Genomic DNA, 56,753 nt, shown 5'->3' with positions numbered 1-56,753 from the left:
ACTCTGTCTGTGGTACCAAAACGCTCCGCCTCTAAATAACGCTTACTAAAACCATCGACGGGTAAATCGTTTAAATACTCATGGTAGATATCGAATGCCACGTTATAGCTGATGGGATAAAGCAGCCTTCGGGTAAAAATATCGACGGTATCTTGGTAATCAATCGCTATGGCACTGGCAAAAAATAGCGCCAGTTGTGGGTGTTGGCCGAGTGAATGTTGCAACTTTTCGTTGCTAATTAGCGAAATCTCTAAGGGTTCGCTAGCGATAATGTCGAGCTGACACTGGTATTGGGTAAAAAACTCCATCTCACCAAAGAGCTGCGAATCACAATCGATAGTCCCTAATTGGAAACAACGGCCATTTCTGGCGGTGTGCCCCAGCGATACGCGGCCTTGCTTGACTAACACCAGAGAGTTTATGGCTTCACCTTGTGTCATCAGGTGAGCACCTTTTTTGAGCATTTTGATTTCGCTGATACAGCTAAGAATCACAGCTTCAATAAGAGGATAGTCCTGTTCCCATCGCTGGCTATAACGTCCCTTGGCTAACGGTTTTAGCTGCATTGAGTTGACCCTTCTACCATACTTAAAATCGTCGCCTTCTATAGCATTAGAAAGCATATTGGGTCAAATCAGCCAAAGGAGAGAAAAGCGTTTTTATCGGCTAATTGTGAGTCGCCAGAGGTTTCAACAAAGGCATTAATGGCGTGAGCTGTGTGTCATTTACTGATGTGCAGTGACAAGAGTGTCTACTTTATGATTTTCGTCATGTATACTTAGCGCCGCCAAGGGGTGTTTGCCAACAAAGTGGCAGACTGAGATGTCATCAGACGAACCCTTAGAACCTGATCCGGCTAATACCGGCGTAGGAATGGGCCAATCAACAGCACACTTCTGAATCGCTTATTCGTTGCCGGATCTCAAACATGTATTTGAGGTCCTATGTCTAACAAAAAGTTTAACAACAAGTCTTACACCCAAAAATCGACCAAGAGTTCCACCTTCTCCTTATCGTTAACGCGTGCGCCATTAGCGCTGGCCATTTCGGCGGCGTTAAGCACGGCCGCATGGGCGCAAACCGATGCTATCGATAAACCTGAGCCTAGCAATGATATGGAAATCATGGTGGTGACTGCAGATTTTCGCAGTGCCAGTTTAGAGAAAATGCCATCGAGCATTACCGTTATCGATGCCCAGCAAATTCAAGATGAAAGTGCCCAGCACTTTGAAGACGTGATGAGTTCTATCGCCAACTTTAACTGGTCGGGTGGCAGCTCACGTCCTAAGTATTTCCAGATCCGCGGCGTAGGTGAGCAGGAACAATATCAAGGCGCGCCTAACTCATCTGTAGGTTATATCATTGATGATATTGATTTATCTGGTATCGGCATGGTGTCGAGCATGTACGATCTGCAGCAGGTCGAAGTGTTACGCGGCCCGCAGGGCACCCGCTATGGCGCCAATGCGTTAGCGGGCTTGATTTACCTAAAGAGCAACGACCCGACCGATGTGTTTGAACATGGCGCCGAGGTCTCTTTAGGCAATGACGATTTGCAAACCTTCAGCGGTTTTAGCTCTGGGCCGTTAACCGATTCGGGCAAATTGTTATACCGCGTGTCGCTGCAGCAACATCAACAAAATGGTTATCGCGATAATCTCTATTTAAATAAAGAAGATACCAATGGTCGTGATGAATTTACTGGTCGCGCTAAATTACGCTGGTATGCCAGCGATAATCTGCAACTTGATTTAACTCTGCTGCATGCCGATTTTGATAACGGCTACGATGCCTGGAGCTTAACCAACGATCCTAAACATACTATTTCGGATCAGCCGGGTGTCGATAGCCAGCGCACCACGGGCGCTGGATTTAAAGCAACCTACTCGGGCGCAGAGTCTTTCGAGCTTACCTCGCTGACCTCATTTGCCAATACCGATCATCATTATAGTTACGATGGCGATTGGGCAAACCCTGAATATTGGGCATCCAAGCAATGTGATATTTATGATGCGGATTGGAATTCAATTGGAAAGTTACCTTGTGTTTATGATGCAACATGGTCAAAAGTGGGTCAGAGAAAAACGTTTACACAAGAATTACGTCTTACTTCAAGTGATGCTGGAAGAATATTTAACGAGTCTACAGATTGGTTAATTGGAGTTTACTTTTCGAGTTTGCAGGAAGACAACAGTCTGATCGACTATGCCAAATATAGTAATGGTGGTTTGAATCCCAGTTTTAAAGAAAGAACTAAATATTTAGACTCAACATATGATGCGCAAAATTACGCAATATTTGGTCAACTCGATATTGATATGAGTAATGATTATTTATTGTCACTTGGACTGAGGTTAGAGAATCGCTCGAGTGATTATAGCGATACAAATCTGGATGATTTTTCTCCATCAGAAACAATGTGGGGTGGTCATCTTGCTTTAAGTAAAGCACTTAGTGAACAGCATAATGCTTACATTCGAGTTGCTAGAGGATATAAAGCGGGTGGTTTTAATATGACGCTTCCTGCTGATTTCAGCGATAAAAAGGAGTTTAATACTGAAACTTTATATAACTATGAATTAGGTCTTAAATCCTCATGGTTATCAGGAGCGTTAAGTACAAATGTTGCTCTTTTTTATATGGATAGACAAGACCAACAAGTATCTGCATCTCAACAAAATCCTGAAGATTTAAGTGAGTTTATTCTTTTTATCGATAATGCCGGAAGTTCAAAAAACTATGGCTTAGAGATTGATGCTAATTGGTATATCGACAGTAATTGGCATTTATATTCTAGCGTTGGTTACTTAAATACAGCCTATGGTGATTATCAATACGAAGTAGCTGAAGACCAGTTTGTGGATTTAACGGGTCGCGATTTGGCCCATTCACCACACTTAACCTACAGCTTAGGCGGTACGTATCGTGCGAACTCGGGTTGGTTTGCCAACGTCAACATGAGTGGTAAGAGTGAGTTTTACTACTCAGACAGCAACGACTCGCGCTCTGAGCCATACACCATTGTGAATGCGCGCTTAGGTTACGAGGCGAGTGCTTGGTCGGCGTATTTATGGGGCCGCAACCTGTTCGATGAAGAATATGGCGTGCGTGGTTTCTATTTTGGTAATGAGCCGGATAACGGCTGGGCGGAAAAGCAATATATCCGCTACGGCGACCCACGCCAAATCGGGGTGACACTAAACGTTAAGTTTATGTAATCCCTTAAGAATGATACATCAGATGTCAGGCTGTGCTCGCTCATTGCGTCACCGCCTGACGATTGCATTATTAGCATTTGACCTAAGGAGTGAAGATGAAACTCACCGCCGAAATTAGCATGTATCCCTTTAATGAAAATTATCTCGATCCGATCAAATGGTTTATCCATCGCTTGGATAGTTACCCCACAATTCAACGTGTTACCAATGCCATGGCGACGCAAGTGTGTGGCGACTATCAAGACGTGATGGCAATGCTCGCGACCGAGATGCAAGCCGCCCATGAAAAATGGGGCAAAGCGGTGTTTGTATGTAAGTTTATTGGTGGTGAGCTGAATTTAGCCCATAGCGAGTAACGCCCTGAGTTAACTTGAACGCTAAAGCGAAGTGGTTCAAGCAAGCGATATAGAGTGAGAGTAAGGCAATGACAGAATTATGGTTAACGCTGGTCAATAGTGTTAATGCGGCCCTAGGGGAAGTTCATGTGATGACCGCATGGGAAGCCTTAGCCGTGGTATTGGCCATGGCCTATTTGTTACTGGCCATGAAGGCAAACGTTTGGTGCTGGGCAGCGGCATTTACCAGCACGGCCATTTACACTGTCTTATTTTGGAAAGTCGCACTGCTGATGGAGTCGGTGCTGAATATCTATTACATGGCCATGGCACTCTATGGTTACTGGCTCTGGACCCAAGGCGGCGACAAACATCAAGGGGTGAAAGTGACTACTTGGCCGCTGAAAACCCATTTAAAGCTGATTGTCGCGACCGGTATTGTCTCCCTTGGTGTTGGGCATGGGATGGCAACCTTTACCCAGGCTTCCTTTCCCTACCTCGATGCGGCGACCACTTGTTTTGCAGTGATGACAACCTATTTAGTCGCCAAAAAAGTGTTGGAAAATTGGCTGTATTGGGTGGTTATCGATCTGGTATCGATTTACCTTTACCTCAGCAAGGGACTGATGCTGACCTCCTTATTATTCGTGCTCTACGTTGGCCTAGCGGTTGTCGGCTATTTCCTCTGGCGCGCCGCCCTTGCCGATAGCCGCAATCCCCATATTGAGTCGAGCGCCGCAAAACTACTCGGCTAACGGTGGCAGATATCAAGAGATGATGGCCAATTCACAAGGGCTGCGAATGCCTAATACGCTATTTAACATGATTGTTGTGGTAAGCCACTAATGCCGCCTATTGTTGATCAGGACAAAGATACGCTGCTTGCGGTATTAGCGCAGGCAGGGCTTACTGATATCAGTCAAATCCAGCCTTTAGCGCATGGATTAAGTAACCACAACTATCATATTGAAACGCCGACAGCGCATTATGTCTTGCGTGAAAACGCCGATGCCGCCGACAGCTTTTGTTCGCGGGAGCAAGAGTTGTTCTATTGGCGCCATCTTGCCAAGGCAAAGCTTGCCCCCGAGTTACTGTGGGTGAGTGGCGATCAGCGTTATTACCTCAGCCAGTTTATCTTCGCGCAATCTCTGCCAAGCCTTCCATTAGCATCTCAGTTTGCACCGCTGATGGAGGATATTGAGGGCAGGACAAATCTTCTTATCGAAAAGGCTATTTTGGCAAGTGGGACTTATACACTTGAGCAACCCGAGTTGCCACGCGAGCCAAGTATGGCATCAGGTTATCAAGAACTGAGCCTGCCAAACTTAAGCCTGCCAAACTTAAGCCTGCCAAACTTAAGCTCGAAAGCATTAAGCTGGAAAGAACTAAGCTCGAAAGAACTAAGCTGGAAAGAATTAGAGTCTCAATGCAGTGCAACGACCTTTTGCTTGGGTGAAACGCACATTGAGGCTTGGTTACAATCTCATACCGATATCAAGGGCGCAGCAGACAAGCAGCCTTGGTATCAGTCCGAACAGCTCGCTTTGTTAGACTGCTTAACGCCGAATCGCGCCCACAGCCTGTTACTGCAATTGCTGCAACAGCTACGCGTGCAAGCGACTGGGCCGTACCACATCAGTATCACTGAGCAATGGCAGGAATATCACGGGCAGTTGTTAGCCTTTTCCGCAGCGGATATGGGCGAGGCATGGCAGAGCCGATTGGCGCAATTACTCAGCATACAAACACAGATCCATGATTGGACGGCGACCTTGGCTGATTGTTTAGTCGAACCGCAGTTTTGCCATCGCGACTTAAATCCCCATAATTTGCTGCTTAAAGATAACCAGTTGTATTGCATCGACTTTGAGTATGCAACCGCCTCCCATCCTTTGTGTGAACTGGCCGTTGTGCTCGCAACTCACCAATTAACGCCTGTGCAGCGATATCTGTTAGTGCGGCAGTATCTGGCAGGGCACCCCGGCTTAACCTCGGATGCCATCAAGGCGATACCCGCAGCAATCGAGATGTATTGGGTGTTTGCTGTGTATTGGGCATTATTGATGGCGGCGCACACCCGTGGTGAGCGGCAGCAGGAATACTTCGACTGGTTCGATCATTTCTGGCCACTTATCAGCCACACGTCTTAAGCCTTTTGTTTCTCACTGCCTCTGTTTGGTTATGGTTGTTGTGTTAAAAAAATAAACTTTCTATTAACCTCAGTGTCATAGGATGACCAAGGCTGAACGGATGCAAATTGATGAAAAAAGCTGTGTTGTTAGTGGTGTTGCTATTTGGCTTAACGGCCTGCTCGACCAAATTTAGTTATCATTTTCTCGACTGGGCCATAGGTTGGGAGTTGGATGACTATGTCAGCCTTGATAAAAACCAACAGAAGGTCGTCGATGGGCTTATCGACAAGTTTGTGCTTTGGCACCAATCCGAAGAACTCGGCCATTATGTGGCGCAGCTAACCGAAGTTGAGCAGCAGATCCAAACCAATACCTTAACTCCCGCATTGTGGGCCGAGCATGTCACGCTCGCCAAACGGCATTGGTTTCGGTTATTTGAGTTTGCACTGCCGGAAATGTTGCCGATTATCTCATCGTTAACCGATGAACAGGTGAAGCAAATTCTTACCCAGTCGCGAAAAGACGAGCAGGAATTGATTAAGGAGTTTGCCGGTAAAACCCCCGAGCAGTTACAGCAGGAGGCCGATGAAAATCTTATCGAGCAATTTGATGACTGGCTGGGTAGCGTAACGGATGAGCAAAAAACGCTTATTCATCAATATAATCAACAGCGACTGTCGACCTTAGATATGTGGCTCGATTACCGCCACGAATGGTTACGTCAATTTGAAGTAGCCCTTGGACAGCGCAGCGATATTCCGTTGCTGACCGAGCGATTGACCCTGCTGATGACGCGCCCTGATGAGCTTAAGTCGGAAAAATATCGCACCATTTTAAGGCAAAATACCGAAGCATTCGGCGGCTTGTTACTCACGATCAATGCCAGTCTGTCGGCGAAGCAGTCCAAGCATTTTTATAAAAAGCTGAACAAACTTATTCAAGATCTTCGTGAATTAAATCAAGAGGGGATCGAAAAAGTGGCAGAAGCCACGAAAGATTAATCCTTAAGCCAAGGTCTATTGGGCAACTCCATCTAATTCTGAGATTGCCCATGTCCCTTGTTAACCTTTATCAAAAATTCCTCAATGCGAGCCGTTATGGTGAGGGGCTTGCCCCCTTAGCCCTTAGGCTCTATCTCGCGCCAGTGCTAATGCAGGCTGGCTATAATAAACTCGCACACTTTGAAGACACTGTGGCTTGGTTTGCTAATCCCGATTGGGGATTGGGTTTACCTATGCCGACGTTAATGGCTGCCTTGGCAGCGGGCACTGAGTTTTTTGGCGCGTTTTTGTTACTCGTTGGCTTAGCGACGCGGCTGATTTCTATCCCTTTGATGATAACCATGCTGGTGGCGGCGTTTACTGTGCATTGGCCTAATGGTTGGCTGGCGATTGCCGATGGCAGTTCATGGCTCGCCAATGAGCGGGTGCTTGAGGCGGGTGATAAGCTGGATAAGGCCAAATCCCTGTTGCAGGAATACGGCAATTACGATTGGTTGACCAGCTCGGGTAACTTGGTGGTGCTAAATAATGGTATTGAGTTCGCAGCGACCTACTTCATTATGTTGCTGGCACTCTTTAGCCTAGGAGGCGGGCGTTATATCAGTCTCGATTACTTTATCGCGAAGCGTTATAACGTAAAGTAATCCAAGTGACTTTGCTTGCAACATTTTCAATCCCACTTTTGCGTGGGATTTTTTGTACCTCTTTAGCCGCAATTTGCTATGCTTGAGCCAATTTACACGCACCTATTTTTCAGAACAGGGATAATCACTTGGACGCTATCGAACTTTTACTCACCCGCCAATCCACCCCAAGATTAACCGCGCCAGCGCCCAACGAGCATGAGCTTAAAATCATTTTAGATTCGGCGATTCGAGCGCCAGATCATGGCGCCTTAGCACCGTGGGAATTTATTATTGCCACAGGCCAAGGGTTAGACACCTTAGCGGATATCTATGTCAACGCGGCCAAAGCCAGCGGCGCCGATGAAGATTTTATCAATAAAGCCAAAGGGATGCCGATGCGCGCGCCTATGGTGATTACGGTTGTGGCGAAAACCCAACAACACCCTAAAGTGCCAGTGCTTGAGCAGCAAATCGCAGCGGGCTGCGCCACGATGGCGATGCAGCAAGCGGCATTCGCGCTAGGATTAGGCGCAGTGTGGCGCACCGGGGATTTTGCCTTCGACGCCAATGTGAATGCGGCATTAGGCTTAGCACCAGAGGACCAAATCGTCGGCTTTTTATACGTGGGCACCCCTGCGGTAGCCGCACCGAAAAAGCCGCAAAAGGATGGCAGCCAGTACGCCCGCTACTTATAACCTAGTTTATCCCCTCTGAATGGGAGTCCTTAGTATGCAAGTTGCCCAAACCTCAAGATTACTGCTGCGGCAGTTAACGCCCGATGATGCGTCATTTATTTTGGTATTACTCAACACCCAAGGATTTATCGACAATATCGGCGATAAGGGCGTGCGTAGTTTGCAGGATGCCAAGGACTATATCGCCAATGGGCCAGCGATTAGCTATCGCGAACATGGTTTTGGCTTGTTTGCCGTGGTGCTAGCCGAAAATGGCTTTCCGATTGGCATTTGCGGCCTGATTAAACGGCCGACGCTGGCGGATGTGGACTTAGGTTATGCCTTTTTGCCGCAGTATTGGGGTAAAGGTTATGCGTTTGAAGCAGCTAAGGCCTCACTGGAATTCGGTAAAACCCTAGGGATTGAACGGATTGTCGCGATCGTTAGCCCGCATAATCAGGCCTCTAAGTCGCTGCTGAATAAATTAGGCATGTCGTTTGAAACCCTGTTGCAGCTTACTCCTAACGATGCGCCGGTGGAGTTATTTAGCTAAGCAGTGGTTTTATGTGCGGTGAGTGCGTTTACGCGCAATAAAATGGGGAGCTTAGCTCCCCATTTTTATCTGTTCGCTTTTCCCCATAGGGATGCGATTACTCCGCTAACAGACCACGGCTACGCAGCAGCGGCTCAATGCCAGCTTCTTTACCACGGAAGTTTTTATACATCAGCATAGGGTCGTCACTGCCACCTTTAGATAAGATGTTGTTACGGAAGGCATCGGCCGTCGCTTTATCGAAAATGCCATTTTCTTTAAAGGCTTCAAAGGCATCGGCACCTAAAATATCTGACCAGAGGTAGCTGTAGTAACCGGCTGAATAACCGCCCGCGAAGATATGCGAGAAGTAAGTGCTGCGGTAACGTGGGCTGATCTCATTAATCAATCCCATGGCGGCTAAGGAGTCGGCCTCAAACTTGGCGGCATCCTTAGGCGTGGTATCGGTTAGGGTGTGCCAATCTAAATCGAGCTTAGTGGCGGCCATATATTCAACGGTCGCAAAGCCTTGGTTGAATTTGCTGGCGGCTTGGATTTTTTTCACCAGTTCCTGCGGGATCACTTCACCAGTTTTGTAGTGCTTCGCAAATTGCGCGAGCACTTCAGGCTGAGTCATCCAGTTTTCGTTGACCTGTGAAGGGAACTCTACATAGTCGCGAGGTACTGCCGTTCCGCCTTGAGAGCGATATTCGACATTGGATAACATGCCGTGCAGCGCATGGCCAAACTCATGGAACAGGGTGCTGGCTTCATCGAAGGTGAGCAACGCAGGCTCATTACCCGCAGGACGAGGGTAGTTCAACACGTTGACAATAATGGGTTTTGAATCGACACCGTTCATATGGTATTGCTTGCGGAACGAGTTCATCCAAGCGCCGCCGCGTTTGCTATCACGGGTAAAATAGTCGCCCATAAAGATGGCCATGAGCTTGCCGTCTTTATCGTACACTTCCCAAGTACGTACTTCTGGGTTGTATTTGGGTAAGTCGGTACGTTCTTTAAAGGTTAAGCCATAGAGGCGATTGGCCGTATAGAACACGCCTTTTAGGGTGCTGTCGAGGGAGAAGTAAGGGCGAGTTTGCTGCTCGTTAAAGCTGTACTTCGCGACACGGATTTTATCGGCATAGTAATCCCAATCCCAAGCTTGCAGCTTAAACTTGCCGCCTTGGCTGTCGATTAACGCCTGCATATCCGCAACTTCAGCCTTGGCTTGGGCAAGGGCTGCTGGCCAAACTTTATTGAGTAAGCCATAGACATTTTCAGGCGTCTTGGCGGTGCGCTCTTCTAACACGAAATCCGCATGGGTTTTATAGCCCATGAGCTGTGCACGTTCGGCACGCAGCGCGGCAATTTTTGCTAGAATGACTTTGTTATCATTGGCATTATTATTGTTACCGCGTTCGATATACCCCTTATAGAGCTTTTCGCGTAACTCGCGATTATCGGCATAGGTTAAAAACGGCGTGATAGATGGGCGTGAGGTGGTAAATACCCATTTGCCTTCATGGCCACGCTTTTTCGCGGTTTCGGCGGCAGTTGCAATCACATCGGCGGGTAAACCAGACAGGTCAGCTTGCTTATCAATCACCAGCTCGAAGGCATTGGTTTCGGCTAACAGATTGTCACCAAAGGCTAAGTTAAGCTTGCCGATTTCTTCATTCAGGGCGCGCAGCTTGGTTTTATCCTGCTCGCTGAGGTTAGCACCGCCACGGGTGAACGACTTGTAGGTGTCTTCGAGTAATTTGGCCTGCGCCGTGTTGAGCTTTAGGCTGCCTTTGCTGTCGTAAACGGCTTTAACACGTTGAAACAGTTTATCGTTCAATAAGATATCGTCTTCGGCAGACGATAACATCGGCGAGACTTCCTTAGAAATCGCTTGCAGCTCAGGAGTAGTATCAGCGCCAGTTAAGTTAAAGAAAACGTTGGATACGCGGGTGACGAGATCGCCCGAAAACTCCATCGCTTCGATGGTATTGGCAAAGGTAGGCTTGTCTTTGCTATCGACAATCGCTTGAATTTCTTCGTGTTGCTGGGCGATACCCGCCTTAAATGCAGGGAGGAAATGCTCTGGCTTAATCTTGTCGAAGGCCGGAATTTCCATAAATGTATCATAGGGTTTAAAGAATGGGTTGCTGGTATTTTGGCTGATGATTTGCGCCGACATCGCATTCGGTGCGACTGTCGCCTGCGCCGCAGCATCGCTGTGCTGTGCACTACAGCCACTTAAGGCGAGGGCGAGCGTGATGGCGCTAAAGGTCAGTTTAATCGCGTGTGGTTTGAGTGTGCGCGCGTTAAGGGCCTGTGATTTTAGGCTAAGTCCCTTCATGTCAATTCCCCGTTAGGTGATTATTATTCTGTTGGATTAATGGTACTGCAGACCATTAATGTTATTTTAAGGTGACTGTTTAGCATGTATCCGACTAAGGGTTCCATCGATTTTGTGTTTTGTTTGTAACAAATGGTTAGTCTGCGGTTTTTAACGGAAGAACTATGGCAAACTGAGCCGCGCACTAAGGCAATATTGGGCAAAGGATAAAGCCATTGCTTTGGTGCGTTTTAATGTAAGTCCCTAATCATACAAATAATAAATAGGACCTCTATGGAATTGCCTCAGTTTAACTATACGAGCCTTTGTCGTCGTTTTTCTTATTCCCTATTAGCCGCTGCGCTGTGGACATCGACGCAAGCTGCAGCGTCGCCAATCACGCTTAGCCAAGATGCGCTTAAGGTGGCCGATTATGCGGTGAGCACCTATGACGTGCAGATGGTCGAGAGTCTGGCGCATTTAATCAGTTTTAATACCCAAGCGGTTGAGGGGCAGACACCCGATACCAACCCTGCCTTTATTGGTTTTAAGTCGAGTTTAAAAAGCTTGAGCCAAGAACTCGGGCTCGATTATGCCGACCATGGTTATGTGGTGCTGATTGGCCTCGATGCCAATGCTGTCGATGCCCAACGCTCACAGGTTGAGAAATTGGGCATCGTCACCCACGGCGATGTGCAACCCGCCAATCCCGCACTCTGGGCCAAAAGCCCCTATGTGCTGGATACCGAGTCTGAACCTGGCAAGCTGATAGGTCGCGGCACCGAAGATGATAAAGGCGCGATTGTCACCGCCATGTATGCGATGAAGGCCATCAAAGATAAACAACTCAAACGGGAAAAACGCATTGAACTGTTGGTGTATTTAGCCGAAGAGTCCGATTGGGATCCGCTAAAGGCCTTTTTAGCCCATTACACCCCAGCGCAGATGAATATCACCATAGATGCTGAGTATCCTGTGGTTACCGCCGAAAAGGGTTGGAGTAAGATTGGCTTTACTGTACCGAATCTCGAGTTAACGCAGGAGCAGGGCGCGGCAACGAATATTCCGATCCTAATGGCATTTTCCGGCGGCTATTTTGCAAGCCAAGTACCACAGCAAGCCGAGGCGCAAATTCATGCGATCACCCCAAGCTTGTTTGAACAATTACAAACGAGCGCCGTCAACCAGCAGGGGATGAAGTATCGATTCGAACGCACTTGCGAGCAGGCCGTGTGCGACTTGCATATTTTTGCCGACGGTAAGGCGGCTCATTCCTCCACACCAGAAGATGGGGTGAATGCTGTGACGCATTTGGCCGCATTACTGCAGCCATACACTTGGCCAAAAACCACGGCGGCTTTAACCGTCGCCGCCATGAATGAGTTAGTGGGGTTGGGGATTTATGCCGAGCAGTTTGGCGAGCTGGCCTATAAAGATGATTTTATGGGCGCGTTAACGCTGGCCCCCACTGTCGTTGCGCAAACGAGTAAAGGGACGGAAGTCACCATTAATTTACGTCGCCCTGTGGGCAAAACGCCTGAGTTACTCTCAGCCCAAGCCAAGGACGCACTGAACAAATGGCAAGCTGAGCATCAAGTGACACTCATCGACGTAGAAAGTTATTGGGGTGAACCTATGGTGATGAAAGATGCACCGCATCAGCAGACCTTACTCGATGTATTTGCCCACTTTACCGGCATAGCTTCACCCAAACCTGTGGCCATTGGCGGCTCAACCAACAGTAAATTATTTCCCAATGCCTTAAGTTTTGGCCCCGCCATGCCGGGTGTGGAATACACTGGTCACACGGAGAAAGAATTTATTACCCATAAACAGTTTATGCTGAATCTGAAAATGTACACCGCCGCCTTTATTGAGTTAACCGCTGCAAAATAGTGCGTTTTTTAATGTGATTAATTGAAGTTATGAGTGAAATACACAAGAAGGTGAAAGGCGCTGAGTTCACGCCAAGACTCATCGGTTTATAAGATAATGGCGGCTAATCCGAAATAGCCGCCATTACTATTTAATCGTTAAAACAAGATAACAACAGTTCATCTGGCTAAAAGCTTTTTGCCCCATTCCTTGTTTCGGTTCGTTGGCTCAATAGAAAACTCCTACTCTTGTTGCCATACAAAATCTCATCCATTGACCTAGTATTTGGCCTTACCAGAAATCGGCTAACAATGTATGGGTATACAGTCATATTTAAGTTTAGGTGTTTTGGTATAATTTTTAGACAAAATTAGTGCGCACTAATTCCATCCGCAATAAATAAAACGCTATAAAATCAATTGACTATAGAGGCTGAGTTTTAGTTAATAGGTTTGGAAAACGCGCATGCGCGTTTTTCCAGATGGTGTATTAAACAAAAAGCTGATAAGTTCTTTGCATACAGATAGTTAACCGTGCGCGTTTTCACTGGTCCAACGAGGTAAACGCGCATGCGCATGAATAAAATGTTATGAGTAGAAAGTGATGAGAAGCCCTTCATCAAAGGAAGTGCAGATTCTGAGTTTGCTTTTAAAAAAGGCAGGATTAGATTTTTGTGCAACTACGTTAGAAGTAGAGCCAATGAATGACGGTAGGATGGGTAGCTTAAAAATTGGTAAGAATCATGAGTTAAGGTCTTTTGGTTCGCAGGTAGCAGAAGAGCAGTACACTGATAATGATGGGGTTCCTTTTATCGCATCCCTGTATCTAGATAAAGAAGGCATGCCTTACGAACTCGATATTTGGAAGGTCGATTTCTCAGAGACAGAGGTGCTAAATGGCAACTCATAACAAGCCGCTCAAATTCGTTACGGCCACAAAAAGCGTGGCCTTCACCGGACTCGCTAACGCTCGCCGTTTAGCGGGGCGTTAAGCATCAGCCAGCGCCTTAAAACAAGGAGTGTCAATTGAAAGCAAAATACCTCTATGAATTAAGGCTAAAGCGGCGACTAAAGAAGCGATTAGCTAAGAAGCAGGCTAGAAAGAGGAAAACTGAAGCCAACAGAGGACTCTTACAAGGATTGAATTTAACGAATATGTCCGAGAAATCAAAAGAAGAAATAGAGTACGAAGGTAGACTTCGTCGCAGGTTAAAAATTCTTCAAGAACAGTTCAAAGCAGGTAAGGTAAAAATTGCTGAGGGCTTGGATGTCGAGAAGAGTTTATTAGCTGTTCGTGTTGGCCCTGATGGAGAGGTCGACTTAGATACAGTTGATGGTCTAGTAAGATCCATGGCGCTCGCGGTAACAGCCATGCATGACCGCGAAGAGCTTAAAAAGGAAGCATCCCTGAGTGAAATACAGAACATGTATTTTACATTCATTGAGAAGAATTTCGGTCATTTCTACGAAATGATGCTGAAACAAAATCTTACTCCTCACGATGCTGGAACCGCCCTTTCTCGAAATAAGAAAACTATTGATGAAATAACTAAGAATCTAGATGAATTTCTAAGTGTTATTGATCAATTCTGGGGAGGTGTTGGGGAAATAGCTCATATTCATGTTGAGGATATGCATGGGAATATAAAAGGAATATTTGGAGGCGATCTTTTCCCGTCGCATGATGAAAATATTGCATCTAAATGTGGAATCTATACAGATACTATTGTTCTGCCAGATCCATTTTTGCGATCCAAGCATATATTTGCTAACTATCCCAAAGACAGCCAAGCATATTATTTTATTAAGCATGCTTTAAATATCCTTCAGTATAAAGATTTGGCATGTGCGGATGTTGATACACCGATTATTGTGATACTCCCAGATCAAGCGGCTCTACAAGAAGACGAGAGAGAGTTTTTTGTATCGCTTGGGAAGGATGACTCCCTGATACATGCGGGTAAACTTTTCGGTAGAAATTTTGAGTCCTTTGATGAGCTAATGGCTTTTGCTCAAGAATTGGACACCATTGAAAGAGCGGTAGCAGAAATTGGAGATGCGAATAGAGTCCTATTCGATACGGAGTGGACCGGCGACGTATCATCTCAACTAAATCAAGCGTTGCAAAGCGAGCATTACAAGCCATTTGTAGATTCACCTGGAGTTCTTCTGGCTTCTCAAGCTCTGGGAAGAATGACTGTAAGCAATGAATTGCTTATTAAATCCAGAAGACTAAATGGAACTCCTATAATTGATGCACCTACTTCATGGAAGTACCTAACTTGGAAAATGGAATATGATTCAGAAAGAGCTGAATCTCAAACCGGAAAACACGATTTACATATTGTGAGAGGCCTACAAGACCTAGCAATGAACGAGATGGAATGGCTGGGAAATATACCTCCTGATGCATTGATAGACATCAGAAAGCAAGGTGCCATGGACGATATTAGAGCGATGTTAGGTAACGGCATTGAAGATATCGTAAATTCTAATCCAGCGAACTTCCATAGAAGTCGAGATCAGATTTTCGAGAATATAAATGCTGCTTTCACGCAACATAAGAAGAATATTTCTGAATTAAGAGCAAAGCAATGGAAGTTTGCGGGGAAAGACATGGGCTCTTGGATGGTTATGGGTTCGCTTGGGGTAGCCGCTGCTATTACTGGAATGCCAGTGTGGGGGCTTGCTGCAATTGCTGCAGACCAATTGTTAGATGCTCCAAAACTAAAAGACATTCCTCAATCGATTAGAGATTTGGCTGATGAGTCTAACAAAGTAAAAAAATCACCGGTCGGAATGTTGTTTAGTGTGAGCAAGAAAAATGCTTAACAAAGCGCTGCTGTCGGACAATTTTTCCGCTGCGCTCCAAAATTGCCGCAGAGCGCGGCGTTATATGCCAAAGGAAGTCAATTGAAAACTCAGCTCTCACCCGAAGCACTGGCTCACCTTGAGGTTTTATATCAGGCGACGCTGATTGCAAGATCTCTAAGTTGGGACAACTCGAATGGCGTGAAATCAGAGCTCGTGGCTGACTTAATGGATGCTGTTCACAACATTCCATCTCACTTAAAGTCAGCGGCTATACCAGAGCAAGAATTTGTCCGAATATACTACGAGGCTTTTGATAAGAAGCATCCTATGACTGTATCGTTGGTCAAAATCTATAGTGGGTGCTTTTAGTTCAACTGCATATAACAAGGCCTGCCAGCAATGCTCCCTGCGGTCGCTGGACCTCGTTTTACTCGGCCGCTGCTGGCGGCGTTACACTCTTTGTCAGGGCTGGGAGAATTAATGAAACATAAAGGTAGAGAGCCTTTCGAGCTAGTGCTTTATATATCCATCATTTTATTGATGCTAGGCCTTTCAGTATCTGTATTCTTTTACATCAATACATTTTCTGGAGGAATATCGAACTCGTCGGCCGATTGGTCTGCTTTAGGCTCCTTCTTTGGCGGTGTATTTGCGCCAGCAGTCTCTTTCGTGACCTTAGTGGCAATAATTATCACCATAAGGTTGCAAAAACGTTTGCTAGAGACTCAGGTTAGCGAATTTTCCAAGTTGCATGCGCTTCAAGTCAAAACTCTTGATGTCCAACAAGAGCAGCTGGATAGTGTTAAATCTTCTTATGAGTACGAAAAGATAACTTCCTACAAACAAACCATATTGTCTGTTATTTCCCAGCAAATAGATTTGTACCAAAAGATTATTGACCGTTGTACACATTCCTCAGAATTTATGCTTGAGAAGAAAATGGCTCAGCCGGGAATTGATTTAGGAAGTAAGCTGGATGAGGTGCTTGATCAGAAAGAGGAGTATGAGAAAAAGCTAAATGAGCTTGTAAAGCTCTCAATTTTAATTGCCGTTTCAAAATATCAGTCTACACAGGAAGTTGATAAAGAATTTATCGAAGGTTATGCAAATCTTCAGTAATCTGTAATGTAACAATCGCAGGCACAGGGACAAAATTTCCGCTGCGCTCCTAATTTGCCCGTGCTGCGGGCGTTATCGCCATATAAATTTTTATCCTAAATTCACCAGATGCAACCGATGTCCTGACACGCTTTTGTCCCAAATCGAGTCAAGTATCTTCTTTAGAATTGACATCCGAAAATGACAGTTGAAACTAACACAATCCCAACAGTCTCTTGATGAGCGCTACTGACTAAAAGCGTATTGCGGCTATATGTTCGCTCTAAATTAGCTGTTGAAATAAATCTAGGTCGGTTAACCGCATTTTAGCTAGAGCAGGCTATTTCCTTGGGGCATGCTTGGGGTTGTGATGTCGGCTTTTAGCACTAAGACAATCAAGAAAATAACACCCAATAACGGAAACAATCCCAATACTGTACCTAGCATCCCTGTGAGCTTAGGGTTCGTGGTCTTTTTGCGACCGAGCGAATAACTCAACATACCGAAAAACATCATGCTAGCTAAGAGCAATAGCAAAATCAGCGATACTATTGACACAATAAATTCCTTTTCAATTTGTATGTTAGAGCTGGATACTATAGAGCGAGTTAATGCTGAGTCAATCCATTCCCCTCCAGAAAGACATTCAGTTACATTTTATCTTTTTCATTGAGTAAACCACGTTAAAGCTAAACTCACTTTACCTGTTTGATGGCTTAGCATTTTCTGTTCAGCTTACAGTTTCGTGTTGGGATAGCGGTATTATCATCTTGATATCGCGACCGTAGCTCGGTCGAAGATGGTAAAGACTGAATGGTGTGACTGGGCTAGGCTTTTATCTCAAAGAGTAAAAAGCCCTGCGTATACAGTGGTGTATATCAGGGCTTGTTGATGCTGCTGACTCTTCCTGAGCGATTCGATATCGCGTTTTAGCTTGAATACTCAATATCGAGCAGCTTTGTGCTTAGCCTTATCACTCCAATCGATGGCTTCCTTGCCTTTATGCATATCGCTAGTATGCCAATCAGTGATTAGTAACCGACGGCTTCGCTACCCGAATGGCGTGGGTCTGAGGCACCAAAAATCCCTTGGTCTGTCACCATGATAGATTGTGTGCTGCCCATGGCCGATTGCACTTTCACTTTATGGCCTTTAGCTTCGAGTAACGAAATGGTATCGCGGTTTAGGCTGCTTTCGACTCGCAGTTCATCGGGCAGCCATTGGTGGTGTACCCGCGCAGCATTGCTGGCTTCGGCAATATTTAAGCCGTGATCAATCACATTCATAATGATTTGCAGCGTGGTGGTAATGATGCGTGAACCGCCAGGGCTGCCTGTAACTAAGAAGGGTTTGCCGTCTTTCATCACTATGGTTGGGCTCATTGAACTTAAAGGACGTTTATTACCTTCCACCGCGTTGGCATCGCCACCCACTAGGCCATAACCGTTAGGTGTGCCGGGTTTTGCGGAGAAATCATCCATTTCGTTATTGAGTAAAATGCCCGTACCTTTGGCGACTAAACCCGAGCCGTAGCTGAAGTTTAAGGTGTAAGTGTTAGACACCGCATTGCCCCATTTATCGACCACCGAGAAGTGCGTGGTTTGGTCACTCTCATAGGGCGCTAGATTGCCGGGTTTGATTTCGGTACTGGGCGTGGTTTTGTTTAGCGCAATTTGGCTGGCGATTTTTTGGGCGTAGTCCTTATTGGTTAACTGTTTGACCGGCACCTTGTAAAAATCGGGATCGCCTAAGTATTCGCTGCGATCGGCGTAGGCATGCTTCATGGTTTCGGCCATCACATGAATGGTTTGCGCCGTGTTATGGCCAAATTGATCGATAGGGAACTGCTGCAGTACATTGAGCATTTCGATAATGTGCACGCCGCCCGAGGATGGTGGTGGCATAGAAACTACGTCATATCCACGGTATTGACCGCGAACGGGTTCACGCTCAACGGCCTTATAGTGTTCTAAATCCGCTAAGGTCATGATGCCGCCAGCATCTTGCACGGCCTTAACCAGTTTCTCCGCAGTTTCACCTTCGTAGAAGCCTTTAGTGCCTTTCTCGGCGATAAGTTGCAGGGAGTGGGCGAGTTCTGGCTGTTTTAAAATATCATCCACTTGGTAGTCACTACCGTCGGCCTTATAGAAGATGGCTGCTGTGCTTGGCCATTGGCTCATACGGCGCTTTAAGCCTGCAAGGGATACCGCAAGATCTGGGGTCACGCTAATGCCTTCCTGTGCCATTTTGATGGCGGGCGCCGTGACTTGCGCCATGGTCATAGTGCCATATTTTTCAAGGGCTAAACTCATGCCCATCACAGTGCCGGGGACGCCGACTGCCAGACCATGTTCACGGCTTAATTTAGTCACCGCATCGCCATTCTCATCGAGGAATATGTCTTTTTTCGCCTTTGATGGCGCCATTTCACGGTAATCGATGGCGATGGTTTTGTTTTCTTTGGCCAGATGGACAAGCATAAAGCCACCGCCACCAATATTGCCCGCGCGGGGTAGCGTGACGGCTAAACTGAATGCGACCGCCACCGCAGCATCGACGGCATTACCGCCTTGCTTCAAAATCTCGATGCCAGTGCGGCTGGCCAGCGCTTCTTGGCTGGCGACCATACCATGTTTTGCCCATACGGGTTGTGCCGTGGCCATTTGGCTGAAAATTGAAGGTTCTTCGGCATGGAGAGTGGGCGAAGACAACAAAGGCAGTGCCATGGCGATGGCGAGAATAAGAGGTCTAAAAGTTCCTGCGCGGCGCATATTCAATCCTGAATTTATTTTCATTTTGGCTATGCAATGTGCCGAGAATTAGGCTTAATTGCAACCTTGGATCTTTGCTTAGTATGTTTAACGGATAAGAATTCAACGAATGAGACAACTGATATTGGCCTTTGCCAGCGCGGCGCAGAGTATTGACGCTAGCAGCTGGGACCGATTGATGGGGACGGACAATCCCTTCTGCCAGCATGCCTATATACTCAGCTTAGAGCTGAGTTTGTCGGCCTGTGCCGCGACGGGTTGGCGGCCACATCATTTAGGTGTGTTCGACGCCACTGGCAGTGAATTTACACAAGAATTAGCGCCAGATGCCGTTATTGTTAGCCAAAAAGATGCCGCAGATTTTATGGATTTACCCCTGCTGGCATTGATGCCGCTTTATCAAAAATTCCACTCCTACGGTGAATATGTGTTTGATTGGGCATGGGCGCAGGCCTATGAGCGCCATGGTTTTGAATATTATCCTAAATTGTTAAATGCCATTCCGTTTACACCGGTGCAGGGGCGGCGGTTGGGGTTATCGTCTACGCTTTTGGCAGAGGAAGCGCAGCAGCTAAGCCGCGCCGTATTTACGTGCTTAAATGAGCAATTAGTTAACGTGGATGTGCCAATGTCCTCTTGGCATTGCTTATTTGTCTCGCCTTCGCAGCAAGCGCTATTTGTTGAGGCATCCAATCCCACTTCCCTTAAACGTTTAAGCACCCAGTTCCATTGGCATAATCGTGGTTATGCAGATTTTGAAGCCTTTTTAGCGGCACTCACCTCCCGTAAGCGTAAAAACATCCTTAAGGAGCGTGCCCAGCTACAGCCCTATGGCTTGCAATATGAGTTTGTCGCGGGAGCGGATATTAGCCGTGAGCAATGGCAGCATTTTATTGAATGTTATCAATTAACCTACCTTAAGCGCTCCGGCCATCGTGGCTATTTAACGCCAACATTTTTTAACATGATTGCCGAGCGGTTGGCTGAGCAAATTGTCTTGCTCGTGGTGAGTGATGCGAAAGGGCAGATGTTAGCGGGCGCGCTGTATTTTACGGGCCGCAACGAGCAAGGGCAGACATGTCTATTTGGTCGTTATTGGGGCAGCATTGTCGAGCTTGAGGGATTACACTTTGAGGCCTGTTATTATCAGGGCATTGAATACTGTATCGTCCATGGGATTGATATCTTTGATGCAGGCGCTCAGGGCGAACATAAAGTGCTGCGCGGCTTCGAGCCTGTGGCGCTTTATTCCTACCACAATATTGCTCATCCCGACTTTAAGCGAGCCATAGCGCATTTTACCGAGGAGGAAGCTGCACAAATGGAAGTGTATATGCAGCAGATGCGCGAGGTGTTGCCCTATAAAAAGGGCTAATAACCACCATAAACGTAGAGCGTCGCGTCAACAAATACGCTGGCGCGACGCGAATGGGTTTACACAAAAGAGTGATGTACTAAACACATATCACTCAAGACAGCATGTTTAACTAGCTCACCGCTAACCAGATGCCAACGCCAATCATAAGGCTGCCGGCGATACGATTTAGCCAACGAATATTATCGCCGCGACTTAAAAATATTCTCAGACTCTTACCGCCACTGGCGTAGGCCAACATAGAAGTAAATTCTGTCACCATAATAATGCTAAGTAGGGCTAGGAGTTGCGGCGCAACCTCGCGCTCGGCATTAATAAATGGCGGTAATAGCGACACCATAAACGCCCAACCCTTAGGGTTAGCAATGGCGGTAATAAACCCCTGTGAAATCAGCGTAAAGTTACTGGCTCTTGGGTTAGTGTCATCATCGCTAAGCATGGCCATCTTACCTCGTGCGCGCCACATCTGCACGCCGATATAGCCTAAGTAAATGCCACCAACCCATTTAAATACCTGAAAAACCGCAGGGTAGTTAAGCATAATACTCGCCACCCCCATGACCGCAGCGGTAGCGACCAAGGCCACACCCACAAGCTCGCCGAGCATCATCCACAGGGTACGACGCACACCAATGCTCATCCCAAGCGTCATGGCGAGTGTCATACACATACCGGGGGTGATAGAAACAAAGAAAAAGGTCGGGATAAACACAGCGAGTAAGGCAAAATCTGGCATGGTCTAAACGGTCTACTAGAAGAGTGAAGGAACGCTAGTGTAATGAAAATGAGAGAGTTAGCCAATCGGCTAAATCGCACTCTGGCTAAATCGAACTCTGGTAAAATCGCTGACTTGCCCCAGCATCCTGTCAAATCGGCCTGAATGAGCGGGGCTATTTTCATCGTGTTTGAAGGCATTGTTTGCTGACGTTAGCTTGGCTGGATGTAAAACCGTACAGCAATTGATGCAAAAAAAGCATCGGATTTGTTGTTGCGCTTGAATTATTGATAGTCGATTGTTAGGGTTGCGTCATTATAACAAGGGTTAAATGTTGAACTTAGATGACAGAAAAGCAAAAAATGTTGGCGGGGGAAGCCTATCAAGCCTCCGATGAAACCTTAGTCGCCGAAAGAATGCGAGCTAAATTACTCTGTCATCGATTTAATCATGCCGATCCCACACAGCTTGAGGCGCGCATGGCCCACTTGCGTGAGCTACTCAATGTGCCTAGTTGTGCCCATATCGAGCCTAACTTCTTTTGTGATTACGGCTATAACATCCAAATTGGCCAGCAATTTTATGCGAATCACAACTTAACCATACTCGACGTTTGTCAGGTCACGATTGGCAACCATGTGATGTTTGGGCCTAATGTACTGATTTCTACTGCGACCCATCCTATTGACCCCATAGCTCGTCTTACAACAGAATTTGGTAAGCCTATTCATATCGGTCACCATGTGTGGCTCGGCGGTAATGTCAGTGTGTTGCCCGGTGTCACCATTGGCGATAACTGCGTGATTGGCGCGGGCAGTGTGGTGAATAAAGATATTCCAGCCAATAGTGTGGCTGTGGGGAATCCTTGCAGGGTGATTAAGCAAATCACTGCACCTCATTAGGACTGAAGATCAATCGTACTGGTTTTAGGTCGCAGAGCTTTTGGTCGCTGAGGTTAAAGCCGCCACCAAGTTTATATGTAAACTTGGTTGTACTGCCATTAATGCACATGGCATAAGCTTTAATAGCGAAACAATAAACCGTTTAATTTTATCGCGTTAGCGCTCTTTGAGGTTGATTACCGATTGAAGACACTTTTTTCGCCTTTATTGCCAGCAAGACAAAGCCATATCGCACTGCTGTGCGCAGGCATTATCTACTGGCTAACCGGCGCCTTAGGCCAAACATTATTTAGCTTACAACCTGAGAATATCACCTTGATTTGGCTGCCCTCCGGTATTGCCTTGGTGATGTTACTTATGTGGGGGCGTAAGGCATTGCTGCTGATATTCCTCGTCAGTTTTACCTTGAATTTTCAAGGCATGTTGCAACAGGATTCCCTCGGTCTTTCGCTGCTGCATACTTCGATTGCCGCGTTAAGCGATATGCTCGCGCCTGCGATGTCGATGTTGTTACTCAGACGCTTCTTGCCACAGGGTACGGGAAGTGCGAATGACTTGATGAAGTTTGTGGTGGTCGCAGGCATCATCCCCATTTTCGGTTCCAGCGCATTGTTATCCGCTAATTTAGTGCTTGGCGGTTATATTTTACCCAGCGCGTTTTGGAGTATGGGGCAAATGTTTTTCTTTGCCGATATTCTGGGAATAGTATTGGTGTATCAGCTGTATGCAGGATGGGTGGAACCCAATGCGCTAAGCATAGCCAAAACCCGCCATATCCTTTTGCCCTTGATTGGCTTGCCACTGTTTTGTTTGGTGGGGGTTAAGTTCGATCTGGGCTGGTTATTTTATGTGATCCCGCCGCTGTTGGTTGTGCTCTCCTTTGAGGTCACGCGTTTTTACCTCGCGCTGTTTAGCAGCGCCTCCATGCTGTTTATGATTTTAGCGACAGCTCAGGGTTATGGTCCGTTTATCAATGCCACGCCATATCAAACCAATGCGGAGATGATGGCTTTTGTGTTGTCATCGGCATTAACGATTTTTGGGGTGTCGTTACAGCGGGCACAGCTGCGCCGAACCGAGAGAGATAAGCAAACTGCGGTGCAAGAGGCGCTCTATGATCCCTTGTCGGGGCTACTGAATCGCCGCGGCTTTATGCCACAGCTGACAAATCTTAACGGCCAGACAGTGCGTTATTCGGTCGCTATGTTGGATCTCGATAACTTTAAGATGATTAACGACACCTATGGTGACAGTGTGGGCGATAGGGTTATTCAGCTGTTGGCGCAGTTGATACACAATCATAGCCGTAGCCAAGATATTGCCGCGCGCCTAGGCGGTGAAGAGTTCGCCCTTGTGCTTAGGGATATTGATGCTGAGCAGGTGTATCCGGTGCTTGAGCGTATTCGAAAATCCTTTGCTGAGATGTCGATAGCGGCCGAGGAGCACACGATTTACTGCACTGTGAGCATTGGTTGGGTGGAGTATCAGCAAGGTATCGCTGGCGAGTCGTTGCTGCATTTGGCGGATAAGGCTTTGTATCAAGCCAAGGCAAAGGGCAAAAACACGATTGTAAAGTATCAAGCTTGAGAGCCATGCCAAGAGGCTCCGTTCGAATTAGCAATGCTCAAGCGTACCGTCAAGGGGCGATACTCAAAAGGCCATGTTGAAAGAAAATAATCGAAAGGCCATAAGCGAAGCGTGACAAACAGCGAGTCACTATAGGACATAAAAAAACGGTACGCAGTGCGTACCGTTTTTGTTTCTTATGCATTAATGGCTGCGATTACAGCACGCCGCGGCGCATTTGGTCACGTTCAATCGATTGGAACAGGGCGGTGAAGTTACCTTCGCCAAAACCTAAGTTGTTCTTACGTTGAATGATTTCGATAAAAATCGGGCCAAACAGGTTTTTAGTGAAGATCTGCAATAAATAGCCTGACTCGTCGCCATCCACCAAAATTTGGTGATGCTTGATACGCTCACGGTTTTCGGTCACTTGTGGGACTTTATCGAAAATGGTGTCGTAATATTCAGGAATAATATCCAAGCATTGAATCGAGCTACCTTCCATCGCATCTAAGGATTTAACGATATCACGGCTTCTAAAGGCTAAGTGTTGTACACCTGGACCATTGTATTCCTTCAGGTATTCATCGATTTGGTTCTTATCGTTGCCTTTACCTTCGTTAATTGGGATACAGAAGCTGCCATCAGGTGAGCGCAGGGCGTAAGACACCAGTGCGGTTTGTACGCCGCTGATGTCGAAGTAGCGCACTTCGGTAAAACCAAAGATGTTTTTGTAGAAGTTCGCCCAATGTTCCATGGTGCCTTTGTAGACGTTATTGGTTAAATGGTCTACTTCGACAAAGCCTTTCTCTTGGGTGATCACTGGCTCACTTAAGTCTTCAAAGTCAGTTGCATAGATATTGTTGTCGGCACCGAAGGTGTCGATAAAATAAATTAAGCTGTCACCAATACCATAAATGGCTGGATAAGGCAGATCCTTGGCCGAATCGGCCACAGCTTTGGCGCCGCGCTCTACCGCCACACGGTGAGCAAAGCTGGCATCTTCTACGCGCCAGCCCATAGAGCTAATGGCAGGGCCGTGGGATTTGGCAAATTCTGCCGAAAACCCTTCGCGCTCGTTGTTAAGCAGGAAGTTAATGTCATTTTGTTTGTAGTATAAAATGTCTTTATTTTTGGCTTTTTTCAGCAGTGAAAAACCAAAGTCGATAAACACTTTGTGCATAAAATCGCTGTCGGGGCTGGCAAATTCGGTAAATTCGATACCGAGTAAGCCCAGTGGATTGAGTTCGCTTGCCATGATCTGTTCCTCTTGATTAATTCAACACGCAGTCACTCTTTTGGCCTTGTTCGCTGTGGTGACTTACGGCTAGTAGGCTTAGTTAAGCCATTCACTCATGCTGCGGTGCAGCGTTAGTTTTCTAGCCAAGAGCGGTTGTAGTCTTTACTCATGCAATTTTGCACATGTTCGGTTAATTTCAGTGGGGCGAAGGTGTCCACCATCACTGCATATTCATAGGTTTCTTTTTTGCCAATCGAGGCTTCGGTGCGGCCTGGCTGTGGGCCATGTGCCACGCCTTTTTGATGTAGGGTGATGTAACCGGCTTCAATCTCTGTACGACTCATAAAGTCACCGTCGACGTAGTACAGCACTTCATCACTATCAATATTGTTGTGATAGTAAGGCGCAGGAATGGCACGCTCGTGGAAGTCATAAGGACGCGGCACAAAGTTACACACCACAAAGTTGTGGGCGGTAAACACTAAGTGGTCTGAAGGCGGTAAGTGAATTTTGCCGACTTTAGGGGCGTATTCGGTAATGTTAAATGCCCAGGGGTAAACACAGCCGTCCCAACCCGCAAGGTCAAAGGGATGCCACTCTAAGGTGGTCAGTTGGTACTTATCACCAAATTTACATACCAGCGGGAAGGCGCCACGTTCAACCACGGCATCTTGCAATACGGGCGTGCGCAGATCGCGTTCACAATAGGGGGCAGACTCGAGTAACTGACCGTATTCATTACGGAAATGTTTTGGCACTTCCACCATTGAAAAGGCTTCAATCACAAATAAGCGCACATTACTGTAATCGTTAAATTTGAGCTGATGTGTGGTGCCGCGTGGGATCACTAAGTAGTCCCATTTCTTGATCTCTAGAGTGCCATATTCACTGTAGAGCGTACCTTCACCTTCATGCACAAACACCACTTCATCGGCATAGGCATTGCGGTAAAACTCCGGCGTGTCTTGAGTCACTTTTGCGGTATAAATGGCCACATCATTGTTATAAAAGATTTTGTTGCGGGCGCTAAAGAAGTTGCCTTCACGATCGGCCGTACGAGAGTCCAGTTTATAGTTTTGAACTAATGAATCTTCCCATTGGGCACCGTGACCGAGGCGGTAGGGCGCCACTTCCAATGCCTTAGTCGGCATATTGTGGTGATATTTATTCGAGTAAATATTGGAAAAACCATGGGTTGAAAACAGCTCCTCACGATATAGCTCGCCGTTTTCTTTCTCAAATGCGATATGGCGCTTATGGGGGACTTGGCCTTGTTTCACATAAAATGGCATGGTGATTCCTTCAAAGTTGCGCTGCAGGCTTACCTACACCGCGAGTCGTTATGCTGCAAGTTGCATTAGTGTGATCTTCTTATCAATTTAGTTGCTTGAATGAACAAAAAAAAGAATAATAAATCTGTTATCTCAATCTAAAAATTAGATGGTATTAATTGTTTTACGCTTCGTAGCGTTTCCGTGACATGTTAATGAGAGCTTAGGAGTCCCCATGCGCATCGATATTGATGCTTTTAATGTGCTGCAAGTGCTGGTGGAAGAGGGCAGTTTTGCCAAAGCCGCCGAGCGTTTACACAAGGCGCAATCGGCGGTCAGCTATCAGGTCAAAAAGCTGGAAGAACATTTAGGTGTGCAACTTTTTAGTCGGGATCAATACCGCGCCGAGTTGACGAGTGAAGGGCGGGTGATCTTGGCCGAGGGGCAAAGACTGTTACAACACCTTGCCAATATTGAACATCTTGCCAGTCGTTTCAGTGAAGGTTGGGAGCCTAAGCTTGAGTTAGTGATCGATGGCGCCTTGCCGATGGAGCCGATTATGACGGCACTTAAACGGATGGCAGAGCATCAAATTCCGACAAAAATTCAGCTCAATATGGAGTTTTTGGGTGGTGTGCAGCACAGATTCGAGCGTGACAATGCAGATCTGATGTTGGTTAAAGACTACCGCACAGGCCCCTATTATCACCCACAGCCACTCCCTGCGATAACCAGTGTACTGGTGACGAGTGCTTTACATCCCTTAGCTCAACAAAAACACATCAGTTTGCCCGAGTTACAGCAACATGTTGAGCTGACCATCGAAGATTCCTCCCCCAATAAGACTTATCGAGATGAGCTGCAATTTGGTGGCGATAAAGTGTTCTATCTTTCTGGTTTTATTATGAAAAAGAACGCGTTATTAAAAGGGCTTGGTTTTGGTTGGTTGCCTGATTTTCTGGTGCAGGAGGAGTTATTGAGCGGTGAGCTTGTGGAGGTCGACTTTGTCGGTGGCAGTCGCTATACCTTTACTCCTCAGTTAGTGTCGACCCTAGAGCGCCCCTTGGGCCGTGCTGGCAAACTCTTTACCGAATTAATCCTAGAGGAATTTGCTAAAGCAGGGCAGTTTAATGGGGTTGGCTTAGGTTAATCTTCTATTACTTGTCATCTTTTGAAACAACTTACTGACGCAACCTTGGGATAAAAACGATCGCTTTTTGACATTTTATGTCATAAAGTGAGTCCAATATCGTGGCACTGATGATTTCGACTTGCCACATTAATTGGACTAACAGAGTAAGGGGAATGGTATGTCTAGACGTTGCCATGAAGTGGACTATGAGATTATCGGTCACAGCATGCAGCTGGTTGAGGTGGAACTTGACCCGCACGAGACTGTGATCGCCGAAGCCGGCGCGATGAATTATCTAGAGCAAGACATTAGCTTCGAGGCCAAAATGGGTGATGGCTCCGAGCCTGAATCTGGCTTTTTTGGCAAGTTGATGGGAGCGGGTAAACGTGTGCTGACGGGGGAGAGCATCTTTATGACACACTTTACGAACCTCGGGCATCAGAAACGTAAAGTGGCGTTTGCCGCGCCCTATCCAGGGACGATTTTGGCTATCGATCTCGCTCAATATGGTGGAGAGCTGATTTGTCAGAAAGATAGTTTCCTCGCCGCCGCACTAGGGACTCGAGTGAGCATGAAGTTTAATCGCCGCCTAGGCACGGGCTTTTTCGGGGGTGAAGGTTTTATTCTGCAAAGCTTGCAGGGCGATGGCATGGCGTTTATCCATGCGGGTGGCACCTTAATAAAGAAAGAGTTAAAAGGCGAAACCTTACGCGTCGACACAGGTTGTTTGGTCGGCTTTACCCCTGGTATTGATTACGATATCGAGCGCGCTGGCTCGTTAAAATCGATGGTCTTTGGTGGAGAAGGGCTGTTTTTAGCGACCTTAAAAGGCCATGGTACAGTGTGGCTGCAGAGCCTACCCTTCTCGCGGATGGCGGATCGCATTATTGCTCACGCTCCTTCTGCTGGTGGTAGTGATAGAGGCGAAGGTTCAGTCCTCGGCGGACTTGGCCGCATGCTCGATGGGCGTTAACCCTAAACGAAAATGCGCACACTTAACTGCTTAAGTGTGCGCAGGAATCTGTTTGCAATTTCAGATCAATAGGTGACCACATTGATGATATCGAGGATCTTACGGCTCTTTTCATCGAGCTTGATAATGGAACCTTCGACTTCAATGCTTATTCTGCCGTCTCTGTCGATGGGGACTACGACGCGGCCGCGGTCATAAATATCGTAATCTAGGATATCGCCACGACGCAGTTTTTTCTGCCATCCGGGAGGGAGAGGCTGACCTTTATCGGCTTTCTTTTGTAAGCCGGGTGGTAAGTCTTTATCTCGCTTGTCGTGCTCATGCTCATTCTTTGCAAAAGCTGCCATTGGGGCGACCAAACTGAGTACGACTCCGCCAATCAGTGTTGCAGTTAATTTATTCATACTAGCTCCCTTAGGAATTACGTGGTTGTGGTCAATCTAGCTTAGCTTAGATGAACTTTAGCTGAATATGTGCCCTTAGCGGGCGAGCATAAGCACGGCTTGCCATTGTTCTTGGGTAACAGGTTGAATGCTCAGCCTAGAACCTTTAGAGACTAAGTACATATCGGCCAATTGCGGCAAACTTTTGATCAAACTTAAGGGGATGATTTCCTTGAATTGTTTGACGAAACGAATATCCACCCTTAACCAGCGTGGCTGCTGTGGATCGGATTTAGGATCAAAATATTTTGATTCGGGATCAAAGGCCGAGTTGTCAGGATAGGCCTCAGTCACGACTTCGGCAATGCCGACGATGCCGGGGACTTTGCAACTTGAGTGGTAAAAGAAGACTTGATCACCAATTTGCATCGCATCTCGCATAAAGTTACGTGCTTGGTAGTTACGGATCCCAAACCAAGCTTCAGTTTGATTGGGGCAAGCCTTAAGATCGTCGATACTAAATTCGTCGGGTTCCGATTTCATCAGCCAGTAGTTCATCTTTTATCCTTCACAAAAACAGCCAGTCTCTTCGAGTTAATGCATTGAGTTTATCTTACTTTTTGTTTGCCTCACAGTTAACCGTACTCTGAGCAGATTATTGAGATCGTTAAGTCAGCGTTCAGTTAACCCAGCTTACCCTGTTGTCACTATCGAGTCTGGTATGCCTTATGCAATGGTGCTATGACGCTGCGAATTGATGCAAAGTTGGCAGCTTTAGATCCTAATCCAAGCTTTTTTCAATACCCGACTTTTATATGAGTGATGTTGAGACAGTGAGGTGTGCTATGGAAACTTCAGCAATGACCACAGACAGTGGCCTATACACTAAATACCTTAAAGATTTTACCGCAGGAGATGTGAGCCTGCACCGCGAACGCATGTTGGAATTTGTCAGCGATTTAACTACTCAGGGCTGGTTATTGGCGAATTTCACTTGGGATTATTGGTATAACAACAGTTACTTAGTCGATAAACCCGCTTATATCCGTGATGCCAGTGTCGCGCAATGCCGCCTGTTATTAACTGCGATGACTCGCCTTGAAGTGTTCAGCCCAGGGGTGTTAGAGAATATGCGCCGCCAAGGAGTGTTACTGGCGATTATGGAGCGTTTGCAGCGTTTAGAGGTGGTAACTTCCGATAAACAGGTAGCGTTTATTACCCGTTAATCAAGACTTTCGAGTAATAGAACATCCTTACTCTTTAGTCTAATACCGTGCTTTTTTACTTGTGACATGTTCCGAGGATTGGTTAGTTTGAATCCCGCTAACCATAATAAAAAAGCACGGAGGCCTTAATGTCTGTTTCAACGACTCAAGCAACAAATCAAGCCACTCATCCTCTCAAATACAGTGAGTTCCGGGGGCCTAATTCCCCAGAGCTCGTTGAGAAAACCATAGGACAGTACCTTAACGATATCGCTAACGTTTATCCCGAACAGTTAGCAGTTGTCGTGAATCATCAAGATATCCGCTGGAATTACCGCCAATACCTTGCACAAATTGATGCCTTGGCCACAGGTTTACTCAAACTGGGCATAGGTCCTGGGGATCGCGTGGGCATTTGGTCGCCCAATAATATTGAGTGGTGTCTAACCCAATTCGCCACCGCCAAAATTGGCGCCATCATGGTGTGTATCAACCCCGCTTATCGGCCCGAAGAATTACAATATGCACTGACTAACGTGGGCTGTAGGGCGGTGATCTGCGCCGATAAATTTAAATCCAGTAATTACTTGCAGATGCTCTACGAGTTAGCGCCAGAACTTAAGGTGTGCGCCGCAGGGCAATTGCAGGCCAAAGCGTTGCCAGACTTACAATTTGTGATCCGCATGGGGGCTGAGCAGTCTCCCGGGATGTTGAACTTTGATGATTTATTGGTTGAGGTGACGGCCGATGACAAGGCGGCGCTCGAGCGTATCGCCGAGTCACTTAGCCCTTATGATGCCATTAATATTCAATTTACCTCTGGCACCACAGGCAGCCCGAAGGGTGCGACATTATCGCACCATAACATCCTGAATAATGGCTACTTAGTGGCCGAGGCAATGAAATTTACCTGTGAAGATAAGCTTTGCATTCCTGTGCCTTTATACCATTGTTTTGGCATGGTGTTGGGTAACCTTGTGTGCCTCGCTAAGGGCGCGGCGGCGGTCTTTCCTGGGGATTCCTTCGATCCGCTGACCACCCTAGAGGTGGTAGAGCGTGAACGCTGCACCGCACTACACGGTGTTCCTACCATGTTTATTGCCGAGTTAGAGCACCCAGAATTTAAACGCTTTGACTTAAGCTCGCTGCGTACCGGTGTTATGGCGGGAGCGACTTGCCCAGAAGAAGTGATGCGCCGGGTACAAAACCTGATGTATATGCAGGAAGTGTTAATTGGGTATGGTCAAACCGAGTGCAGCCCGCTGAACCACATTACTGAAATCGACTCACCAGTTGAGAAACGTGTGCTTACCGTTGGCCGTGCTTTACCTCATACCGAAGTGAAAATCGTCGATGAGTTTGGTGAAGTGCTGCCTATCAATACGCCAGGTGAAGTCTGTAGCCGCGGCTATTGCATCATGCAGTGTTATTGGAATGATCCCGAAAAAACGGCTGCAACTATCGACAGTGAAGGCTGGCTGCATTCTGGCGATATCGGCCAAATGGATGAGCAAGGTTATGTGCAAATCGTTGGCCGTATTAAAGATATGATTATTCGCGGTGGCGAGAATATCTATCCCCGTGAAATTGAAGAGAAACTCTATACCCATAAAGATGTGCAAGATGCAGCAGTGTTTGGGGTACACAGTGATAAATATGGTGAGGAAGTGTGCGCGTGGATCAAGATTCGCAGTGGCGCTACGATTTCAGAGGAGGATATTCGGCATTTCCTCACTGAAAAGTTCGCCTACTTTAAAGTGCCTCGCTACATCAAGTTTGTGGAGCAATACCCGATGACTGTCACGGGCAAAATCCAGAAATTTAAAATGCGTGAGCTGATGTATCAAGAGCTATATGAGGATATTAATGCCTAGGGCATGATGACGTTTTGAGATGGAATCCTTCGGGCAGCGTTTAGCTAGCGTTTCTGCTGCGTTATTGTCCGTTTATGTAGAATAACTACACAGCACGGACTCTGCCTTGCATAAACGTCAGCTATATCGCTGCAAAAATCTCCCTAAAACGTCATTACGCCCAAGGGCACATTAAGATAAATCAACCCAAGTTCGAGTGCTTGGGTTGATGTTTAGGTGGTGACTCAAGATTATCGGCGGTGGCGGCGAATTTGATTGTCGAGCCAAGCCGCACTCTTAGTTAATTGTCGCTGACTTAGGCGCAGCCAACGTTTGGCCCAGGGATACTGGGTACTTAAGAGGGTTAACCCTATCAGGATAAAGAGCAGTCCCGGTCCGGGTAAGAGTAAAAATATCCCTCCGACTAAGGTAAAACATGCCCCTATCACGGTAATGACGGTTCGAGTCATCGCGGGATGCATAAAAGTCAACTTACTGTCTTTGAAAGAAATTGGCATGTTGCGTCCCCTCAGATTGACTTCATCAGCTTGGCCTCATCTTCCACTTTTCGCCGCGTGCATGACGACAGTGAGTATCGATGCTCGTTTCAGTCTACTCTTATCATTTCTGCTTAAGCTAGGTTCTCGTCGGGTAAATATGTAACAAATATTCACTGTACCTTGAAGCATGGCTGATTATACTGAAAAGAGTTTAACCGATGAGCATGTGATGAATTGTTTGTTTTTCAAGCCATTAAAACAGATGATCCTTTGATGGAGGTGTTATGTTCCGCTGGTGCCTACTGATGCTCTGTTGCCTTTTCGCCACGGTCAATAGCGCATTTTCCGATACGCTTAAGCTCACTTCATTACTCTGGCCGCCTTATTCCGGTCAGCAACTGGCACAACAAGGGGCCAGTGTCGCGGTCGCTCAAGCCGCCTTTGAACGTATGGAACAGCAACTGGTTGTGGATTTTTACCCTTGGAGCCGGGCGATAAAATTGGCGGCTATGCCAAGCTCCGATTACATTGGTTATTTTCCAGAATATTATTTTGAAACGGACAAATTTGTTTTTTCAAAACCAATAGGGATCAGTCCATTAGGCATTGTTGAGCAAAAATCACATCCCATCAGCTGGCACTACTTAGCTGATCTGAACCGCTATACCTTAGGGGTGGTGAAGGACTATGTGAATACTGAATCCCTAGATCTGATGATTGCTTCCGGTACACAGCCCGTCGAGGCTGTGACCTCCGATGAACAAAACATCAAGAAGGTGGCAGCCGGTCGCATCGATGGTGCAGTGATAGATGTCAACGTACTCTATTACCTGTTAAAGCAGCCTCATCTCCAGCCATTGGCGGATAAATTACAGGTGAATAAACAACTGCTTGCCAATAAACAGCTGTATATTGCGTTTCGTAATACCGAGGAGGGGCGCCATTGGCGAGATGTTTTCGACCAAGGCTTAGCTCAACTGGATATTGAGAGCATTATGGGGGAGTTGTTGTTTCAGGAGGAAGTGACACGCCACTAAAGTGAACTTGGCTCTGGCTGAATCTGTTGTCATAAATGTGTCGTGGTTCGCCATTAACATCGTCCTAAGGCTATGAGTCGATGCTCATTTCACTTTCTAGGATGATATGAATAACATTCCATTCGAGTTAGATACACTATCACAACTCATTGATACTCATCATCTTAAACTCAAATATCAAGTTCTTGCGGACATTCCATTTCGGCACCAACATTTTCCGCTCTACAGTGTCGAGTTAGGCGTCACCGAACGCTCTTGTCCGACCGTGTTATTCGTTGGTGGCGTGCATGGGGTGGAGCGGATTGGCTCCCAGGTAATTTTAGCTTTGCTTAACAGCCTGTTGCAGCGCCTTGCGTGGGACAAACACCTACAAGCGTTATTAACAGACATCCGCTTAGCCTTTGTCCCTGTGGTGAATCCCGTCGGGTTACTGCTGGGGAGTCGTGGTAATGGAAATCAGGTCGACTTGATGCGCAATGCGCCGATAGAGTCCCGGGAAAAAGTATCTTTTATGGTTGGAGGGCAGCGGCTCTCCTCTAAGTTACCTTGGTTTCGTGGCCTTGGCGGCATGGAGCTTGAAACCGCGGGGCTGGTGGCCTATGTGCAACAATTGCTTAGACAAAGTACCAGTCTTATTTCCCTCGATGCACATTCTGGTTTTGGTTTGACTGATCATATCTGGTTTCCCTATGCCCATACTCGCGCATCCTTTGAAAATGCCCATTTCATTTATCACTTAAAGCAATTATTTGAAGCCAGCTATCCCCATCATGGCCATTATCGGCTTGCGCCCCAGAGCAAGTTTTATCGCACCCACGGTGATATTTGGGATTACTTGTATCGCCAGCATCATGCCCAGGATCCTCAAGCAAACATTCCATTCTTACCTTTGACCTTAGAGATGGGCTCTTGGGCATGGATTAAGAAAAATCCAAGACAAATATTTAATTTTGCGGGATTTTTTAATCCGCAAAAAACACACAGGCACCACAGGATTTTACGTCGGCATACAGTACTGATGCAGTTCTTGATGGAGGCTGCGTACGCACGGGAGTTAGAAGGACTGACGCCCGAACATCTCACACGACTGGCACAGAGCGCGCAGCAGTTTTGGTATCGGGAGCATTTTTGATGACAACTTGGGTATTACTCAGGGGCTTAATGCGGGATAAACGCCATTGGAATGGCTTTGACCAGAGGCTAAGGCAAAGGGGCTGTACTGTTTTCACCCCAGACTTGCCCGGCAATGGGAGCCTCACTCACCAAAGCAGTCCTTTAACTATCGCTGAATATGCCAGCTCGGTGTGGCTACAATTGGATGAGCAATTAGCAGGACAAGCCTTTTATCTGCTGGGCTTATCGATGGGCGGCATGCTCGCCATGGAAATGGCTAAGCAGCGCCCGGAGCAGATAAAGCACCTATTTGTATTGAATAGCAGCGCGGCTAACTTATCGCCCTGGTATCAACGATTTAATGGATTGAATGCTCTGCGTGCTTGGCTCAATCGTTGCCGTGGTCGACAGCTTAATCCCATCGAATCGACGATTGTCCGCTTAACCAGCTATCGCCATCGGCGCGATATTGCCTTGATTGAGCGTTGGAGCCGATATCGCCACGAGTCGACGCCATTTTTCAGCAATGCATGTCGTCAGTTGTGGGCGGCGTTTCGCTATTGTTGTCCTGCCTCTTTGCCTGTGCCCGTCAGTATTTTATCGGGTGATCGTGATGCCTTAGTGAATATTCAAACCAGTAGGGCATTAGCACAACAGTTTAAGGTCGAGTTGGTTGTCTTGGCCTATTGTGGTCATGACATCACCATAGATGCGCCAGCTAAACTGGCGCATTATCTATTCGAAATCATAAGCCTAGAGCAAGGGGATGGGAGTGCGTCGTTTGCAGATTGTGGCGATTTGCTCGATGAGGAAACCGCCTTTCATGAGGCAAGGTTAGTGCAGTCACTGCCAAACTATTTATCAGCACTACCTACTGACGTAGAGTAGTGCTGAGTGATTTGCCTTACGCTTTAGCGACTATGATTACTACGCCTTCGCTACTGTGGTTATTACGCTTTCGCTACTATGGTTTGCCCGATCGGCGTCAGGCTTAATAGCGCCAGCTTGATATGTTGGATCCCAAAGGGGATACCAATAATCGTCACAAAGCAGGCAAGGGCATGGGCTAAATGACCTATGGCCAACCAAATCCCAAACAGCAAGAACCAAATAATATTGCCTACCATGCCAAAGGCGCCAGTGCCTAAATCTTCACGTCCGGTTAAATGGCGACGATTCATTTGTTCCTGCCCAAAGGGCCAGAAGGTCAATTCGCCAATCACAAAGCAGGCTCGGCCGAAGGGAATACCAATAATACTGATAAAACACAAAATCCCCGCGAGCCACCAGGCGAGTCCCATCACAAATCCACCAAGGACAAACCAAGCGATATTGAAAATTAACCGTAAAAGCGACATTGAATACTCCTTAACTCATTTTAAATCAGTGTTGGAATGATGTTGGCCAACACACAGGATCATTAATTGATACTTAAATGGTATAAGCGAGAATTGTGCCAAAATATTTTTCATTATTTATCAATAAGATGTTTATGTTGATGACTGTGTGACGTTGTAAAAAATGCTAGATTTTCGCGAAAATGCTTAATAATTACGGACGATGTAGACAAGCTCGCGGTACACTAACGGCATTGTTTCCTTCGAGTGTATTCATGTTAGCCAATAGCCAGTTGAGTCAAAGCTTGCTCTCTGACAGCCCTGTGGAGTCTTTTTCCTTTGCCGGGCGCGAGATATTTCTCAAGCGAGACGATTTATTGCATCCTGCGTTTAGTGGCAATAAAGCGCGTAAGTTTGCCTATTTTCTAGATCATGAGTTTACTGGTGTGACTAAGCTGATTGGTCATGGCTCCGCGCAGGCTAACTCGTTGTATTCTCTGTCGGCGCTCACCAAGCTAAAGGGCTGGCAGTGCGATTTTTATGTGGATCATATTGCTAGCCATGTCCGCACGTTGCCGACGGGTAACTATGCCGCCGCTATTGCTAATGGTACGCGTGTCATTAATTTATCAAGCCTGATTGCAGCCAATCCTTCTCTTCATCGTGAGCCTAATAGGACTTGCCAAGATTATATTGAGCAGCAAGTCTTGCCTGCTGAGCCTAAGGCTTTGTTTATTCCCGAGGGCGGGCGCTGCCAGTATGCGCAATATGGCGTCAGTCAGTTAGCTGCCGAAATAGCTGCTTGGGCCGAGTCACAGCATATTTCCGAGCTCAAGGTGTTTTTACCTGCAGGTACAGGAACGACGGCACTCTTTTTAAATCAGTATTTTGTGCGTCAGCAATTGAATATTCGAGTGCTTACCTGCGCCGTTGTCGGCGGCGATGAGTATTTAACGCAGCAGTTTTATGAGCTAAATCCTGACTCTGCTGAACATCCACAGATTTTGAATGTGGGGAAGAAATACCATTTTGGGAAACTCTATCCTGAGTTTTATGCCATGTGGCAAAGACTTTGTGCCAGCGGTGTGCAATTTGAATTACTCTACGATCCCTTAGGCTTTATAGTGTTAGAGGATTATTTACGGCGCGAGCAACATGCCTCCATTCTCTATATTCATCAGGGTGGGCTATTAGGCAATCAAACCATGTTGCCAAGATACAGACGAAAATACGGTGAGGGCGATAAGGAGAGCGTTTAGCCAACTAACTTATTGCGCTTTAATATTTTGTGGGTGCGTGTAGCTATCTTTTCCAGATGTTTAAGATCTTTCAATCCAGGCGTATCGGTTGAATATTGCCAATAGCTTATTTCAGCATCCAACATTTCCAGCATTTTTTTAGAACAGCCTAAACACTCACCTTGGCACATTTGTGCTTCATCTAAGTTGAGCGGAATAACCTGTTTAATCTGGGTTATTAAGGTCAGCATAGCCGTTTTAGTATCGGGTTTTGACATAGAAAATACATTCACAAACTGAGTGAGTGATTATATTAGCAGGGGAAAATGCAGATTAATTTGATCTAGGTTAGTGGAATACACATTTGGTTCGGCACGTATCTGTGTGAGCTAGATACCGCCTGAACCAAACGAGTTCGTCATTCGACGTAAAGGGATAGCAAATCGTGATGTTGGGCTATCTATTTCGGTCATTAGGCTTCGGTATGGCGAGGAAAATGGGAACCGAATAAACCTAAACACCGTTTTGGGTACTCTAAGGAGTACACAAGGAGACTTATTTATTTGCCGACAATAGCCATTTCATAAAGTTTAAGGCTTCGGTACGCTTTGAAAAAGTCTGCTTGTTTTTACCTTGTCTATCGGTAAAAGCAATGGATGTTTTGTTAACTGAAATAGAGTCTACAGGGAAGTTCACTGTGATTTCATGTCCGTTAATTTTGTATGACATAGGCCACACTCCTTTTAATTCAATTCACCCTTGGGTGAGTAAGTTATAACAATAAAATATCCTTAGCATAATTGCGAAAGATGATACTAATGAGTCTTGAGGTTACCCATTCCATGATCATTAATCAAGAGATGCCTTATTGATAACTAATGCATATCAGCGATTATGTCAATGGAATATCTCAATTAGCCCAGTTGACCATAGTAAAGTGACAGTACTATGACATGGGTTTAATTAAATAGTTCACTGTTTTTGAGTCGATGCAGAAAATCACTAACTCATTATTTTTGTGGGACTTACTTGTAGTAGGCTTTCTTCGTGAGGATCGTTTTTTTCATTGCTTACGCGAATGGACAAACCGATATAAAAAGGATAACGACAAGATACTTCTCAAAACGGTCGGCAGTATAACAGCAAAATTCCCGCTGGCAAGTTTATTTTTTACTCAGCGGGAAATAGGTTTGTTGGTATTTTGTTGTAATTTTGCGTTTATCGGTTATTCACTCTGCCAGCTTATTTTAAATGTCAGCGAGATTAATAAATCAGCTCACCAATGGGATTCAATAATTTACTGAGCCCTTTGGTAAAATATAACGGTGCATCTAATACTGTGTAGCAGAGGCACCCAGACTGGGTTTTGGGTGAATGATGCGTGTTGCCATCTAAGATGATGAAATCGCCGGGAACATACTGCCCGTTGAGATCCGAAAATTCTCCTGCCAATAACAGGGTTAGTTCGTATCCCTTATGGGTATGCTGCGGGATCTCACCTAAGGCGTCGATATGCAATAGGCTGGCGCGGGTGTGGCTTTCATTCACATCGAAACGCATTCGGCTGACTTTACCAATCTGCTGCCACGGATGAGCGATATGTTGACGAAAGACTGTAGGGATCTCATAGCGCACATGCTTATGATTTAGGTAAACCGTCGCTTTGGCGAGATAGTCGTTTTCAGTTGGCGTTGCTTCTGGCAAGTCCATAATATGCGACAACATTTGCTGCCAGGCGTCATCTTGTGCGGTATCGGTTTCGCTGATAAAAGCTGGTTCAGTGGTTTGGCTCGGCGCTAAAAAGGCGAGTTCTGCCGCTTGTTCAGTAAAGCGGCTGACTTGCGATTGACACTCATGGCAAAGGGCACAATGGGCCGCAATGGCAATCGACATAGACAACGGCAGCTCACCTTGTGCATGGGCTAGCAGTAAATCGGTATGGGGATGATGTTTAATCATGTTGCGTCTCCAAAAAGCTTTTCAGCTTTTCTAACCCCAATCTGAGTCGCGATTTTATCGTGCCAATCGGGACTTTTAAGGCATCGGCTAATTCTTGTTGCGTGAGCTCTTGCATATAGATCCCTTGAACCACTTGGCGTTGAGGCAAGGGCAGGGAATCTAAATGCGCGAGTAGCTTGGCGGTGAGTTTATGATCAGGGCCGTTTTCTTGACTGACGGCGACATCGTAAATAGGCCAAATATCATCCCCGAAGGCATCTTCACGGTTATGTTGGATACGCCTGAGCATGTCGAAACACTGGTTGCGCATAATGGTAAATACCCAGGTCGCGACCGAGCCTTTGTCGGCATTGTACAAATGGGCCTTGGTCCACACTAAGGTCATGGTTTCTTGCACCAGATCCATGGCCAGCCCTTGCTGATTTAAGCGTTGCAGACCGAATGCGCGAATTTTGGGCATAAAATGGCTGAACAATTCCGCAAAGGCGGCTTTATCCCGTTGATTCGCGACTCTTAAAATGGCGCGCGCTAAAGGATCCGCATCTGTGATTGGCTCATTGGCTGTTGAAATAGTGCTATCGTTTTCCATAGCCATATCGATAGGGGATGATAACTGTCTATCATAGCGATTTTGCGCTAAATGTGATTGAAAATTTTCCATTATTAGCTCTTTACTTAAGGTTCAATCCAGTCTGAACATCACAAAAGATGTTACGTCAGGGCCGACATTCGATAAGCATACAGAGCAATACGTGGCGCGCGGGAAGTTGGATCACTTAAGCGGATTGAATGACAGTATGTAATAAATCCTGTGTTAGTTGATGATCTAATGCATTGATACAAGCGTATTTCTCGGCAGCTTGAACCGGCAGAATTTCTAACCAGCGTTGGCAAACCCAGGCGATATCTTCAAATTGTTCCACCTGATAATGTTGCAGGTGCTGCGGGAACTCCTTAAGAATGTTTTGCAGCATCTCACTCAAGTAACGCTCATCGTCTTCAATCGGTGCACTCGGCCAATTATCGATAAGTTTCACCTCGGCGCGCTTTAATCCGTCCGACTCTATGCTGATATCGCCGAGTGTGAAGCGTTGTTTTCCTTGAATGCTTATTCCGAGCATACCATCGGGTAAGGTTTCAAAATCGATGATATGCACCAGCGTGCCGATGGGATAAATGGTTTTGCCATCCTCCGATGTCATACACAGGCCAAAGCCATCCGCCGATTTAAGGGATTCAGCGACTAAGCGTTTATACCTGGGTTCAAAAATGCGCAACTGAGTATATCCCTCTGGTAATAAACAGATTGGCAAAGGAAAAAGAGGTAATTTCATAGTGGCCTCAAGTGAACTTATGTCTATATCATTACGTACCATATACAGAATTTGATCAGTGTACCAAGCAATAACCGATTCATTTAAGGGGATGAGATGAAGTTAAATCCATTCGAGAAAAAGTTAGTCCAGCATCCGCTACGTTTTTGGTTGCAAAACCATATTGAAGCGCCATTACTGACTTCTATGATGCCCAAACCCCTTCCTTATATACGTCACGCACTCGAAATTGGTTGTGGTTTTGGTAACGGAATTCAGTTGATCCGCGACCATTTTGGGGCCGAGCAAGTCACGGCTGTCGATCTTGACCCTGAGATGGTCGCACCCGCTAAAGCGCGCTGGCATGATTCACCCAATGGGTTAAGCCAATTGGCATTCAGTGTTGCCGATGCTACTGCGTTGCCTTTTGCAAATGCCCAGTTTGATGTGGTGTTCAATTTTGCCGTGTTTCACCATATTCCCGATTGGCAAGCGGCGGTTGCCGAGGTGGCAAGGGTGCTAAAACCCAACGGCTACTTTGTGGTAGAGGATTTATACCGCGCTGCTATTTGCAATCCCTTGAGTCGACGGTTGTTCGAGCATCCACAACAGAATCGATTTAACCATCAAGAATGGTTAGCAGGGCTGCGCCAAGGGGGATTTGAGATCCGCTGCGAGAGGAATCTTCTCAATCTTTCGGGCATGGTGCTAGCCCAAAAACGCATGGGATAAAGGGGGGAATTGCGACGATAGATGCGCGACAGCTGTAAGCGGATCACGTATTTATCGGGACGCCTGCCGAACGATAAAGGATTGCCGAGTGATTGTAATTTTTAGATAAAATCGACTTATTGCATGGTTCTCATGGTGAGTTTACCGCTATAATTTAGCTTAATCCGTCACTGGTGAGGAAAGCTGTTCCTCCAAAGTAGAGAAGTCGCATTATGGCAAACGTGCTTGCAACCGTAGATCAACGAACCAAACTCGTCGGTGAAAATCGGCTCGAACTGCTGCTGTTTCGAATTAACTCTACCCAGTTATTTGCGATTAACGTCTTTAAAGTCAAAGAAGTCGTCAAGTTACCGCCATTAAATTCTATGCCTGGCAGTCATCCCCATATTTTTGGGGTGGCGAATATTCGTGGCATGTCGATTCCCGTGATTGACCTGCGTTCGGCTATCGGTTTTAAACCTGTGCCTCCGGGAGATGATGCCAATATGATCATCACCGAATATAACCGCAGTGTGCAGGGCTTCTTAGTCGGTAAGGTCGAGCACATTATCAACATGACCTGGAGCGATATTATGCCGCCGCCTAAAACGGCTGGGCGAAATAATTACCTCACGGCCATCACCCGCATCGAATACCAAGGTCAGTCGCAATTGGTGTCAATCATCGATGTTGAGAAGGTATTAGCGGAAATCGTCCATTACGATATTCGTCTCTCCGAAGGGGTATTAGATGAGAGCCTGTTAGACAAGATGCCCGGTAAGAAGGTCTTGATTGTCGATGATTCTTCGACCGCAAGGCGCCAAGTGCGTGAGACCTTAGGCCAACTCGGGATTGAAATTATCGAAGCCTCCGATGGCTTGCAGGCATTGCATTTACTGCAAAAATGGCGCGATGAAGGCAAGAATGTCGCCCAAGAGCTTTTGATGATGATAACCGATGCCGAAATGCCGGAGATGGACGGCTACAAGCTGACCTACGAAGTGCGTAACGATAAGGCGATGTCGGACTTATTTATCACCTTAAACACTTCACTCAGCGGTAGCTTTAACAATGCGATGGTGGAGAAGGTTGGCTGCGACAGGTTTATTTCGAAATTCCAGCCCGACTTGCTGGTGGAAGTGGTGCAAGACAGATTAAAACAAGTTATTGGCAAATAACGCCACTGATTTAACCGATTTCTCAATTACAGGTTTGAAACCTATAGGCCGCCCTAGCAACCTGCGATTGGCGGCCTCGTTATTTTCAGCGCTCGATTTTAGTCTTTCACTTGTGGCTCGTACTATTGACCGTAACTCGGGCTATTTGCTGCGATATAAACGACTTACTACGATACGGCTTATTGGTTGAGTTCGGCTTTAACATCGGCAAGGACTTGGCGCTTCATTTCTTTGGCTGCCGCGATATGGATCCGCGCAAGCCTGAGAGCATAGTTAAATCTCTGCCTACCGACTAACCGAATAAGCTCGGCAAAGAATACTGGATCTAAGCAGAATTGCTGGCTGTAGTAATGAATCGCCGCGGGTAAAGAGGTGTAAGTCACCCCATCAAACTCAAAGCGAGTACTGTCTAACTGGCATTCGAGTTCAACCCCTTCAAGCTGTATCGGCCAGCCCGGAAAATTAATCCTGTCGCGGGCAATTTGATACATCATCCAAGCGCTTTTTTTAAAGCCTTCAAACACTTTGCAGGAAAACTCAGACTCGGCTAACTCTTCCTCCGTCCAATTAATCCCAATAGCTAAGTGCTTGGCATAAATGCTCATTAGGGCATCTTTAACCGCCACACGGCAATCCCAGATAGAGGTTAAGGTATGTCTTTGTGCCAGTTTTAAGCATTCGGCGCAGCAAGGAACGGCTAAAGCCGGGTGGGGCGCATGTGACTCTGCTTGATATTCCAATCGGTCTTTGCAGGGCTCGCCGCAAAACCAACAGAGGTGACGTTTATCGAAGGGAATGTCGATACAAGGGAAAGCGGACATCAAGAGCTAAATACCTCAGCCCTTGATGCCCTAAACATGCGGTTTTGGTTGATGGAATTAAACCTCTTCAACATCAACTAAATCTTTCGCCAGAACGATAGGATCTAACTCTAAGCAGTCTTCATCGCTCTGCCAATCAACACCAATCAACACGCCATCATCGTTGAGATCCGATACCCAGTACTCGAGGAATTCTTCGAGGCTAATGGCCACCGCTTGGTAGTCTTTCCACTCTTCGGTGCAGTGAGACTTTGCCTGCGCTTCACTCGACCATAAAGGCATAACATCAGTATCTTCGAACTCGCCCGAGTCACAAACGACCCAGCCTTCGCCAGTTTCATCCATCAAACCCCAGAGTGTTTGATGTTCTTTTACGTTTTCGATAAAGCCAGCCAACGCCGCGTTGATTTCAGTCATGATAGGTCTCTTTGAAGTATGCTGTTAACTTGTCCATTATACGGCAACGGATAGATAGTCCAAGGGATTCTTTGCTAAGATTTTTTCGCTGTTGGTTAACTGAGCAATAAGTGAATTTATCTGGCGATTTGTGGTGATAAGCATTGTGTTAGCGGGCGCTATGGGTCAGGATGTGCCGAGCAGAGGCACCGATAATGATTACTGATTGTTGGTGAGTATCTGGCTCGATTTTCTGGGGGAGAAAATAGTTTCGTGGATGTTTGGCCGTTGCCCTGTTTGTTGACCTATCAACAGAGCGGCAACCTGTTTATGGCTAAATATCGTATCTCTCTTGGCTTGGGGGGATCCACCTCTTGCCTTGCTCAGCTAAGATACATTCTTAGCGCTGACTGTAGGAGTAATTGATTTGATCAAACTGAAAGGAATGTCCTATCTTGCCGCCAGCATCGCCGCGTGTGTGAGCTTAAGTGCGTGTTCGAGCGCGCCAACATCGAGCGGTAATAGTCAAACCGCGATCGCCGAGACGCAGGCCGCCGTGCAAGAAATGCCGCTCAGTGACACCATCGCCGCCCATGCTGCGGCGTTTCCGACCTGTGTGGCTAACCTACAGGAGCGCGCACGTACCGAAGGCTTATCCGAAGCCACTATCCAAGACACAGTCGCCAGTTTGCAGTTTGTGCCTAAAGTGATTGAGCTTGACCAAGCCCAGCCCGAGTTTAGCCAAACCTTCAACAACTATTTTACCAAGCGGGCGACCGATTGGCGGGTGAATGAAGGCCGCCGTTTACTGAAAAAACACCGCGCGCTGCTCGATAAATTGGCGCAGGAATACGGTGTACCGCCACAATATATTCTGTCTTTCTGGGGGCTTGAGACTAACTACGGTTCCTACAAAGGCAAAATGTCCGTGTTAGATTCCCTTGCTACCTTGGCCTGTGAGCCGCGTCGTAGTGGCTATTTTACGACTGAACTGATGCAAGCGCTTAAGTTAAAAGAAAAATACGGCTTTGATAAGAGCACTATGGTGGGCTCTTGGGCTGGCGCCATGGGGCACACCCAGTTTATGCCCTCGGCCTATGCTAAATATGCCATCGATGGTGATGGCGACGGTAAGGCCGATTTGTGGAATAGCACCGAAGATGCACTCACCTCGGCGGCGAACTTTTTGCAACACTTAGGCTGGCAACGCAATGAGCGTTGGGGGCGTGAAGTGATATTGCCGCGCAATTTCAACTATGAAAACCTTGGTGCCAAACAGGCGCAGCCGCTATCCCAATGGGCGGCGCAATCCGTAGTGCAAAGTAATGGATTGCCTTTACCCGCTATCAATATGAAGGCGGCGCTGTATTTGCCCTCGGGTCATACTGGCCCCGCGTTTTTAGGCTATGAGAACTTCAATGTGATCATGCGTTGGAACCGCTCTGAGTTTTACGCCATTACCGTCGGTCATTTGGCCGATAGAATTAATGGCGGCGAACCACTAAAAGTGGCACCGCCCGAGCAGCCACGTTTGAGTCGTGAGCAAATCAAACAGTTACAAACCAAGCTGAATGAATCAGGCTTCGATGTCGGAAAACCAGACGGCGTACTTGGGCGTAACTCTTCGGCGGGGATCCAAGCATTCCAGCGCAGTAAGAATATGATTGCCGACGGTTTCCCAAGCCCTGAAGTCTTTAGCGCTCTGGGGATTTCACTCTAAAGTCTTTAGGTTGAGTCGTACTGCCTGCGAATATTGCCGCAAGTGGCCTATGGTTTACTCAACCCATGCCACTTCAGGCGTGGGGCTTGCTAATCCGCAGCCGCTTAAGCTTTGGTGAGGCATCGCAGGGATAAAACAGTGGAGTGCAAAGGCCAGTTTTGTTAAGCTCGGCCGACATTTGAAATCGAAGCAAATCAAAGGATATTCGATGAGCATTAAAGACGATATGGTTGTGCAGTTTAACTACACTCTGCGCGACGAAAAAGGCGAAGTGATCGAGACGAACGAAGGTCGCGAGCCGATTGCTTACTTACACGGCCATGACAACATGATGCCAGGTGTAGAGAATGCGATTAATGGTAAAGCGATTGGTGAAAAATTCACCGTTACTCTGCCATGTACTGAAACCTATGGTCAGCGTATCGAAGGTGAAGCGGCGCAGCAACGTGTGTCTGTGAAGCACCTGTTAGGCGCTAGCGTGTGGAAGCCAGGCATGACGGCTGTGGTTCACACTGATCAGGGTCAACGCCAAGTGACTATCGTCAAAGTGGGTAAGTTTATGGCGACTGTGGATGTTAACCATCCATTAGCGGGCCGTGACTTAACCTTCGATATCGAAGTGGTTGGCGCCCGTGATGCGACCGATGAAGAAATCGCCCACGGTCATGCCCACGGTGTAGGCGGTCACCACCACTAATCTGCGTGGTTGCTCCCATCAATACTCTGCTACAGCAGGGGTACTCGGGAGTAATGACCAGATAAGTAAAAAAAAGCCCAAACCTAGGTTTGGGCTTTTTGTGCGCTAATGCTTTGGTTTCAAATAAACTCTTGCAACTACAGTTTCGTAATCAAAGTCGCGGTTTGTGGTACAAAGGATTCACCGCTAAACTTATGCCCACATTTCGTGGCGAGGCTTGAGCACAGGCTATCCTGCGCCCAATCCCAACAAGCGCACCACTTAATGGGCATGCTCCATCAGTTTATCACTAAACATCATATCGAGACTCGCTTGGGTCTGAGGGTGGTAACCACTGCGGGCCGCCAAGTAAACGGTTTTTGCCCAGTCATAGTGCTCGCTGCTCGCCAGTTTTTGATACAAAGGCACAATCAGCCTGCGGCGGCCAATCTCGGTTAAATGTTGTTTCAGTGCCGGCAAGACACTGTAGTAACCGTTATCGAGGGCGAGGGCATACCAAGCAAAGGCGATTTCATTATTGTGGGTGCCAGTAAAATGAAAGGCCTTATCTAACTCGGCTAATTGTTGCTCAGTGAGATTCAGCCTTGGCATTTCATTAATAAAGCGTAGCCATTGATGCACTGTCCAGCCCTGAGTGTTTAGGGAACTGGCGGCACGCTTGCCCTCTAACCACGCTTGACGCTGAGCATCGATATCATCGAAGGCGTGCGAGTTCGGCGGCACTAAAAAGCTGGGTAAACCTTGTCCCTCCACCCAAGTATCCACTTCGGACTCACTGACGATATTGGGATATTTTTGCAATAACTGCTGCGTGAGGTAACTACGGAACTGCTCCGTGGTAATGCTTTGAAACGCAAAGTGATCGAAGTAGCTTTTCACAAAGGTGTCGAACCGTTCGCGGCCAAATTTTTGCTCGAGGAAGCGCAAAAATAATTGCCCTTTCACATAGGGGACACCGCTAAAAGCATCGTCGGGATCGCGATCGCCTAAGTCAATATGTAGCACTGAATCGCTGGCTGGCAACTCGGCTAATTCGGCCAATAGCTCAGAGTAACCAATGGTTTGCTCCATCAGGGCGCGGTCGCGGCCATAGAGATCTTCCATAATGCGGTTTTCCACATAGGTGGTAAAACCTTCGTTAAGCCAGAGATCGCGCCAGGTGGCGTTAGTGACTAAATTGCCCGACCAAGAATGAGCCAGCTCGTGGGCGATTAAACTCACTAGGCTTTTATCTCCCGCGATGACTGTGGGAGTAATAAAGGATAATCGCGGATTTTCCATCCCGCCGAAGGGGAAACTCGGCGGAAGGATCAGCAAATCGTATCGGCCCCAACGGTAATCGCCGTAACGTTTGGCGGCGATGGCGATCATCTCCGGTGTATCGGCAAATTCTTTGCTGGCCTTGGCAAGCATTTCTGGCTCGGCCCAAATGCCTGATGTGTCGTTTAAGGCGGCAAATTGCAGGTGTCCCGCGGCAATGGCAATCAAATAGGCCGGAATCGCCTGCGGCATAGTGAATTGGGTTTGCGTCGCAGACACGCTCTTTCGGTCGGCACTCATGACGACACTAATGCTTTGCTTAGCGGTGACAGTGGCGCTATAGGTTTGGCGCACTGCGGGCGTATCTTGCAGCGGGATCCAGCTTCTGGCATGAATGGCTTGGCTCTGGCTAAACATAAATGGCCATTGCTTACCTTGGGTTTGCTCTGGAGTCAGCCATTGAATACCGGATGGATTCTTGGAAGTATGATAATTAACTTTGACTTTAGCGACTCGCTCTTGAGGTAGATTGATGGTGAGCGCTGCGCCTTTAACCTTATCGGCTGCGCCTAAACTAAAGGGCACGGATTGCCATTGGCCGTTTGCATTTAACATGCTGACACTGTTAATCGTAAGGTCACGGGTATCGAGCACCAGCACTTTTCCGGCCTGATGCCAATCCAGTTCGAGAGTCGCGTCCCCCGAGATTTGCTGCTGCGCAAAATCTACATTTAATGCCAATTCGATGTGATGAATGCTCACTTGCTGGTAGTTGGCAAAGGTCAGCTCATCAGTAACAGAGTGCATTTGGCTTGTGGCGGAACTTGCTAGGCTGGTATTCGGTAAGGTATTGGCCGCATTGGCATATTGTACTAATGGCAGCAGCATCAAGAGTGCGCTGCTAATGAGGGTACGACGGGATAAAAACATATAACCACCCAGTGTTGTGATTCTTGTTATGGTGTAAAACGCGCTAGCCGCGAGTGGGCTGGCATCGCTGATGCGGGATTCTACTCGAACTGCTCTGGTTTGGGGCAATTTAGCTGACACTAAAATGTAATTAAACTTTATCTAGACTGTGGGATTGCCTTGCTAAAAAGCTTGGTTAAGCGTCTATGCCGAGCGGGTAAGGACTTGACGTAAGCGCTCTCAATACCGAGCGACGTAGATTTGATGGCGATGGATAAACCTAAGCTTGCTCAACCTATGGCTGGTCTGTCATCAACCCTAATGCGAGTTTAAAAGTTCATCCTTGGCGAAATAACTTTGCTATCATGGCGCGTTTTAACAGTGACTATCACGAGAGCGGAATAGCTATGTTAGTGGAATTTTCTCAGGGTAAGTTGATTGCCACTGAATTTGAAGTGCAGATCCGGCTGAACATGGCCAATGTGGTGCTTCAAGCCGCGGCCGAAGACATCAGCCTTAGGCAGGAGCCGCCGATGATCATCGCCAATGGCGGAGGCGTGCGTTGGAGCATTAAATTAGATAACACAAACCAGCTCGACGCTTTGCAAGCTCTCCTCGGCATTGATTATCTGTAAAGCGCTCGCGGGGCGAGAATAATAACTTTTGATTTATAAGGGATTTGTCAGTATGACACTTGAACGTATTGTGATTGAGCCTCAAGTTGAGGCGACGGCGGCGGTGATTTGGTTACACGGTTTAGGGGACTCGGGCGCAGGGTTTGCACCTGTGGTTCCGGCGCTAGGATTGCCTGCGGGGCATAGCATTCGCTTTATCTTCCCCCATGCGCCAGAACAAGCGGTGACCATCAACGGCGGCTACATTATGCGCGCTTGGTATGACATCAAAAGCATGGATTTGCACGATAGAGCCGATATGCAGGGTGTGATGGCCTCGGAGCTGAGTGTGCAATCCTTGATTGATGAACAAATCGCGGCTGGTATTCCGAGTGAACGCATCGTCTTAGCCGGATTTAGCCAAGGCGGGGTGATGAGCCTATTTACGGGATTACGTTATCCTCAAAAACTCGCTGGCATTATGGCACTTTCCTGTTATTTACCGACGGGTGATGTATTACCCAGCCAATTAAGTGTCGCCAATGCGAAAACGCCTATTTTACATCAGCACGGTGAACAGGATGATGTGGTGCCATTATCCGCAGGTTTATTAGCGAAGAATGCGCTAGAGGCGGGTGGATATTCGGTGCAATGGCAAACCTATCCTATGCCACATTCGGTCATTCCGGTGCAATTAAAAGCAATAAGCACTTGGTTACAAGAGTGTTTTGAAATGTAGAAAAATCTAAATGCTGATAAAAACATCATGCGGTAAAGTGTGTTTTTACCGTTTGATGTTTTTTATTCAGAACAATAAGATGTTTTGTCATTAATTGCTAACTTGCTTAAATTTAACGAGTTAAATTTAATATTTCGGTATTTTTCAGTCATTGAAACAAAAAGTAAAAATCAGCCGTTTAGCTTATTTTTTATTTGAAACAAATTTGTCTTAAATCCTCCCTGTGATTCCACATTAAAGTCACGTTTATTAATAAAAATGACACAATTCGTCTTTATTCTTTGCTATTATGCGTGACGCGAATTGGATGGACTTCGCGACAATCTATCTATGATAAAATAATTAAAATCAAGGGGTTGATGTAATGACAAATAAGCTTATTAAAGGACTAATTGCGACTGCAGTGCTGGCTGCGCTAGCAGGTTGTAATAGTGATGATGATAATACTAAAGTACCAACAACCTGCGCCGAAGCGGGCAGTGCTTGTAAAACTTTTACCGTATTACACACCAATGATAACCATGGCCGTTTCTGGGAAAACAGTGATGGCGAATATGGTATGGCAGCGCGTAAAGCGTTAATTGATCAAATTCGTGCTGAAGTCAGCAAGAATGGCGGCCAAACATTATTATTGTCTGGCGGTGATATTAACACTGGCGTACCAGAATCTGATTTACAGGATGCGATTCCTGACTTTACCGGTATGAACAAAATTGGTTACGACGCAATGGCAGTCGGTAACCATGAATTCGATAACCCATTATCTGTTTTAGATATGCAGCGTCGTTTAGCCGAATTCCCAATGCTGGCGGCGAACATTTACCGTAAAAATGCTGAGGGTGGTCAAGGTGAACGTTATTTCGAGCCTTACAAAGTGTTCGATATTAACGGTCTTAAAGTAGCTGTGATTGGTTTAACCACCGAAGACACTGCAAAAATCGGTAACCCAGAATTTATCAGCGATTTAATTTTCACCGATCCTAAAGTGGAAGTGGCGAAAGTTATTAAAGAAATTAAAGACGCCAAAGCGGCTGATATTATCTTCGCAACGACTCACATGGGTCACTATGCCGATGGCCAAAACGGTAGCAACGCCCCAGGCGACGTCGCTATGGCTCGTGCGTTGAATAAAGGCGACTTACAAGTTGTGATTGGTGGTCACTCACAAAATCCAGTGTGTATGGAACCGGGTACTGACAATACGTCTTATGCCGACTTCAAACCTGGTGATAACTGCGCGCCAGATCAACAAAACGGCACTTGGATCATGCAAGCCCATGAATGGGGTAAGTATGTTGGCCGTGCGGATTTCCAATACTTCAACGGCGAACTGCATTTAGCCAGCTACAAGCTGATCCCAGTTAACATGCGTAAACTGGACGAAGCAGGTAAGAAAACCACAGAGCTTGCTGGCACTAAGATTGAGCCTGATGCTGAGTTAAAAGAGCTGCTGTCTTACTACCAAGAGAAAGGCCAAGCTAAGTTAGATGAAGTGATTGCGACTACCGATGCGCTGCTCGATGGTGAACGTGCAAACGTACGTAACAAGCAAACCAACTTAGGCCGTATGTTAGCCATGGCGCAAAGCGGTAAAGTGTCTGCTGACTTTGGTGTAATGAACTCAGGTGGTGTGCGCGCTTCTATCCAAGCGGGCGACATTACTTACCGTGACGTGCTGACGGTTCAACCTTTTGGCAACATGGTCACCCTGAACGAAATGACGGGTACTGAAGTTGCAGCTTACTTAGGCGCTGTGGGCAGTATCCAAATCGGTTCAGGTGGTTATGCCCAGATCACTGGCGTAAAAATGACCATCGACTGTGCGGCTAAGACGGCTAATATCAGCGAAATCAATGGCAAAGAGTTCAGTGCGACTGCAAGCTATAAGTTCACTGTACCTAGCTTTAACGCTGCAGGTGGTGACGGTTATCCAAAACTGGCTAGCCCAATCCAAACAGGTTATGTAGATGCGGACTTACTCTATTCATTCCTGAAAGAGAAACAAGCAATCGTAGCTGCTGACTACAACCCAGTGGGCGACATTGTTTACGAAAACTCAAACAGTGTTGAAGGCTGTCAGCTGTAATCAATCGCGATAAATTATCGTAAAAAAATGCCACTCATTTGAGTGGCATTTTTATTGATGAACTTACTGAGTTAACAGATAAAGTCTAAATTTGTTAATGGCTTAGCCTAAGCTCATGGCGATGCTCATGCTGATAATGCTCGGCGCAGCTGCTGCAACGTTGCTCTGTGGGGTCTTGGGTCAAGCGCTCGGCTTCGATTTCGGTTTCGCAATCTGAGCACAGGCCGTACAAGCCTAAGTCGAGTTGACAGAAGGCGGCATCGAGGCGGTTTAAACGGCAAAATAGCGGATGTTCTGCGAGATGACTCTGTGCCAGGCGGTCAATTAACTCGCCTAAGCTGAGGTTGGCATAATGCGCCCCAAGTATTTCAATAAACTGAGGGAGCGCGCCGATTTCCTTCCTTAGATTAGCTTCAAGCTCTGACAATTCTTGTCTGATATGGGTGGTGCTCACGTAAAATCGCCTGTTTTATCTGACTCTGGACATTCAGTCTAATAGTTCCACTATCAACGACTATGATAAAGATCAAGTATCTGTCCGATTTGCAGGGATTTAGTGGTGTTTTAAATAAAAATTCACCACTTTCTCATGGGATTATCCTATGCACCATCCGTGTTTACTCGCCAAGGCGCTGCTGTGCCTCTTCCAGCACTCGCACAATTTCCTCAGTGGTCTTATAGATGCGCAGCTCCCTAAACAGGGTGTCCGCCTCGGGGTATTGGCGATTTAAGTAACTAAACCACTGCTTAATTCGCGCCGGATAATAATCACTCTTACGGCCGCTCAGTTCACGTTGGGTGTAGCTTAGCATCAAGCCTAAGGTGTCGGCCCAGCTGTAGGGGGCCGCGCCAGTCTTAATGGTATCGGCAAGATTGGGCAGCGAAATGGCGCCGCGGCCAATCATAATGCTGTCGCAGCCCGTCACCGCCATACAACGCTTTGCATCCTCGCGGTTCCAAATCTCACCATTGGCAATGACTGGAATGGGCAAACGCTCGCGCACTTCGGTGATGTATTCCCAGTAGGCGGGAGGTTTATAACCATCGACCTTACTGCGGGCATGGATAGCCAGCTCAGTCGCGCCCGCTTCATAAACGGCTAGCGCATTCTCCATAAACAGGGATTTGTCTTCGTAACCTAAACGAATCTTCGCCGTCACCGGATGCTCGGCGGGCACGGCTTGGCGCATGGCGCGCACAATATCGTGAATCGTATTAGGGTATTGCAGCAACACCGCGCCGCCATTACTGCGGTTCACCATCTTAGCGGGGCAACCAAAGTTAGCATCGACGCCGTGGGAGCCAAGCTCAATCGCGCGCATTGCGTTTTCGGCCATGCAGTTGGGCTCTTGCCCTAAAAGCTGTACGCGAACCGGCGTGCCCGAAGGGGTAAAGCCGCCATTGAGCAGTTCGGGGCAGAGTTTGAGGAACACTTTTTCGGGTAAGAGTTGGTCAACCACGCGCACAAATTCGGTGACGAGCAAATCGTAGGGGTTAATTGAGGACAAAATATCTCGCATTAAGTCGTCAACCACGCCTTCCATCGGAGCCAAAATTACGCGCACTGCAACAAACCCATATCCAGTTTCAAAGGGCGTGCATTCTATCCTATTGGACTGTGGTTACAAAGCATTGCGAGGGAAGGGCGATGACTGTTTTGGGTTATTTTTACGACTAAATTCTGTTTCCTATCAGCATATTTTGATTATTTCTGTGATTTGGTGATATTTTTTGAAATGAAACCGAGATGGGGCGGGTCTTTTGCAGTAAGCCAGCTACAACACTGTTGTTGGCCACCATTCATCAAATAAAAGGAAGAAATATATGAAGTCAGTTAAGCAAACAGCCGTTGCAGTGGCGTTAGGTACAGTGGTGGTCGGTTCTGCGTTCGTCGTGAATGCGCAAACCAACCCATTCGGATTTGAAACCATGGAAGCGGGTTATCAAATCGTCGGTTCAGAAGGTAAATGTGGCGAAGCTAAATGCGGCGGCGATATGAAAAAAGCTGCAGCCGAAAAAGCCAAAGAAGGTAAGTGTGGTGAAGGCAAGTGTGGTGGCGAGATGAAGAAAGCAGCCGCTGATAAAGCCCATGAAGGCAAATGCGGTGAAGGTAAGTGTGGCGCCGATATGAAGAAAGCTGCTGCCGATAAAGCTCATGAAGGTAAGTGTGGTGAAGGCAAATGCGGTGGTGATATGAAAAAAACCGCTGAAAAAGTCGAAGCTAAGGCCGACGCCGTCAAAAAAGAAATGAAATAAGCGCGAGTCGATACTATCGAGCTCAATTCTACACTTGGCCAGCCTCAGCTGGCCTTTGTTTAGCTGTATTCGAGTACGAGCTTGCCAGAACGAACAGAATGTAATCTCGACACGTCAACACGCCCTAGCTAAGAGGTGAAAGCAATGCAAGAGAGTGGATTGGTTGGATTAGGCTTACGGCGTGAAATGCTCAGTGAGTTTTGCCAAGCGCTGCCAACGGCTATCGATTTTTTAGAGGTCGCCCCTGAAAACTGGATGACGCTCGGTGGAAAATACGGTAAGCAATTTAGGCAGCTTACTGAGCAACACACTTTTTTCTGCCATGGTCTGTCACTCTCTATCGGCAGTCCTGCCCCTTTAGATTTGGCGTTTGTCCGCCAAGTGAAGGCGTTTATGGATCTGCACCAAATCGATGTTTATTCGGAGCATTTAAGTTATTGCTCGGGTGGCGGTCATTTATACGATCTTATGCCCATCCCCTTTACCGATGACGCCGTTAAGCATGTGGCGACGCGGGTAAAACAAGTGGAGGATATTTTAGAGCGGCCTTTGATCCTCGAGAATATTTCCTTTTATGCCGCGCCGAGCGCACAAATGAGTGAGCAGGCGTTTTTAACCGCAGTGTTAGAAGAGGCCGACTGTAAGCTACTGTTAGATGTGAATAATATCTATGTGAACTCGATAAATCATCAATACGATGCCGAGGGTTATTTAAAGGCCATGCCAACGGAGCGCATCGCCTATTTGCATATTGCGGGGCATTACCAACAGTCTGAAACCTTGTTGATCGACACCCATGGCAGCGACATCAACGACCCAGTCTGGGCATTGTTGGATAAGTGTTATGCCCAGCATGGCGTCTTGCCGACGCTGCTCGAGCGTGACTTTAATCTGCCTGAAACGGTGCAGTTATTGGATGAGATTAACCAAATCCATGCCTATCAAGCGCGGGCGAAAAATCGTTTGGATAAGAGGATTGCCTGATGGATTTTAAGCAAGTACAGCAGTCTTTTATCGATTATATTCGCGATCCCCAAAAGCCAGTGCCGAGCGGTGTGCCCCTCGAGCGGATGCAGGTTTACCGAGAGTTGTTTTTTAATAATGTGATGGGCTTTGTCTCCAATGCCTTTCCCGTGCTCAAAAGTCTCTATAGCGATTCACAGTGGCAAGCCTTAGTGCAGGCTTTTTTCAGTCAACACGATTGTAAGTCCCCAATTTTTATTGATATTGCCGGAGAGTTTTTACAATTCCTGCAGTTTGAATATTCGCCAGCAGAAAGTGATCCGCCTTTTATGCTGGAGCTGGCGCACTATGAATGGCTTGAGCTGCGAGTGGCAACGGCGCAGCAACTTGACCAGCAAGAGAGACTGTCCAGCGCAGATATTTTGCAGCGTTATTTGTGTTTAGCGGCAACGGCGAGTGTGGCCCAGTACCAGTATCCGGTGCAGCAGATCCGCCAAGATTATCGCCCCACAACGCCGCTGCCGCAGCCGGTGTTTTTTTGCCTCTATCAGGATGAGGCGGGCGAGGTGGGCTTCTTACAATTAACGCCCCTAAGTGCGCAAGTGCTGGGATATTTGGCAGAACAAAAGCAGAGTCGCCTCGATGACATACTGAACTGGCTGCAAGGGATTTATCCGCAAATGCAACCGGAGCTCTTAACCCAAGGCTGTATTCAGTTACTCGAACAACTCGCCGTGAAAGGGATCGTGCGCGGGATTTAAGCGGTATGTTGCTAAAATCAGCAAAATAAATGCAATAACCTTACAGAAAAAGGGTTTTTGTTGATTTGACAAACCGCTACAATGGCGCCCGTTTTGTGATCTTAATCACTGTACGATTCCTGCGCACTTATCTTTGCACACATTTGAGGAGCTGTAATGAGCAGTCAGCCATTTAAAGACCCATTTAACTTTATGTATTTTATTGGTTTTATTTTAGTCTTACTGTTGCCGACGCTTCCAGCAAGCCTGACTTGGTTAAAGCAATTAGGCTTAATTTAAGCAGGTTTTAATCTCAAATTGAGTATACTACTGGCCACTCTTAGAGTGGCTTTTGTTTTTTAGGTTTGAGGCAGCGACATACTTTACTTATCCACAAACTATATGGTCATTTACAAACTATGATATTGAAACGCGGTTTGTTTTTATTGATAGGTTGCCTGGCGTTGGGCCTTGGACTGCTGGGTATTGTATTGCCTCTACTACCGACTGTGCCGTTTATCCTGTTGGCGGCTTTTTGTTTTGCCCGCTCAAGCGAGCGGTTACACCAGTGGTTGATGACACACCCTTGGTTTGCCGATGCGCTGACCCAATGGCAACAACACAGGGCGATGCGCCCCGGCCTTAAACGCCGAGCGATGTTGCTCACGGGACTCAGTTTTAGCGTTAGCATTCTGGTGGTCCCCATTGTATGGGTAAAGTTACTGCTACTCACCATGGCGTGCGGATTACTCTGGTATCTTAAAACCATTCCTGAAATCGAATCCTAGTGTAGGGCGTGTTGATGTTTCGAGATTAAATTTTGTTCGTTCTGGCAAGCTTGTGCTCGCGAAACGAGGAATGACGTGTAGTAATTCTACTCAAATGACGAGCGGCTCTTATGACAGAAAGTAAGAGCAAATGCTTGCCAGACGAACCCTTCGGGCAGCGTTTGGTTGACGTTTCTGCTGCGTTATTGTCCGTTTATGTAGAATAACTACACAGCACGGACTTTGCCTTGCATAAACGCCAGCCAAATAGCTGCAAAAATAACCCTGAAACGTCAACACACCCTATGGAAGCACATTTGATCTAAGGCACAAATTGGTAACCAATTCGTCACTTGAATACGCTGCTTATTGCAACTCAAACC

The 56,753-nt window shown here is 46.8% G+C and carries 57 protein-coding genes and 1 riboswitch (1 of these 58 only partly in view); of the genes, 36 read left to right on the top strand and 21 right to left on the bottom strand.

The features are described 5' to 3' along the window. Positions 1-566: the 5' portion of a Crp/Fnr family transcriptional regulator gene (locus SHEWANA3_RS13165; protein ID WP_011717420.1), read on the bottom strand. 115 nt of this gene lie to the left of the window's left edge; the window shows 566 of its 681 coding nt (coding positions 1-566); its start codon is at positions 564-566; its stop codon lies beyond the left edge, outside the window. Positions 567-780: 214 nt separating this feature from the next. After that, positions 781-891, top strand: a riboswitch (TPP riboswitch). 53 nt (positions 892-944) lie between these two features. Between SHEWANA3_RS13165 and SHEWANA3_RS13160 the strand changes: the two genes are divergently transcribed. From SHEWANA3_RS13160 to SHEWANA3_RS13125, 8 genes are all read left to right on the top strand, one after another. Further along, entirely contained in the window at positions 945-3,218 is a 2,274-nt protein-coding gene (locus SHEWANA3_RS13160) for a TonB-dependent receptor (protein WP_011717419.1), read from the top strand. 95 nt (positions 3,219-3,313) lie between these two features. After that, positions 3,314-3,574 (top strand): YkoF family thiamine/hydroxymethylpyrimidine-binding protein, encoded by a 261-nt coding sequence (locus SHEWANA3_RS13155; protein WP_011626476.1) that lies wholly within the window; start codon positions 3,314-3,316, stop codon positions 3,572-3,574. A 68-nt stretch (positions 3,575-3,642) separates the two neighbouring features. Next, a complete protein-coding gene (gene pnuC, locus SHEWANA3_RS13150) occupies positions 3,643-4,308 on the top strand; it encodes a nicotinamide riboside transporter PnuC (RefSeq protein ID WP_011717418.1) in 666 nt (221 codons plus the stop codon). A 90-nt stretch (positions 4,309-4,398) separates the two neighbouring features. After that, entirely contained in the window at positions 4,399-5,703 is a 1,305-nt protein-coding gene (locus tag SHEWANA3_RS13145) for a phosphotransferase (RefSeq protein WP_011717417.1), read from the top strand. A 110-nt stretch (positions 5,704-5,813) separates the two neighbouring features. Then, on the top strand, positions 5,814-6,686 hold the full coding sequence (locus SHEWANA3_RS13140) for a DUF6279 family lipoprotein (RefSeq protein ID WP_011717416.1): 873 nt from the start codon (positions 5,814-5,816) through the stop codon (positions 6,684-6,686). Positions 6,687-6,736: 50 nt separating this feature from the next. Continuing rightward, the gene (locus SHEWANA3_RS13135) at positions 6,737-7,330 is read left to right on the top strand and encodes a DoxX family protein (RefSeq protein ID WP_011717415.1); all 594 of its coding nucleotides are present in this window, start codon (positions 6,737-6,739) and stop codon (positions 7,328-7,330) included. Between the two features lie 128 nt (positions 7,331-7,458). Then, complete coding sequence (locus SHEWANA3_RS13130) at positions 7,459-8,007, top strand: NAD(P)H nitroreductase (protein ID WP_011717414.1); 549 nt, start codon at positions 7,459-7,461, stop codon at positions 8,005-8,007. 34 nt (positions 8,008-8,041) lie between these two features. Beyond that, the gene (locus SHEWANA3_RS13125) at positions 8,042-8,539 is read left to right on the top strand and encodes a GNAT family N-acetyltransferase (protein ID WP_011717413.1); all 498 of its coding nucleotides are present in this window, start codon (positions 8,042-8,044) and stop codon (positions 8,537-8,539) included. Positions 8,540-8,636: 97 nt separating this feature from the next. Here the strand turns inward: SHEWANA3_RS13125 and SHEWANA3_RS13120 are convergent, their stop codons facing one another. After that, positions 8,637-10,865, bottom strand: coding sequence for a M3 family metallopeptidase (locus SHEWANA3_RS13120; RefSeq protein WP_011717412.1), 2,229 nt, complete (start codon positions 10,863-10,865; stop codon positions 8,637-8,639). Between the two features lie 273 nt (positions 10,866-11,138). Here SHEWANA3_RS13120 and SHEWANA3_RS13115 point away from each other — a divergent pair, with 273 nt between their 5' ends. From SHEWANA3_RS13115 to SHEWANA3_RS13095, 5 genes are all read left to right on the top strand, one after another. Continuing rightward, positions 11,139-12,740, top strand: coding sequence for a dipeptidase (locus SHEWANA3_RS13115; protein WP_011717411.1), 1,602 nt, complete (start codon positions 11,139-11,141; stop codon positions 12,738-12,740). A 582-nt stretch (positions 12,741-13,322) separates the two neighbouring features. After that, the gene (locus SHEWANA3_RS13110) at positions 13,323-13,628 is read left to right on the top strand and encodes a hypothetical protein (RefSeq protein ID WP_011717410.1); all 306 of its coding nucleotides are present in this window, start codon (positions 13,323-13,325) and stop codon (positions 13,626-13,628) included. 116 nt (positions 13,629-13,744) lie between these two features. Then, positions 13,745-15,550 carry a hypothetical protein gene (locus SHEWANA3_RS13105; protein ID WP_011717409.1) on the top strand — a complete coding sequence of 602 codons (1,806 nt, stop codon included), beginning with the start codon at positions 13,745-13,747 and terminating at the stop codon, positions 15,548-15,550. Positions 15,551-15,631: 81 nt separating this feature from the next. After that, positions 15,632-15,901: a hypothetical protein gene (locus SHEWANA3_RS13100; protein WP_041412666.1), complete on the top strand. Its 270-nt coding sequence runs from the start codon at positions 15,632-15,634 to the stop codon at positions 15,899-15,901. A gap of 111 nt (positions 15,902-16,012) precedes the next feature. After that, positions 16,013-16,651 (top strand): hypothetical protein, encoded by a 639-nt coding sequence (locus tag SHEWANA3_RS13095; protein ID WP_011717408.1) that lies wholly within the window; start codon positions 16,013-16,015, stop codon positions 16,649-16,651. A 309-nt stretch (positions 16,652-16,960) separates the two neighbouring features. On the opposite strand, the gene SHEWANA3_RS13090 is transcribed toward SHEWANA3_RS13095, so the two are convergent. After that, the gene (locus SHEWANA3_RS13090; protein WP_244096563.1) at positions 16,961-17,188 is read right to left on the bottom strand and encodes a hypothetical protein; all 228 of its coding nucleotides are present in this window, start codon (positions 17,186-17,188) and stop codon (positions 16,961-16,963) included. A 473-nt stretch (positions 17,189-17,661) separates the two neighbouring features. After that, entirely contained in the window at positions 17,662-19,401 is a 1,740-nt protein-coding gene (ggt, locus tag SHEWANA3_RS13085) for a gamma-glutamyltransferase (RefSeq protein WP_011717407.1), read from the bottom strand. A gap of 109 nt (positions 19,402-19,510) precedes the next feature. Here ggt and SHEWANA3_RS13080 point away from each other — a divergent pair, with 109 nt between their 5' ends. Beyond that, entirely contained in the window at positions 19,511-20,776 is a 1,266-nt protein-coding gene (locus tag SHEWANA3_RS13080) for a GNAT family N-acetyltransferase (protein WP_011717406.1), read from the top strand. A 112-nt stretch (positions 20,777-20,888) separates the two neighbouring features. Here the strand turns inward: SHEWANA3_RS13080 and SHEWANA3_RS13075 are convergent, their stop codons facing one another. Continuing rightward, positions 20,889-21,512 carry a LysE family translocator gene (locus SHEWANA3_RS13075; RefSeq protein WP_011717405.1) on the bottom strand — a complete coding sequence of 208 codons (624 nt, stop codon included), beginning with the start codon at positions 21,510-21,512 and terminating at the stop codon, positions 20,889-20,891. A 323-nt stretch (positions 21,513-21,835) separates the two neighbouring features. Here SHEWANA3_RS13075 and SHEWANA3_RS13070 point away from each other — a divergent pair, with 323 nt between their 5' ends. Continuing rightward, positions 21,836-22,393 (top strand): sugar O-acetyltransferase, encoded by a 558-nt coding sequence (locus SHEWANA3_RS13070; protein WP_011717404.1) that lies wholly within the window; start codon positions 21,836-21,838, stop codon positions 22,391-22,393. Positions 22,394-22,576: 183 nt separating this feature from the next. After that, positions 22,577-23,980, top strand: a complete 1,404-nt coding sequence (locus SHEWANA3_RS13065) for a diguanylate cyclase (RefSeq protein ID WP_011717403.1) — start codon at positions 22,577-22,579, stop codon at positions 23,978-23,980. A gap of 196 nt (positions 23,981-24,176) precedes the next feature. Here SHEWANA3_RS13065 and hppD read toward each other — a convergent pair whose 3' ends face one another. After that, positions 24,177-25,217, bottom strand: coding sequence for a 4-hydroxyphenylpyruvate dioxygenase (hppD, locus tag SHEWANA3_RS13060; protein ID WP_011623053.1), 1,041 nt, complete (start codon positions 25,215-25,217; stop codon positions 24,177-24,179). A gap of 113 nt (positions 25,218-25,330) precedes the next feature. After that, complete coding sequence (locus tag SHEWANA3_RS13055) at positions 25,331-26,491, bottom strand: homogentisate 1,2-dioxygenase (protein ID WP_011717402.1); 1,161 nt, start codon at positions 26,489-26,491, stop codon at positions 25,331-25,333. A gap of 214 nt (positions 26,492-26,705) precedes the next feature. Between SHEWANA3_RS13055 and SHEWANA3_RS13050 the strand changes: the two genes are divergently transcribed. Then, positions 26,706-27,620 carry a LysR family transcriptional regulator gene (locus tag SHEWANA3_RS13050; protein ID WP_011623051.1) on the top strand — a complete coding sequence of 305 codons (915 nt, stop codon included), beginning with the start codon at positions 26,706-26,708 and terminating at the stop codon, positions 27,618-27,620. A gap of 160 nt (positions 27,621-27,780) precedes the next feature. Beyond that, complete coding sequence (locus SHEWANA3_RS13045) at positions 27,781-28,575, top strand: TIGR00266 family protein (RefSeq protein WP_011717401.1); 795 nt, start codon at positions 27,781-27,783, stop codon at positions 28,573-28,575. A gap of 65 nt (positions 28,576-28,640) precedes the next feature. On the opposite strand, the gene SHEWANA3_RS13040 is transcribed toward SHEWANA3_RS13045, so the two are convergent. Then, a complete protein-coding gene (locus SHEWANA3_RS13040) occupies positions 28,641-28,979 on the bottom strand; it encodes a hypothetical protein (RefSeq protein WP_011717400.1) in 339 nt (112 codons plus the stop codon). 75 nt (positions 28,980-29,054) lie between these two features. Further along, entirely contained in the window at positions 29,055-29,516 is a 462-nt protein-coding gene (locus SHEWANA3_RS13035; protein WP_011717399.1) for an EVE domain-containing protein, read from the bottom strand. 287 nt (positions 29,517-29,803) lie between these two features. On the opposite strand from SHEWANA3_RS13035, the gene SHEWANA3_RS13030 reads away from it, so the two are divergent. Next, positions 29,804-30,184: a DUF6508 domain-containing protein gene (locus SHEWANA3_RS13030; RefSeq protein ID WP_011717398.1), complete on the top strand. Its 381-nt coding sequence runs from the start codon at positions 29,804-29,806 to the stop codon at positions 30,182-30,184. Between the two features lie 128 nt (positions 30,185-30,312). Beyond that, positions 30,313-32,037 carry an AMP-binding protein gene (locus SHEWANA3_RS13025; RefSeq protein ID WP_011717397.1) on the top strand — a complete coding sequence of 575 codons (1,725 nt, stop codon included), beginning with the start codon at positions 30,313-30,315 and terminating at the stop codon, positions 32,035-32,037. A gap of 230 nt (positions 32,038-32,267) precedes the next feature. Here the strand turns inward: SHEWANA3_RS13025 and SHEWANA3_RS13020 are convergent, their stop codons facing one another. Beyond that, positions 32,268-32,534: a PGPGW domain-containing protein gene (locus SHEWANA3_RS13020; RefSeq protein ID WP_011717396.1), complete on the bottom strand. Its 267-nt coding sequence runs from the start codon at positions 32,532-32,534 to the stop codon at positions 32,268-32,270. 266 nt (positions 32,535-32,800) lie between these two features. Between SHEWANA3_RS13020 and SHEWANA3_RS13015 the strand changes: the two genes are divergently transcribed. The 3 genes from SHEWANA3_RS13015 to SHEWANA3_RS13005 all read left to right on the top strand — a co-directional run bounded on the left by SHEWANA3_RS13015 (position 32,801) and on the right by SHEWANA3_RS13005 (position 35,554). Beyond that, positions 32,801-33,553 carry an ABC transporter substrate-binding protein gene (locus SHEWANA3_RS13015; protein WP_041412665.1) on the top strand — a complete coding sequence of 251 codons (753 nt, stop codon included), beginning with the start codon at positions 32,801-32,803 and terminating at the stop codon, positions 33,551-33,553. Positions 33,554-33,659: 106 nt separating this feature from the next. Beyond that, positions 33,660-34,685 (top strand): M14 family metallopeptidase, encoded by a 1,026-nt coding sequence (locus SHEWANA3_RS13010; protein ID WP_011717394.1) that lies wholly within the window; start codon positions 33,660-33,662, stop codon positions 34,683-34,685. Continuing rightward, positions 34,685-35,554, top strand: a complete 870-nt coding sequence (locus SHEWANA3_RS13005) for an alpha/beta hydrolase (RefSeq protein WP_011717393.1) — start codon at positions 34,685-34,687, stop codon at positions 35,552-35,554. Before SHEWANA3_RS13010 ends, SHEWANA3_RS13005 begins: the two co-directional genes overlap by 1 nt. Positions 35,555-35,616: 62 nt before the next feature. On the opposite strand, the gene SHEWANA3_RS13000 is transcribed toward SHEWANA3_RS13005, so the two are convergent. Then, entirely contained in the window at positions 35,617-36,024 is a 408-nt protein-coding gene (locus SHEWANA3_RS13000) for a YccF domain-containing protein (RefSeq protein ID WP_011626453.1), read from the bottom strand. Between the two features lie 284 nt (positions 36,025-36,308). Here SHEWANA3_RS13000 and SHEWANA3_RS12995 point away from each other — a divergent pair, with 284 nt between their 5' ends. Continuing rightward, entirely contained in the window at positions 36,309-37,262 is a 954-nt protein-coding gene (locus SHEWANA3_RS12995; RefSeq protein WP_041413071.1) for a pyridoxal-phosphate dependent enzyme, read from the top strand. Here SHEWANA3_RS12995 and SHEWANA3_RS12990 read toward each other — a convergent pair. From SHEWANA3_RS12990 to SHEWANA3_RS12970, 5 genes are all read right to left on the bottom strand, one after another. Then, the gene (locus tag SHEWANA3_RS12990) at positions 37,259-37,519 is read right to left on the bottom strand and encodes a hypothetical protein (protein ID WP_011717391.1); all 261 of its coding nucleotides are present in this window, start codon (positions 37,517-37,519) and stop codon (positions 37,259-37,261) included. The genes SHEWANA3_RS12995 and SHEWANA3_RS12990 overlap by 4 nt on opposite strands. A gap of 277 nt (positions 37,520-37,796) precedes the next feature. Further along, the gene (locus SHEWANA3_RS23500) at positions 37,797-37,970 is read right to left on the bottom strand and encodes a hypothetical protein (RefSeq protein WP_023265706.1); all 174 of its coding nucleotides are present in this window, start codon (positions 37,968-37,970) and stop codon (positions 37,797-37,799) included. Between the two features lie 534 nt (positions 37,971-38,504). After that, complete coding sequence (locus tag SHEWANA3_RS12980) at positions 38,505-39,200, bottom strand: ChrR family anti-sigma-E factor (protein WP_011717389.1); 696 nt, start codon at positions 39,198-39,200, stop codon at positions 38,505-38,507. Continuing rightward, positions 39,193-39,861, bottom strand: coding sequence for a sigma-70 family RNA polymerase sigma factor (locus tag SHEWANA3_RS12975; protein ID WP_011717388.1), 669 nt, complete (start codon positions 39,859-39,861; stop codon positions 39,193-39,195). The genes SHEWANA3_RS12980 and SHEWANA3_RS12975 overlap by 8 nt, the downstream gene beginning before the upstream one ends. Before the next feature lie 115 nt (positions 39,862-39,976). After that, the gene (locus SHEWANA3_RS12970; RefSeq protein WP_011717387.1) at positions 39,977-40,534 is read right to left on the bottom strand and encodes an LON peptidase substrate-binding domain-containing protein; all 558 of its coding nucleotides are present in this window, start codon (positions 40,532-40,534) and stop codon (positions 39,977-39,979) included. Positions 40,535-40,630: 96 nt separating this feature from the next. Here SHEWANA3_RS12970 and SHEWANA3_RS12965 point away from each other — a divergent pair, with 96 nt between their 5' ends. Then, positions 40,631-41,245: a class I SAM-dependent methyltransferase gene (locus SHEWANA3_RS12965; RefSeq protein WP_011717386.1), complete on the top strand. Its 615-nt coding sequence runs from the start codon at positions 40,631-40,633 to the stop codon at positions 41,243-41,245. A gap of 212 nt (positions 41,246-41,457) precedes the next feature. Then, a complete protein-coding gene (locus tag SHEWANA3_RS12960) occupies positions 41,458-42,402 on the top strand; it encodes a chemotaxis protein CheV (protein WP_011717385.1) in 945 nt (314 codons plus the stop codon). 179 nt (positions 42,403-42,581) lie between these two features. On the opposite strand, the gene SHEWANA3_RS12955 is transcribed toward SHEWANA3_RS12960, so the two are convergent. Further along, the gene (locus SHEWANA3_RS12955) at positions 42,582-43,223 is read right to left on the bottom strand and encodes a hypothetical protein (protein WP_011717384.1); all 642 of its coding nucleotides are present in this window, start codon (positions 43,221-43,223) and stop codon (positions 42,582-42,584) included. A 57-nt stretch (positions 43,224-43,280) separates the two neighbouring features. Continuing rightward, positions 43,281-43,640, bottom strand: coding sequence for a DUF2750 domain-containing protein (locus SHEWANA3_RS12950; RefSeq protein WP_011072081.1), 360 nt, complete (start codon positions 43,638-43,640; stop codon positions 43,281-43,283). 406 nt (positions 43,641-44,046) lie between these two features. Here SHEWANA3_RS12950 and SHEWANA3_RS12945 point away from each other — a divergent pair, with 406 nt between their 5' ends. Continuing rightward, positions 44,047-45,339, top strand: a complete 1,293-nt coding sequence (locus SHEWANA3_RS12945) for a lytic murein transglycosylase (RefSeq protein WP_011717383.1) — start codon at positions 44,047-44,049, stop codon at positions 45,337-45,339. 208 nt (positions 45,340-45,547) lie between these two features. Further along, positions 45,548-46,036: a peptidylprolyl isomerase gene (locus SHEWANA3_RS12940; RefSeq protein WP_011623029.1), complete on the top strand. Its 489-nt coding sequence runs from the start codon at positions 45,548-45,550 to the stop codon at positions 46,034-46,036. Positions 46,037-46,297: 261 nt separating this feature from the next. Here SHEWANA3_RS12940 and SHEWANA3_RS12935 read toward each other — a convergent pair whose 3' ends face one another. Then, a complete protein-coding gene (locus tag SHEWANA3_RS12935) occupies positions 46,298-48,226 on the bottom strand; it encodes a M1 family metallopeptidase (RefSeq protein ID WP_011717382.1) in 1,929 nt (642 codons plus the stop codon). A 386-nt stretch (positions 48,227-48,612) separates the two neighbouring features. Here SHEWANA3_RS12935 and SHEWANA3_RS12930 point away from each other — a divergent pair, with 386 nt between their 5' ends. The 3 genes from SHEWANA3_RS12930 to ushA all read left to right on the top strand — a co-directional run bounded on the left by SHEWANA3_RS12930 (position 48,613) and on the right by ushA (position 51,644). After that, positions 48,613-48,840, top strand: a complete 228-nt coding sequence (locus SHEWANA3_RS12930) for a DUF3389 domain-containing protein (RefSeq protein ID WP_011623027.1) — start codon at positions 48,613-48,615, stop codon at positions 48,838-48,840. Between the two features lie 52 nt (positions 48,841-48,892). Beyond that, complete coding sequence (locus SHEWANA3_RS12925) at positions 48,893-49,558, top strand: alpha/beta hydrolase-fold protein (protein ID WP_011717380.1); 666 nt, start codon at positions 48,893-48,895, stop codon at positions 49,556-49,558. Between the two features lie 364 nt (positions 49,559-49,922). Then, the gene (gene ushA, locus SHEWANA3_RS12920) at positions 49,923-51,644 is read left to right on the top strand and encodes a bifunctional UDP-sugar hydrolase/5'-nucleotidase UshA (RefSeq protein WP_011717379.1); all 1,722 of its coding nucleotides are present in this window, start codon (positions 49,923-49,925) and stop codon (positions 51,642-51,644) included. Between the two features lie 94 nt (positions 51,645-51,738). Here ushA and SHEWANA3_RS12915 read toward each other — a convergent pair whose 3' ends face one another. Together SHEWANA3_RS12915 and SHEWANA3_RS12910 are read right to left on the bottom strand one after the other, a co-directional pair. Beyond that, positions 51,739-52,098 carry a TraR/DksA C4-type zinc finger protein gene (locus SHEWANA3_RS12915; RefSeq protein WP_011717378.1) on the bottom strand — a complete coding sequence of 120 codons (360 nt, stop codon included), beginning with the start codon at positions 52,096-52,098 and terminating at the stop codon, positions 51,739-51,741. A 163-nt stretch (positions 52,099-52,261) separates the two neighbouring features. Next, positions 52,262-53,209, bottom strand: coding sequence for a tRNA-dihydrouridine synthase (locus SHEWANA3_RS12910; protein WP_011717377.1), 948 nt, complete (start codon positions 53,207-53,209; stop codon positions 52,262-52,264). Positions 53,210-53,468: 259 nt separating this feature from the next. Here SHEWANA3_RS12910 and SHEWANA3_RS12905 point away from each other — a divergent pair, with 259 nt between their 5' ends. From SHEWANA3_RS12905 to SHEWANA3_RS12885, 5 genes are all read left to right on the top strand, one after another. Beyond that, positions 53,469-53,900 (top strand): hypothetical protein, encoded by a 432-nt coding sequence (locus tag SHEWANA3_RS12905; RefSeq protein WP_011717376.1) that lies wholly within the window; start codon positions 53,469-53,471, stop codon positions 53,898-53,900. Positions 53,901-54,044: 144 nt separating this feature from the next. Continuing rightward, the gene (locus SHEWANA3_RS12900) at positions 54,045-54,884 is read left to right on the top strand and encodes a DUF692 domain-containing protein (protein WP_011717375.1); all 840 of its coding nucleotides are present in this window, start codon (positions 54,045-54,047) and stop codon (positions 54,882-54,884) included. Beyond that, complete coding sequence (locus SHEWANA3_RS12895) at positions 54,884-55,624, top strand: putative DNA-binding domain-containing protein (RefSeq protein ID WP_011717374.1); 741 nt, start codon at positions 54,884-54,886, stop codon at positions 55,622-55,624. Before SHEWANA3_RS12900 ends, SHEWANA3_RS12895 begins: the two co-directional genes overlap by 1 nt. A gap of 156 nt (positions 55,625-55,780) precedes the next feature. Continuing rightward, positions 55,781-55,903, top strand: coding sequence for a hypothetical protein (locus SHEWANA3_RS23925; protein ID WP_011623018.1), 123 nt, complete (start codon positions 55,781-55,783; stop codon positions 55,901-55,903). A gap of 119 nt (positions 55,904-56,022) precedes the next feature. Further along, on the top strand, positions 56,023-56,391 hold the full coding sequence (locus SHEWANA3_RS12885) for a YbaN family protein (protein WP_011626436.1): 369 nt from the start codon (positions 56,023-56,025) through the stop codon (positions 56,389-56,391). Positions 56,392-56,753 lie beyond the last annotated feature (362 nt).

Source organism: Shewanella sp. ANA-3, assembly GCF_000203935.1.
Taxonomy (GTDB): Bacteria; Pseudomonadota; Gammaproteobacteria; order Enterobacterales; family Shewanellaceae; genus Shewanella.
Note: the sequence above shows the minus strand (reverse complement) of the source record. Positions and strands in the feature narration are given on the sequence as shown.

Excerpts from the sequence above, each read along its gene's own strand:
- SHEWANA3_RS13045 (WP_011717401.1), top strand. The coding sequence starts at position 27,781 with ATGTCTAGACGTTGCCATGAAGTGGACTATGAGATTATCGGTCACAGC.
- SHEWANA3_RS13125 (WP_011717413.1), top strand. The coding sequence starts at position 8,042 with ATGCAAGTTGCCCAAACCTCAAGATTACTGCTGCGGCAGTTAACGCCC.
- SHEWANA3_RS13110 (WP_011717410.1), top strand. The coding sequence starts at position 13,323 with ATGAGAAGCCCTTCATCAAAGGAAGTGCAGATTCTGAGTTTGCTTTTA.
- SHEWANA3_RS13145 (WP_011717417.1), top strand. The coding sequence starts at position 4,399 with ATGCCGCCTATTGTTGATCAGGACAAAGATACGCTGCTTGCGGTATTA.
- SHEWANA3_RS13015 (WP_041412665.1), top strand. The coding sequence starts at position 32,801 with ATGTTCCGCTGGTGCCTACTGATGCTCTGTTGCCTTTTCGCCACGGTC.
- SHEWANA3_RS12885 (WP_011626436.1), top strand. The coding sequence starts at position 56,023 with ATGATATTGAAACGCGGTTTGTTTTTATTGATAGGTTGCCTGGCGTTG.
- SHEWANA3_RS13155 (WP_011626476.1), top strand. The coding sequence starts at position 3,314 with ATGAAACTCACCGCCGAAATTAGCATGTATCCCTTTAATGAAAATTAT.
- SHEWANA3_RS13050 (WP_011623051.1), top strand. The coding sequence starts at position 26,706 with ATGCGCATCGATATTGATGCTTTTAATGTGCTGCAAGTGCTGGTGGAA.
- SHEWANA3_RS13070 (WP_011717404.1), top strand. The coding sequence starts at position 21,836 with ATGACAGAAAAGCAAAAAATGTTGGCGGGGGAAGCCTATCAAGCCTCC.
- SHEWANA3_RS12935 (WP_011717382.1), bottom strand. The coding sequence starts at position 48,226 with ATGTTTTTATCCCGTCGTACCCTCATTAGCAGCGCACTCTTGATGCTG.
- SHEWANA3_RS12895 (WP_011717374.1), top strand. The coding sequence starts at position 54,884 with ATGGATTTTAAGCAAGTACAGCAGTCTTTTATCGATTATATTCGCGAT.
- SHEWANA3_RS13055 (WP_011717402.1), bottom strand. The coding sequence starts at position 26,491 with ATGCCATTTTATGTGAAACAAGGCCAAGTCCCCCATAAGCGCCATATC.
- ushA (WP_011717379.1), top strand. The coding sequence starts at position 49,923 with ATGACAAATAAGCTTATTAAAGGACTAATTGCGACTGCAGTGCTGGCT.
- SHEWANA3_RS13020 (WP_011717396.1), bottom strand. The coding sequence starts at position 32,534 with ATGCCAATTTCTTTCAAAGACAGTAAGTTGACTTTTATGCATCCCGCG.
- SHEWANA3_RS13115 (WP_011717411.1), top strand. The coding sequence starts at position 11,139 with ATGGAATTGCCTCAGTTTAACTATACGAGCCTTTGTCGTCGTTTTTCT.
- SHEWANA3_RS12980 (WP_011717389.1), bottom strand. The coding sequence starts at position 39,200 with ATGATTAAACATCATCCCCATACCGATTTACTGCTAGCCCATGCACAA.
- SHEWANA3_RS12955 (WP_011717384.1), bottom strand. The coding sequence starts at position 43,223 with ATGTCCGCTTTCCCTTGTATCGACATTCCCTTCGATAAACGTCACCTC.
- SHEWANA3_RS23925 (WP_011623018.1), top strand. The coding sequence starts at position 55,781 with ATGAGCAGTCAGCCATTTAAAGACCCATTTAACTTTATGTATTTTATT.
- SHEWANA3_RS12925 (WP_011717380.1), top strand. The coding sequence starts at position 48,893 with ATGACACTTGAACGTATTGTGATTGAGCCTCAAGTTGAGGCGACGGCG.
- SHEWANA3_RS13040 (WP_011717400.1), bottom strand. The coding sequence starts at position 28,979 with ATGAATAAATTAACTGCAACACTGATTGGCGGAGTCGTACTCAGTTTG.
- SHEWANA3_RS12975 (WP_011717388.1), bottom strand. The coding sequence starts at position 39,861 with ATGGAAAATTTTCAATCACATTTAGCGCAAAATCGCTATGATAGACAG.
- SHEWANA3_RS12950 (WP_011072081.1), bottom strand. The coding sequence starts at position 43,640 with ATGACTGAAATCAACGCGGCGTTGGCTGGCTTTATCGAAAACGTAAAA.
- SHEWANA3_RS12900 (WP_011717375.1), top strand. The coding sequence starts at position 54,045 with ATGCAAGAGAGTGGATTGGTTGGATTAGGCTTACGGCGTGAAATGCTC.
- SHEWANA3_RS13075 (WP_011717405.1), bottom strand. The coding sequence starts at position 21,512 with ATGCCAGATTTTGCCTTACTCGCTGTGTTTATCCCGACCTTTTTCTTT.
- SHEWANA3_RS13000 (WP_011626453.1), bottom strand. The coding sequence starts at position 36,024 with ATGTCGCTTTTACGGTTAATTTTCAATATCGCTTGGTTTGTCCTTGGT.
- SHEWANA3_RS13080 (WP_011717406.1), top strand. The coding sequence starts at position 19,511 with ATGAGACAACTGATATTGGCCTTTGCCAGCGCGGCGCAGAGTATTGAC.
- SHEWANA3_RS12960 (WP_011717385.1), top strand. The coding sequence starts at position 41,458 with ATGGCAAACGTGCTTGCAACCGTAGATCAACGAACCAAACTCGTCGGT.
- SHEWANA3_RS13135 (WP_011717415.1), top strand. The coding sequence starts at position 6,737 with ATGTCCCTTGTTAACCTTTATCAAAAATTCCTCAATGCGAGCCGTTAT.
- SHEWANA3_RS12965 (WP_011717386.1), top strand. The coding sequence starts at position 40,631 with ATGAAGTTAAATCCATTCGAGAAAAAGTTAGTCCAGCATCCGCTACGT.
- ggt (WP_011717407.1), bottom strand. The coding sequence starts at position 19,401 with ATGCGCCGCGCAGGAACTTTTAGACCTCTTATTCTCGCCATCGCCATG.
- SHEWANA3_RS12970 (WP_011717387.1), bottom strand. The coding sequence starts at position 40,534 with ATGAAATTACCTCTTTTTCCTTTGCCAATCTGTTTATTACCAGAGGGA.
- SHEWANA3_RS13095 (WP_011717408.1), top strand. The coding sequence starts at position 16,013 with ATGAAACATAAAGGTAGAGAGCCTTTCGAGCTAGTGCTTTATATATCC.
- SHEWANA3_RS13160 (WP_011717419.1), top strand. The coding sequence starts at position 945 with ATGTCTAACAAAAAGTTTAACAACAAGTCTTACACCCAAAAATCGACC.
- pnuC (WP_011717418.1), top strand. The coding sequence starts at position 3,643 with ATGACAGAATTATGGTTAACGCTGGTCAATAGTGTTAATGCGGCCCTA.
- SHEWANA3_RS23500 (WP_023265706.1), bottom strand. The coding sequence starts at position 37,970 with ATGTCATACAAAATTAACGGACATGAAATCACAGTGAACTTCCCTGTA.
- SHEWANA3_RS12990 (WP_011717391.1), bottom strand. The coding sequence starts at position 37,519 with ATGTCAAAACCCGATACTAAAACGGCTATGCTGACCTTAATAACCCAG.
- SHEWANA3_RS12940 (WP_011623029.1), top strand. The coding sequence starts at position 45,548 with ATGAGCATTAAAGACGATATGGTTGTGCAGTTTAACTACACTCTGCGC.
- SHEWANA3_RS13010 (WP_011717394.1), top strand. The coding sequence starts at position 33,660 with ATGAATAACATTCCATTCGAGTTAGATACACTATCACAACTCATTGAT.
- SHEWANA3_RS13030 (WP_011717398.1), top strand. The coding sequence starts at position 29,804 with ATGGAAACTTCAGCAATGACCACAGACAGTGGCCTATACACTAAATAC.
- SHEWANA3_RS13025 (WP_011717397.1), top strand. The coding sequence starts at position 30,313 with ATGTCTGTTTCAACGACTCAAGCAACAAATCAAGCCACTCATCCTCTC.
- SHEWANA3_RS13120 (WP_011717412.1), bottom strand. The coding sequence starts at position 10,865 with ATGAAGGGACTTAGCCTAAAATCACAGGCCCTTAACGCGCGCACACTC.
- SHEWANA3_RS12930 (WP_011623027.1), top strand. The coding sequence starts at position 48,613 with ATGTTAGTGGAATTTTCTCAGGGTAAGTTGATTGCCACTGAATTTGAA.
- SHEWANA3_RS13005 (WP_011717393.1), top strand. The coding sequence starts at position 34,685 with ATGACAACTTGGGTATTACTCAGGGGCTTAATGCGGGATAAACGCCAT.
- SHEWANA3_RS13140 (WP_011717416.1), top strand. The coding sequence starts at position 5,814 with ATGAAAAAAGCTGTGTTGTTAGTGGTGTTGCTATTTGGCTTAACGGCC.
- SHEWANA3_RS12905 (WP_011717376.1), top strand. The coding sequence starts at position 53,469 with ATGAAGTCAGTTAAGCAAACAGCCGTTGCAGTGGCGTTAGGTACAGTG.
- SHEWANA3_RS13035 (WP_011717399.1), bottom strand. The coding sequence starts at position 29,516 with ATGAACTACTGGCTGATGAAATCGGAACCCGACGAATTTAGTATCGAC.
- hppD (WP_011623053.1), bottom strand. The coding sequence starts at position 25,217 with ATGGCAAGCGAACTCAATCCACTGGGCTTACTCGGTATCGAATTTACC.